This window comes from Nocardia sp. NPDC050412, from assembly GCF_044458825.1.
In the GTDB taxonomy this organism is placed as follows: domain Bacteria; phylum Actinomycetota; class Actinomycetes; order Mycobacteriales; family Mycobacteriaceae; genus Nocardia.
In genome coordinates, this window is sequence record NZ_JBITIJ010000019.1 from 1 (window position 1) to 56991 (window position 56991).

At 66.2% G+C, this 56991-nt stretch carries 53 protein-coding genes (1 of these 53 only partly in view); 22 read left to right on the forward strand and 31 right to left on the reverse strand.

Annotation, left to right across the window (positions count from 1 at the left end; genetic code table 11):
* Positions 1-585 precede the first annotated feature (585 nt).
* Genes ACIBI6_RS35540 through ACIBI6_RS35550 form a run of 3 tightly spaced genes read left to right on the forward strand, consistent with a single transcriptional unit; the run spans position 586 to position 5659 of the window.
* A complete protein-coding gene (locus tag ACIBI6_RS35540) occupies positions 586-1599 on the forward strand; it encodes a hypothetical protein (protein ID WP_396959335.1) in 1014 nt (337 codons plus the stop codon).
* A gap of 19 nt (positions 1600-1618) precedes the next feature.
* Positions 1619-4003 carry a beta-glucosidase gene (locus ACIBI6_RS35545; protein WP_396959337.1) on the forward strand — a complete coding sequence of 795 codons (2385 nt, stop codon included), beginning with the start codon at positions 1619-1621 and terminating at the stop codon, positions 4001-4003.
* Positions 4004-4054: 51 nt separating this feature from the next.
* The gene (locus tag ACIBI6_RS35550) at positions 4055-5659 is read left to right on the forward strand and encodes an MFS transporter (protein WP_396959339.1); all 1605 of its coding nucleotides are present in this window, start codon (positions 4055-4057) and stop codon (positions 5657-5659) included.
* Positions 5660-5766: 107 nt separating this feature from the next.
* Here the strand turns inward: ACIBI6_RS35550 and ACIBI6_RS35555 are convergent, their stop codons facing one another.
* The 4 genes from ACIBI6_RS35555 to ACIBI6_RS35570 all read right to left on the reverse strand — a co-directional run bounded on the left by ACIBI6_RS35555 (position 5767) and on the right by ACIBI6_RS35570 (position 12035).
* A complete protein-coding gene (locus ACIBI6_RS35555) occupies positions 5767-7047 on the reverse strand; it encodes an FAD-dependent monooxygenase (RefSeq protein WP_396959341.1) in 1281 nt (426 codons plus the stop codon).
* 173 nt (positions 7048-7220) lie between these two features.
* Positions 7221-8435 carry an FAD-dependent monooxygenase gene (locus tag ACIBI6_RS35560; protein WP_396959343.1) on the reverse strand — a complete coding sequence of 405 codons (1215 nt, stop codon included), beginning with the start codon at positions 8433-8435 and terminating at the stop codon, positions 7221-7223.
* Positions 8436-8480: 45 nt separating this feature from the next.
* Positions 8481-11573 (reverse strand): BTAD domain-containing putative transcriptional regulator, encoded by a 3093-nt coding sequence (locus tag ACIBI6_RS35565; RefSeq protein ID WP_396959345.1) that lies wholly within the window; start codon positions 11571-11573, stop codon positions 8481-8483.
* 111 nt (positions 11574-11684) lie between these two features.
* Positions 11685-12035: a helix-turn-helix domain-containing protein gene (locus ACIBI6_RS35570; protein ID WP_396959347.1), complete on the reverse strand. Its 351-nt coding sequence runs from the start codon at positions 12033-12035 to the stop codon at positions 11685-11687.
* Positions 12036-12121: 86 nt separating this feature from the next.
* On the opposite strand from ACIBI6_RS35570, the gene ACIBI6_RS35575 reads away from it, so the two are divergent.
* Positions 12122-12340 (forward strand): hypothetical protein, encoded by a 219-nt coding sequence (locus ACIBI6_RS35575; protein WP_364347237.1) that lies wholly within the window; start codon positions 12122-12124, stop codon positions 12338-12340.
* Positions 12341-12424: 84 nt separating this feature from the next.
* On the opposite strand, the gene ACIBI6_RS35580 is transcribed toward ACIBI6_RS35575, so the two are convergent.
* The 7 genes from ACIBI6_RS35580 to ACIBI6_RS35610 all read right to left on the reverse strand — a co-directional run bounded on the left by ACIBI6_RS35580 (position 12425) and on the right by ACIBI6_RS35610 (position 17056).
* Complete coding sequence (locus ACIBI6_RS35580) at positions 12425-12943, reverse strand: hypothetical protein (protein WP_364347235.1); 519 nt, start codon at positions 12941-12943, stop codon at positions 12425-12427.
* A 92-nt stretch (positions 12944-13035) separates the two neighbouring features.
* Positions 13036-13368, reverse strand: a complete 333-nt coding sequence (locus tag ACIBI6_RS35585; protein ID WP_364347233.1) for a hypothetical protein — start codon at positions 13366-13368, stop codon at positions 13036-13038.
* Positions 13369-13678: 310 nt separating this feature from the next.
* Entirely contained in the window at positions 13679-14662 is a 984-nt protein-coding gene (locus tag ACIBI6_RS35590) for an aldo/keto reductase (RefSeq protein ID WP_364347231.1), read from the reverse strand.
* 157 nt (positions 14663-14819) lie between these two features.
* Complete coding sequence (locus ACIBI6_RS35595) at positions 14820-15404, reverse strand: helix-turn-helix domain-containing protein (RefSeq protein ID WP_364347228.1); 585 nt, start codon at positions 15402-15404, stop codon at positions 14820-14822.
* Entirely contained in the window at positions 15401-16621 is a 1221-nt protein-coding gene (locus ACIBI6_RS35600; protein ID WP_364347226.1) for a cytochrome P450, read from the reverse strand. Before ACIBI6_RS35600 ends, ACIBI6_RS35595 begins: the two co-directional genes overlap by 4 nt.
* 86 nt (positions 16622-16707) lie before the next feature.
* Positions 16708-16935: a DUF6480 family protein gene (locus ACIBI6_RS35605; RefSeq protein WP_364347224.1), complete on the reverse strand. Its 228-nt coding sequence runs from the start codon at positions 16933-16935 to the stop codon at positions 16708-16710.
* Positions 16919-17056 carry a hypothetical protein gene (locus tag ACIBI6_RS35610; RefSeq protein ID WP_364347222.1) on the reverse strand — a complete coding sequence of 46 codons (138 nt, stop codon included), beginning with the start codon at positions 17054-17056 and terminating at the stop codon, positions 16919-16921. Before ACIBI6_RS35610 ends, ACIBI6_RS35605 begins: the two co-directional genes overlap by 17 nt.
* A gap of 171 nt (positions 17057-17227) precedes the next feature.
* Between ACIBI6_RS35610 and ACIBI6_RS35615 the strand changes: the two genes are divergently transcribed.
* A complete protein-coding gene (locus ACIBI6_RS35615; protein WP_364347220.1) occupies positions 17228-17716 on the forward strand; it encodes a hypothetical protein in 489 nt (162 codons plus the stop codon).
* A 54-nt stretch (positions 17717-17770) separates the two neighbouring features.
* Here the strand turns inward: ACIBI6_RS35615 and ACIBI6_RS35620 are convergent, their stop codons facing one another.
* Complete coding sequence (locus tag ACIBI6_RS35620) at positions 17771-18232, reverse strand: hypothetical protein (RefSeq protein ID WP_364347218.1); 462 nt, start codon at positions 18230-18232, stop codon at positions 17771-17773.
* A 114-nt stretch (positions 18233-18346) separates the two neighbouring features.
* Here ACIBI6_RS35620 and ACIBI6_RS35625 point away from each other — a divergent pair, with 114 nt between their 5' ends.
* The 4 genes from ACIBI6_RS35625 to ACIBI6_RS35640 all read left to right on the forward strand — a co-directional run bounded on the left by ACIBI6_RS35625 (position 18347) and on the right by ACIBI6_RS35640 (position 21232).
* Complete coding sequence (locus ACIBI6_RS35625) at positions 18347-18952, forward strand: PadR family transcriptional regulator (RefSeq protein WP_364347216.1); 606 nt, start codon at positions 18347-18349, stop codon at positions 18950-18952.
* A gap of 58 nt (positions 18953-19010) precedes the next feature.
* Positions 19011-19358, forward strand: coding sequence for a galactose oxidase early set domain-containing protein (locus tag ACIBI6_RS35630; protein WP_364347214.1), 348 nt, complete (start codon positions 19011-19013; stop codon positions 19356-19358).
* Positions 19359-19364: 6 nt separating this feature from the next.
* A complete protein-coding gene (locus ACIBI6_RS35635; protein WP_364347212.1) occupies positions 19365-20372 on the forward strand; it encodes an adenylate/guanylate cyclase domain-containing protein in 1008 nt (335 codons plus the stop codon).
* An 86-nt stretch (positions 20373-20458) separates the two neighbouring features.
* On the forward strand, positions 20459-21232 hold the full coding sequence (locus ACIBI6_RS35640; RefSeq protein ID WP_364347210.1) for an RNA pseudouridine synthase: 774 nt from the start codon (positions 20459-20461) through the stop codon (positions 21230-21232).
* 186 nt (positions 21233-21418) lie between these two features.
* Here ACIBI6_RS35640 and ACIBI6_RS35645 read toward each other — a convergent pair whose 3' ends face one another.
* Positions 21419-22063, reverse strand: coding sequence for a TIGR03086 family metal-binding protein (locus tag ACIBI6_RS35645; protein WP_364347208.1), 645 nt, complete (start codon positions 22061-22063; stop codon positions 21419-21421).
* Positions 22064-22147: 84 nt separating this feature from the next.
* Here ACIBI6_RS35645 and ACIBI6_RS35650 point away from each other — a divergent pair, with 84 nt between their 5' ends.
* Together ACIBI6_RS35650 and ACIBI6_RS35655 are read left to right on the forward strand one after the other, a co-directional pair.
* The gene (locus ACIBI6_RS35650) at positions 22148-22582 is read left to right on the forward strand and encodes a MarR family transcriptional regulator (protein WP_364347206.1); all 435 of its coding nucleotides are present in this window, start codon (positions 22148-22150) and stop codon (positions 22580-22582) included.
* 161 nt (positions 22583-22743) lie between these two features.
* The gene (locus ACIBI6_RS35655; RefSeq protein ID WP_364347204.1) at positions 22744-23523 is read left to right on the forward strand and encodes a metallophosphoesterase; all 780 of its coding nucleotides are present in this window, start codon (positions 22744-22746) and stop codon (positions 23521-23523) included.
* On the opposite strand, the gene ACIBI6_RS35660 is transcribed toward ACIBI6_RS35655, so the two are convergent.
* Entirely contained in the window at positions 23520-24578 is a 1059-nt protein-coding gene (locus ACIBI6_RS35660) for an AraC family transcriptional regulator (RefSeq protein ID WP_396959355.1), read from the reverse strand. The genes ACIBI6_RS35655 and ACIBI6_RS35660 overlap by 4 nt on opposite strands.
* Before the next feature lie 95 nt (positions 24579-24673).
* Here ACIBI6_RS35660 and ACIBI6_RS35665 point away from each other — a divergent pair, with 95 nt between their 5' ends.
* From ACIBI6_RS35665 to ACIBI6_RS35685, 5 genes are all read left to right on the forward strand, one after another.
* On the forward strand, positions 24674-26140 hold the full coding sequence (locus ACIBI6_RS35665; protein WP_396959357.1) for a flavin-containing monooxygenase: 1467 nt from the start codon (positions 24674-24676) through the stop codon (positions 26138-26140).
* 62 nt (positions 26141-26202) lie between these two features.
* Positions 26203-28317 (forward strand): ATP-binding cassette domain-containing protein, encoded by a 2115-nt coding sequence (locus tag ACIBI6_RS35670; RefSeq protein WP_364347198.1) that lies wholly within the window; start codon positions 26203-26205, stop codon positions 28315-28317.
* A 151-nt stretch (positions 28318-28468) separates the two neighbouring features.
* Positions 28469-29206, forward strand: a complete 738-nt coding sequence (locus tag ACIBI6_RS35675) for an energy-coupling factor transporter transmembrane component T family protein (RefSeq protein ID WP_396959359.1) — start codon at positions 28469-28471, stop codon at positions 29204-29206.
* Between the two features lie 18 nt (positions 29207-29224).
* Positions 29225-29911, forward strand: coding sequence for a hypothetical protein (locus ACIBI6_RS35680; RefSeq protein WP_364347194.1), 687 nt, complete (start codon positions 29225-29227; stop codon positions 29909-29911).
* A 210-nt stretch (positions 29912-30121) separates the two neighbouring features.
* Positions 30122-30766: an ammonium transporter gene (locus tag ACIBI6_RS35685; protein WP_364347192.1), complete on the forward strand. Its 645-nt coding sequence runs from the start codon at positions 30122-30124 to the stop codon at positions 30764-30766.
* Between the two features lie 63 nt (positions 30767-30829).
* On the opposite strand, the gene ACIBI6_RS35690 is transcribed toward ACIBI6_RS35685, so the two are convergent.
* Entirely contained in the window at positions 30830-32071 is a 1242-nt protein-coding gene (locus ACIBI6_RS35690; RefSeq protein WP_364347190.1) for a lipase family protein, read from the reverse strand.
* A gap of 278 nt (positions 32072-32349) precedes the next feature.
* Here ACIBI6_RS35690 and ACIBI6_RS35695 point away from each other — a divergent pair, with 278 nt between their 5' ends.
* The gene (locus ACIBI6_RS35695; RefSeq protein WP_364347188.1) at positions 32350-32997 is read left to right on the forward strand and encodes an isochorismatase family cysteine hydrolase; all 648 of its coding nucleotides are present in this window, start codon (positions 32350-32352) and stop codon (positions 32995-32997) included.
* Positions 32998-33077: 80 nt separating this feature from the next.
* On the opposite strand, the gene ACIBI6_RS35700 is transcribed toward ACIBI6_RS35695, so the two are convergent.
* From ACIBI6_RS35700 to ACIBI6_RS35720, 5 genes are all read right to left on the reverse strand, one after another.
* A complete protein-coding gene (locus ACIBI6_RS35700; RefSeq protein WP_364347186.1) occupies positions 33078-33257 on the reverse strand; it encodes an antitoxin in 180 nt (59 codons plus the stop codon).
* Positions 33258-33348: 91 nt separating this feature from the next.
* Positions 33349-35658 (reverse strand): ATP-dependent DNA ligase, encoded by a 2310-nt coding sequence (locus tag ACIBI6_RS35705; protein ID WP_364347184.1) that lies wholly within the window; start codon positions 35656-35658, stop codon positions 33349-33351.
* A gap of 55 nt (positions 35659-35713) precedes the next feature.
* A complete protein-coding gene (locus ACIBI6_RS35710) occupies positions 35714-36013 on the reverse strand; it encodes an antitoxin (RefSeq protein WP_364347182.1) in 300 nt (99 codons plus the stop codon).
* A gap of 34 nt (positions 36014-36047) precedes the next feature.
* Entirely contained in the window at positions 36048-37190 is a 1143-nt protein-coding gene (locus ACIBI6_RS35715) for an MBL fold metallo-hydrolase (RefSeq protein ID WP_364347180.1), read from the reverse strand.
* A complete protein-coding gene (locus ACIBI6_RS35720) occupies positions 37191-37916 on the reverse strand; it encodes an enoyl-CoA hydratase (RefSeq protein ID WP_364347178.1) in 726 nt (241 codons plus the stop codon).
* A gap of 90 nt (positions 37917-38006) precedes the next feature.
* On the opposite strand from ACIBI6_RS35720, the gene ACIBI6_RS35725 reads away from it, so the two are divergent.
* Positions 38007-39134 (forward strand): NAD(P)-binding domain-containing protein, encoded by a 1128-nt coding sequence (locus ACIBI6_RS35725; RefSeq protein ID WP_396959364.1) that lies wholly within the window; start codon positions 38007-38009, stop codon positions 39132-39134.
* Here ACIBI6_RS35725 and ACIBI6_RS35730 read toward each other — a convergent pair.
* From ACIBI6_RS35730 to ACIBI6_RS35755, 6 genes are all read right to left on the reverse strand, one after another.
* On the reverse strand, positions 39131-39985 hold the full coding sequence (locus tag ACIBI6_RS35730) for an aldo/keto reductase (protein WP_364347174.1): 855 nt from the start codon (positions 39983-39985) through the stop codon (positions 39131-39133). The two genes, ACIBI6_RS35725 and ACIBI6_RS35730, sit on opposite strands and share 4 nt — an antisense overlap.
* A 91-nt stretch (positions 39986-40076) precedes the next feature.
* A complete protein-coding gene (locus ACIBI6_RS35735; RefSeq protein WP_364347172.1) occupies positions 40077-41591 on the reverse strand; it encodes a carboxyl transferase domain-containing protein in 1515 nt (504 codons plus the stop codon).
* Positions 41592-41641: 50 nt separating this feature from the next.
* Positions 41642-42244, reverse strand: coding sequence for an ATP/GTP-binding protein (locus tag ACIBI6_RS35740; protein ID WP_174414979.1), 603 nt, complete (start codon positions 42242-42244; stop codon positions 41642-41644).
* Positions 42225-42599, reverse strand: a complete 375-nt coding sequence (locus ACIBI6_RS35745) for a DUF742 domain-containing protein (protein WP_040686485.1) — start codon at positions 42597-42599, stop codon at positions 42225-42227. The genes ACIBI6_RS35740 and ACIBI6_RS35745 overlap by 20 nt, the downstream gene beginning before the upstream one ends.
* Before the next feature lie 7 nt (positions 42600-42606).
* A complete protein-coding gene (locus tag ACIBI6_RS35750) occupies positions 42607-43020 on the reverse strand; it encodes a roadblock/LC7 domain-containing protein (RefSeq protein WP_011207200.1) in 414 nt (137 codons plus the stop codon).
* Positions 43017-47189: an ATP-binding protein gene (locus ACIBI6_RS35755; protein ID WP_364347169.1), complete on the reverse strand. Its 4173-nt coding sequence runs from the start codon at positions 47187-47189 to the stop codon at positions 43017-43019. Before ACIBI6_RS35755 ends, ACIBI6_RS35750 begins: the two co-directional genes overlap by 4 nt.
* A 319-nt stretch (positions 47190-47508) precedes the next feature.
* On the opposite strand from ACIBI6_RS35755, the gene ACIBI6_RS35760 reads away from it, so the two are divergent.
* The 4 genes from ACIBI6_RS35760 to ACIBI6_RS35775 all read left to right on the forward strand — a co-directional run bounded on the left by ACIBI6_RS35760 (position 47509) and on the right by ACIBI6_RS35775 (position 52271).
* Positions 47509-49596 (forward strand): AMP-binding protein, encoded by a 2088-nt coding sequence (locus ACIBI6_RS35760; protein WP_364347167.1) that lies wholly within the window; start codon positions 47509-47511, stop codon positions 49594-49596.
* 146 nt (positions 49597-49742) lie between these two features.
* On the forward strand, positions 49743-50129 hold the full coding sequence (locus ACIBI6_RS35765) for a hemophore-related protein (protein WP_364347165.1): 387 nt from the start codon (positions 49743-49745) through the stop codon (positions 50127-50129).
* 47 nt (positions 50130-50176) lie between these two features.
* On the forward strand, positions 50177-50893 hold the full coding sequence (locus ACIBI6_RS35770) for a response regulator transcription factor (protein WP_364347163.1): 717 nt from the start codon (positions 50177-50179) through the stop codon (positions 50891-50893).
* A gap of 7 nt (positions 50894-50900) precedes the next feature.
* Positions 50901-52271 carry a HAMP domain-containing sensor histidine kinase gene (locus ACIBI6_RS35775; protein ID WP_364347161.1) on the forward strand — a complete coding sequence of 457 codons (1371 nt, stop codon included), beginning with the start codon at positions 50901-50903 and terminating at the stop codon, positions 52269-52271.
* Positions 52272-52354: 83 nt separating this feature from the next.
* Here ACIBI6_RS35775 and ACIBI6_RS35780 read toward each other — a convergent pair whose 3' ends face one another.
* The 5 genes from ACIBI6_RS35780 to ACIBI6_RS35800 all read right to left on the reverse strand — a co-directional run.
* Positions 52355-52633, reverse strand: a complete 279-nt coding sequence (locus ACIBI6_RS35780) for a type II toxin-antitoxin system VapC family toxin (RefSeq protein WP_364347159.1) — start codon at positions 52631-52633, stop codon at positions 52355-52357.
* A 147-nt stretch (positions 52634-52780) separates the two neighbouring features.
* A complete protein-coding gene (locus tag ACIBI6_RS35785; RefSeq protein ID WP_364347157.1) occupies positions 52781-53059 on the reverse strand; it encodes a hypothetical protein in 279 nt (92 codons plus the stop codon).
* Positions 53060-53130: 71 nt separating this feature from the next.
* A complete protein-coding gene (locus ACIBI6_RS35790; RefSeq protein WP_396959370.1) occupies positions 53131-54303 on the reverse strand; it encodes a hypothetical protein in 1173 nt (390 codons plus the stop codon).
* A 152-nt stretch (positions 54304-54455) separates the two neighbouring features.
* Positions 54456-56291 (reverse strand): ATP-binding cassette domain-containing protein, encoded by a 1836-nt coding sequence (locus tag ACIBI6_RS35795; protein WP_396959372.1) that lies wholly within the window; start codon positions 56289-56291, stop codon positions 54456-54458.
* A gap of 81 nt (positions 56292-56372) precedes the next feature.
* Positions 56373-56991, reverse strand: partial view of a 3-oxoacyl-[acyl-carrier-protein] synthase III C-terminal domain-containing protein gene (locus tag ACIBI6_RS35800; RefSeq protein WP_364347370.1) — the 3' portion only. Its footprint extends 611 nt past the window's final position; 619 of the gene's 1230 nt are visible here — the last part of the coding sequence; its start codon lies beyond the right edge, outside the window; its stop codon occupies positions 56373-56375.

Genomic DNA, 56991 nt, shown 5'->3' on the forward strand with positions numbered 1-56991 from the left:
CGACGTCCTCTGGCACTGCCTGACCCACGGCCTGCGTTACGACGAAAACACCCACCTCAGCAACCGCCAACGCGCCCAAGCAGCCCTCACCGCCGCCTGAGGTTGACAGAAGGTGTCTCATGACTCCACCTCGCTAGCGCTCGGCTCCGCCACGAGCGAGGGCTCGGCTGTACCTACTGTTCGCTCGCTGCGCTCGCTCATGACTCCACCTCGCTAGCGCTCGGCTCCGCCACGAGCGAGGGCTCGGCTGTACCTACTGTTCGCTCACTGCGCTCGCTCATGACTCCACCTCGCTAGCGCTCGGCTCCGCCACGAGCGAGGGCTCGGCTGTACCTACTGCTCGCTCACTGCGCTCGCTCATGACTCCACCTCGCTAGCGCTCGGCTCCGCCACGAGCGAGGGCTCGGCTGTACCTACTGCTCGCTCACTGCGGTCGCTCATGCGAGGTCCGCGACAGTGCGGGCCGACTCGTTCATCGCTTCGAGAATACGTCGCCGGTATTTTGCTACGCGGGTGTCTGCAACGAGTCTGCAAGACCGCGCTGCCCGCCTTGCGCAGCCATTTGTCTCCCTATCGTCCGACATCGTGAGCAACAACTTCGTCTTGTCCGATCGGCGCCCGCGCAACGGCGCCCGTGTTGCGCTGACCTTCCTCGCGCTGCTCGTCGCCGCGGCGACCGGGGTGACACCGGGGGCGGCGACACCGTCCTTCCAGCCCTCCGGCCAGGTCGAAGCCACCTATTACGCGCCGGGCCCCTGGGCGGTGGCCGAGCGGACCGGTGTCGACTGCTGCACGTCGACCGGCGACAGCTACGACATCTGGTATCCGGCCGATCTCGGGGCGGGCGGCGTCGTCCATCCGGTCATCACCTGGGGCAACGGCACCATGGCCCACCCTCGCGAATACGCGTATCTGCTCTCGCACCTCGCGTCGTGGGGATTCGTGGTCATCGCCGCCGACCGGACCGACACCGGCACCGGCATTCAGATGCTCGACGCGGTGCTGTATCTGGCCCGCCAGAACAGCGACCCGAACAGCATCTTCAGGGGCAAGATCGACACCGGCCGGGCCGGGGCGACGGGGCATTCGCAGGGTGGTCTCGGCGCGATCAACGCGCTCGCGCGCGGTGGCGGCGCCGTCAGCACCGCGGTGACTCTCGAGATGCCGTTGTCGGCGGTCTGCGCGTCGCTGCCGTCCGTCGAGGGCCAGAGCGCCTGTATCGACCCCACCGCGGTGAGCTCGGGTTCGGTGCTGCTGGTGAACGGTTCGGCCGACGGCATCTCGCCCGTGACTCAGCCGGCCCCGCCGGAGTTGATCGGGGCACAGTCGATGCAGGCGTACTACGACGCGCTGCCCCCTGGACTACCCAAGGCCCGCGCGGCGGTGGTCGGCGCCCAGCACAACGACGTCCAGGGCCAGCCGGACTGCACCAACTTCAGCTGCACCGAGGGCGTCTACCGCTACCTCGGCTACCTGACCGCCTGGTTCATGGACCGATTGCGCGGCGATTCCGCGGCCCGCGGCGCGTTCCTCGCCAACACCGGCGAGCTCCTGCACAACCCCCACTGGTCCGATCAAGCCAGCACCATCACCCGCTGACCGAAAGGCTGCATTTTTCATGGAAGACGACATCGAGAAACTACTCGCCAAGCTGGATCTGGACGGCAAGCTGCGACTGATCTCCGGCGCGAGCCTGTTCCGGATGGCCGGTGACTCCTCGATCGGCCTCGCCGAGATGCCGGTCTCGGACGGACCCTCCGGTGTGCGTGGCGAGAATTGGGACGAGCGCGATCCGTCGGTGAGCCTGCCCTCGGGCACCGCGATCGCCGCGACCTGGAATCCGGCGCTGCTCACCGAGATCGGTGCCCTCATCGCCGCCGAGGCCCGCCGCAAAGACGTCTACGCGGTCCTCGGCCCGACGATGAACCTGCACCGTTCCCCGCTGGGCGGCAGGCATTTCGAGTGCTTCTCCGAAGACCCGCTACTCACCGCCGAGATGGCCCATGCCTACGTGCGGGCCGTGCAGGCGCACGGGGTCAGCGCGTGCCCGAAGCACTACGTGGCCAACGATTCCGAGACCGATCGCTTCACCGTCGACGTCCGCGTCGACGACCGGGCACTGCGTGAGCTGTACCTCTACCCGTTCGAGCGCACCGTCGAGGCGGGGGCGTGGATGATCATGGACGCCTACAACTCCGTCAACGGCACCACCATGACCGAGAACCCCCTGCTCGACGAACCACTCAAAGGCACATGGGGATTCGACGGCGTGGTGGTCTCGGACTGGACCGCAGTCCGCACCACCGAGAGCGCGGCGCAGGGCACCGACCTGTGCATGCCCGGGCCGCCGCACCTGTGGGGTGAACCGCTGGCCGCCGCCGTGCGCGCGGGCGAGATCGCCGAGTATGCCATCGACGACAAGGTGCGCCGCATCCTGCGCTTCGCCCAGCGCGTCGGTGCCCTGGACGGAACCCCGCAGCCCACACCGGTTTTCAGTGACGAGCAAGCACAGGATCTGGTCCGCCGGGTCGCCGCGCAAGCGATGGTTCTGGTGCGCAACGACGGCCTCCTGCCCCTGGCACCGGACACGGCGGTCGCCCTGCTGGGCCCGTCGGCGGGCGAACCCCGCTTTCTCGGCGGTGGCAGCGCGACCGTGATCCCCGGCCACACCACCACCCCGGTGCAGGGCCTGACCGGCCGGCTGCCGCTGACCCACACCGCGGGCGTCCACCTATCCGAGGACCTGATTCCGGCCCCTGTGGCGATCATGACCGATCCCGCGACCGGCGAACCGGGCCTATCCGCGCGGTACCTGAAAGACGACGCCGTGCTCGGCACCCAGCACCGCACCACCAGCCGCCTCGTGCTGCTCGGCGAACCGCTGGCCGCACGATCGAACATGGTCGAGATGCGCACCCGCCTGCGGGCCGACATGGCCGGTGACTGGCAGATCGGTTTCGGCGGCGTCGGCCACATCCGGCTCGACATCGACGGCGAGACCGTACTGGACGAGAACGTGCCGCTGGATTCCGGCGATCCGGCCGCGGCGCTGCTCAACCCGCCTCAACGTCACGTGACCCGAACCCTCGCCGTCGGCGACGAGGTCGAAGTACGGCTCGTGACCAGCATCGAGGAGGCGATGCCCGGCCTCGGCATCATTCTCGGCGCGACCCTCGGTATCCGGCGGCCTCAGCGCGCTGACGACGAGGAGTTCGCGGCCGCGATCGAACTGGCGCGCGCGGCCGAGGTGGCCGTGGTCGTGGTCGGCACGACCGAGCAGATCGAGAGCGAGGGCGTCGACCGCACCTCCGTGCGACTGCCCGGCCGTCAGGACGACCTGGTCGCCGCCGTCGCGGCGGTGAACCCGCGCACCGTCGTGGTGGTGAATTCCGGTGCGCCGGTGGAGATGCCGTGGCGCGACGAGGTCGCCGCGGTGATGCTGGCCTGGTTCCCGGGCCAGGAGTTCGGCGCGGCGCTGGCCGACGTGCTCACCGGCACGGCCGAACCCGGCGGCCGGCTGCCGACCACCTGGCCGAAGACCATGGCCGACGTCCCGGTCCTGAACACCACACCCGTCGATGGCGTCCTCGACTACACCGAAGGCATCCACATCGGTTACCGCGCGTGGCTGCGGGCAGGGACCGAACCCGCCTACCCCTTCGGCCACGGCCTCGGCTACACGACCTGGTCGACCGACGATCTGGTCGTCGAAGGGCGCACCGTCTCGATCACGGTGACCAACACCGGAGATCGCGAAGGCAAACAGGTCGTCCAGGTCTACCTCTCACGCCCGGACAGTGCCGTGGATCGACCGGTCCGCTGGCTGGCCGGCTTCACCGCCGTCACCCTGGCGTCAGGCGAATCCCGGACCGTAGCGATCCCCTTGCCCGAGCGCGCCTTCCAGCATTGGGGACCAGCCAGCTGGGAGACCGAGCCCGGCGAGTTCACCGTCCAGGTAGGCACCTCGGTCGCCGATCTCCCCCACACCGCCTATATCTACTGACCCTTCTGATCGACCATCTCGAACGCAGTTCCCGAACAACGGAGCGTGGCCATGTCCACCAGTACCTCTCAACTCGACAACGACGATGACACCGGTCGGCTCGACGGTGCCTCGCGCACAAGGATTTTCACGGTTCTGACGGTGATCGTCCTGTTCTCCGAAATCGCCCCGATGCAGTACACGATCGTTGCGGCGGCACTACAGAAGATCGCGCCGAGCTTCCCCGGCGTCGGGGCCAACATCAACTGGGCCATCATCGTGTTCGGGTTGGTCGGCGCGGCCGCGTCTCCATTGATCGGCAAGATGAGTGACGTGTGGGGCAAGAAGCGGATGTTCCTCATCTGCGGTGTGCTGTTCGTCATCGGCTGCGTGCTCGACGCGACCACCTCGAACTGGGCCGTCTTCCTGTTCGGTCGCTGCCTGCAGGCCACCGCCATCGCGACCGCGGTGATCGCCTACGGCCTCATCCGAGACCTGATGCCGCGCGACATGGTGCCCCTCGCACTCGGTTTCACGGCCACCGGTTTCGGTGTCGCCTCCATCGCGGGCCCGATCCTGGGCGGCTACCTGGTCGACAACTACAGCTGGCGTGCGATCTTCTGGGTACTCGCTTCGTTCAGCTTGGTGCTGCTGCCGATGGTGTGGCTGATCGTGCCCGAATCCGAGCTGCGGTTGTCCGAGCGGATCGACGTCGTCGGCGCCGCGCTGCTGTCCGGTGGCGCCGCGCTCACCCTGATCTACGTCGACAAGGGTCATGACTGGGGTTGGGCGAGGCCGACCACGCTGGCCTGGCTGATCGCGGGCATCGCGCTGCTCGTACTGTTCGTCGTTGTCGAAAAACGCGTCTCGACACCGGTCATGGACATGAAACTGCTGTTCCATCCGCGCGTCGCGTTGGTGCTTGCCGGTGCGCTCTTCGCGTCCCTGCAAATCGGCATCGTCTCCTACGCCATTGCCTACATGGCCCAGACCCCACCCGAGCCGACCGTCGTCACCGGCGTCCAGCAGGGCACGTTGGCCAAGATCCAGGAGATGACGGGTCGGGTGCTGCCGCCCGAGGCCGTGCAGGTCAGCCTCGATCCCGGGTACACCTACGGCAGTGGGTACACCCTGCTCGAGTTCGCCTTCCGGATCGCGCTGCTCGGCTCGGTGATCACCATGATCTTCGGCGCGGTGTCAGGTCTGCTGGCCAAGCGCGTCGGCGCCCGACTGCCGCTGGTTGCCGCCCTGTTCATCTTCGCCGGTGCAGGGCTCGCCTTCGCGGTGCTGCCGCTGACCACCACCAACTTCCTGATCGTGAACTCGATCTTCAGCATCGGATTCGGGATGTATTACGCCTGCATGCCAATCCTGCTGGTCGATGCGGTTCCACAGGAACAACAGGGCATCAGTCTCGGCATGCTCGGTGTCATGCAATCCATGGGAGTCGCGATCGGCCTGGCCATCGTTACCGCATTTCTGCACAACAACGGCATGAGCGCCCTGGTGAGCGTCGGCGGGCAAGCCCAACCGGCCACCCCGCTGCCGGACCTGTTCGGTGATCACGGTTATCAGTTGGGTTTCTGGGTCTGCGCGGCCGCTTCGGTGCTCGCCCTCTCGCTCGCGCTGGTAATGAAGCACGGCCGTACCCCGGCCACCGGCGGCATCGCCCACTGACATCGTGGTGCCGGTCGGTCACGGCCGGCTCCACCACGCAACGAGCGGCGACAAGACGTAGCGGTGGCCTACCGAAGCGTCGTCCCTCTCGACACGATATGTGACACCTACGGCTTGGCCGACGAGGTGATCGGCGGTCCAGCCAGGGCTCCGGAGTCCGGCACCCCTGCGTAGTCGGGCAGCTCGACGCCGTTGATCGCACGCCCGACCAGTTCGGTGAACCATTCGCTGTCGAAATCGATGTTCGGCTCGGCGTCCGGCCCGGGGACGTCGCGGCTGCGCGCGTTCAACCGGCCGATCTCCTGGTTGGCCTCGACGAACGAGCGCATCCGCCGCTCGTAGCCGGCGAACCCGGCTTCCGGGTTCCACCCGGCGGCGGCCAGCTCTCCGGCCAGCAGGTAGGCGCCGACCATGGCCAGCCCGGTGCCCTGCCCAGACATCGGTGACGAGCTGAACGCCGCGTCCCCGAGCAGCACCACCCGTCCGCTCGACCAGCGGTCCATCACCACCTGGGCGACCTGGTCGAGGTAGAAGTCCGGGGTGTCGTCCAGGTGCGCGAGGATGCCCGGGGTCAACCAGCCCATGCCGGCCATCCGCTCGCGCAGCAGGCGCTTCTGGGCCGCGACGTCGCGGTAGTCGACGTCGAGGTCGGCTGAGGGGAAGGAGAACATGGCCATCGCCCGGGTGGCGTCCTGGATCGGCCGCAGCCCGGCGGAGCGCCCGGACTCCTGGTAGTCGATCAGCCAGCGGTCCAGCCCGAACTCGTTGGGCACACTGTAGAAGGCCAGCACGTGCCCGAGATGGCGGACGAACCGCTCACGCGGCCCGAAGACCATCGCGCGCAGCGCCGAGTGCAGCCCGTCCGCCCCGACCACCAGATCGAAACGCCGCCGGTCACCGCCCTCGAAGGCCACATCGACCCCGTCCGCGTCCTGGGTGAGTTCGGCGATCCGGTCGCCGAAGATGTACTCGACGCCGTCGCGGGTGTCGTCGTAGAGCACCTGGGACAGGTCCCCGCGCAGGATCTCGATCTCCGAGATGAACCCGTCGCCGCCGTCGTCGTCCGCGCGATAGGTCTCCAGCACTTTCCCATCCGCGTCCACGGTGTACGCGCCGGCGGTCTCGGTGCGGGCCGCGCGCACCGCCGCGTCGAGCCCCATTCGCCGGATGACCTCCTTGGTCACCCCGCGCGCGTCCACCGCCTGCCCACCGGGACGCAGCTCGGGTGCCCGCTCCACCACGGTCACCTCGGCCCCCCGCCGATGCAGCCAGTGGGCCAGCGCGGGCCCCGCGATGCTCGCCCCCGCCACCAACACCCTGGGGCTGTTCACTGCGCCTTGCTCACCTGTCCAGACCGTTTGCTCGTGCGCAGGGTTGTCGACGCTCATCGTTGCCTCCATAAGTTTCTTCCCGCGCTGGAACGGTCCCAGCACAGGCCCACCGCTGTCGGTGTATTCAGAGATATCGACGACGGATCCACACAAAATTCATCGGTGGTACTCCTCACGCACCAGTTGGAGATACGGTCCCGCAGTCGGGAACAGCGCAGGGGACGACGGGGTCAGTAATCCGCTAGCCGGATGGCGTTGGCCGCGCGCTCCAGCGGCTTGATGATCGGCCGCAGGGCCAGGCCCTTCCACGGCATGTGCCGCAGCATGCGCAACATGGTGGTCTGGGTCCGGATCGCACGCCGGTCGGCCGCCACCATCTGGGTGGCATTGTTCCAGCCCAGCGTCAGGTTCTCGGTGACGTAATCCTGCATGGCGCGCTGGTAGCGATCGAACGCGACGAGGTGGTCTCCCGCGGCTGCTTTCAGTTCGCCCGCAAGGACATACGCGCCGACCAGCGCCATGCTCGTGCCCTGCCCGGACAGCGGTGACGGACAGTAGGCGGCGTCACCGACGACCGCGACGCGGCCGTCGGACCACCGATCGAGATCGATCTGGCTGACCGAATCGAAGTAGAAGTCCGGGGATTCCGGCATTGCGCGCACCAGACTCGGTGTCTCCCAACCGGCATCGGCGAACGCGTCGGTCACCAGCTGTTGCTGGGCGGCGCGGTCGCGTCTGTCCGGTAGTTGTGCCGGCGCCTGGAAGATGAACTGGGCCTTGGCCGTTGTCCGCTGGGTGCTGTACACCTGCACCACGCGCCCGGGTGTGGGATGCACCAGTTCCCAGTGGTCGAGGTTCAGGTGGTTGGGCACCGAGATCACACAGGCGGCCATGCCGGTATGCCGGGCGAATTGCTCGGTCGGCCCGAATGCCAGCCTGCGCACCGCCGAGTGCATGCCGTCGGCCCCCATCACCAGGTCGAATACACGTGGCGCGGAGTTGCGGAACCGCACCGTTACACCATCGGCCTGCTGCACCAGGCCGGTGATCGAGTCGCCGAACAGGTACTCGACCTCGCCCTTGGTGGCGTCGAACAGGATGTGGGCGAGATCGCCGCGCAAGATCTCGTCGTCGCCGGGTGAGCGCAGGCCGATGAGTTCGGGTCCGAGCGTTGCCAGCTTCTTGCCCGCATCGTCGACCCAGGCGCCGCCCCGCATCGCCGTAGACGCTGCGCGGACTTGCGGCATCAGCCCCATCCGGTCGACGACTTCCATTGCCACACCACGGATGTCGACCTTGTAGCCGCCCTCGCGCAGAGTCGGCGCCTGTTCGACGACGGTGACGGTGAACCCGTAGCGGGCCAGCCAGTAGGCGAGCGCCGGCCCGGCGACGCTGGCGCCGGAGATGAGGACGGTCTTGCTGGTGAACTGCTGCCTTGTTGTCATGCACACAGCGTCGGACACCGCGATCACCGTGCCCTCACCATCGGCTCACCACCACTCACCGAGCAACTCGGTGACCTCCTCGGCCGAATATCGGGCGCCACGCTCGAGGGCCGCACGGACCTCCGGTTCACCGAGTTCGGCTCGGCATCTTGCGGCGGTGTCGGCCACCGCACCGTCACACGCCCCGGGCATGCCGCGCAGCGCGTCGGCAGCACCGAGCAACAGCGCGCCCCGCATCGTCGCACCGAGTGCCACCGCGATCCCGGCCATGCCCTCCACCGCTGCCGCGGCCACCGGCCGCGATCGGTCGCGCGCCAGTTCGAACGCCTCGCGGTGCGCCGCCCGCGCACGCTCGATATTCGCCTCCGCGAGCCAGATCCAGCCCGATCCGATGAGGCTGCGGGCCCGGGCCTCGGCCGCGCCGAACGTGTCGTTGCCGGACACAGTGATGGCGGTGTCGTAGTACTCCCGGGCGACGGACAGGTCACCCGCCACCCGGGCGAGATCGCCGAGCCCGCGTAGTGCGTTCGCGTACATGTCCATTGCGCCTGTTGCGCGGGCCAGTTCCGCGGCGCGGCGGTAAGCGGCACCCGCATCATCACGACACGCGGCGGACCCGCGGGCGAGGATGTCACCGCGCCGGTTGAGCAGGTCAGCGGCGTCATCGCCGGCGCCCAGCTCGGTCTGCAGGACAACGGCCTCGTCGATGAGGTCCAGGGCGGCCTCGCGTTCGCCACGCCAGTCGGCGACCGCGGCGAGTTTGTCGAGCGTGGTCGCGATTGCCCACCGGTCGCCGGTAGCGCGGAAATCCTCTAGGGCACAGCGTAATTCGGGCTCGGCGAGCAGTGGCGCACCGGACATGAGATGTCGCAGTCCGGTACCGAGCCGCACGAAGGACTGCGACCAGCGATCAGGACCGAACAGCACATGTTGCCACTGCGACGGCAGGTCCAGCAGCCCGCCGACAGTTGCCAGCAGGAACACCAGATGTGGTCGCCGCAAGGGTCTTTCTATGGTGGAAAGGGCCGCGGCAGCCCGGGTGACCGGCACCGGCGACCCGGTTCTGGCACGCGCGGCGACCGCCACGCAGAAGGCGTATTCCTCGACGTCCGCCGCCGGGTCGAGTGCGGGCAGCAGTTTGGCGGCCAGTTCGACGGCCTCCCCCCAGTAACCGCGCAGCCACCATTGCCACGCATGGGCGGCGATGAACCGCTGTGCCAGTGCGGGATCCATGCTCACCGCCCAGCGCAGTGCCGCCTGCATGTTGTCGTGCTCGGCCGTCAGCCGCGCCAGCCAGCCGAGCTGCTCCCGGCCGCGCAGCAGCGGATCAGCCCGCTCGGCCAGCTCGGTCGAGAAACCGGCGAGGGCACGTTGCAACCGTTCGCGCTCGCCGGCCTCGGTCAACCGTGCCAAGCCGTAGGCCCGGATGGTCTCCAGCATCCGGTAACGGCCGTTGTGCACTTCCACCAGCGATTTGTCGGCCAGGCCGTCCAACAGTTCGTCGGCGTCATCGAGCTCGCAAACGGATGCGACCATGGCGGCGGTGGCCCCGCCCGCGAAGACGGCGAAGCGTCGCGCCAGCAGGCGTTCGGACGGTTCGAGCAGGTCCCAGCTCCATTCCACCACCGCCTGCAGGGTCCGGTGGCGTGGTTCGGCGGTGCGATCCCCGCGCGCCAACAGCCGGAACCGATCGGCGAGCCGCGCGTCGATCTCGCCGACGTCGAGAGTGCGCAGCCGGGCGGCAGCGAGTTCCAGTGCCAACGGCAGCCCGTCCAGCCGCTCGCATATGCGCCGCACCGCCGCGATCGTGCCCGCGTCGACGGTGAATCCCGGCCGCGCGGCAGCGGCACGATCGGCGAACAGGCGGACCGCGGTGCAGCCGAGTTGGTCGGCCAGTGCCGCCTCGGCAGCCGCGACCGGCAGCTGCCCGATCGCGAGTACGGTCTCGCCGGTGATACGCAAGGCTTCCCGGCTCGTCGCCAGCACCCGCAAGCCCGGACAGTCACGCAACAGCCGGTGCACGAGCCGGGCTGCATCGAGCACCAGATGCTCGCAGTTGTCGAGAATGATCAACTGCGACCGGTCGGCGAGCATGGCACGCACCCGAGCTTCGGCATCCTCGTGATCGCCGCTCGCGCGGCCACCGAGCGTCACCGCAATCTCCGGCGCCACCTGTGCGCCGTCCACCAACGGCGACAAATCCACGAAACAAACCTCGCCCCGAACCCGAGCGCCGGCTTCCATCGCCAACCGGGTCTTACCGGTACCGCCGGGACCAGTGAGCGTTACCAGGCGGGCCCGGGCAAGCAACGACGCGACCTGCGCCAGCTCGTCGTCTCGGCCGACGAAACTGGTGAGCTGGGCGGGTAGGCGGCGCATCGTGGTAGCGACGACGGTGTCCGCACGCAGGATCGTCAAGTGCGCCTGCGTCAGCTCGGCGCAGGGGTCGGCGCCCAGTTCGTCGGCGAGCAGTTGCCGCCCGTGCTCGAACAGCTCCAGCGCTTCCGCCTGCCGCCCGCCGGCGTAGAGCCCGCGCATCAGCAGCGCCCTGGCCCGCTCCCGAAGCGGCTGTGCGGCAACGAGTTCTGGCAGCGTAGCGACTACCGCCCGGTGATCACCCAGCGCCAGCGCGGCTTCCGCACGATCCTCCTGGGCCGCCAGCCATGCCTCGGTGAGGCGGGCGACCACCGCGGCGGCGAACGGCGCGTCGCGCACGTCGGCCAGCGCCGCGCCACGCCACACACCGGCGGCCTGGTCGAGCAACGCGACAGCGGCAAGGGAATCCCGGTCGCGCAACGCGGTTCGCCCCTCCTCGGCGAGCCGAAGGAACCGATGCATATCCACCATCTCCGGATCGACCGCGAGCCGGTAGCCCGCCGCCGAGGACTCCACGAGACCATCGGCACCCGCGGCGCGCAGCGCGCGCCGCAACCGCGACACCTGGGACTGCAGGGCATGCCCGGCATCGCCCGGCGGCTGCTGTCCATAGAGGTCGTCGATCAACCGATCCCGAGACACCACCCGCCCGGCCTCCGACACCAGAACCGCCAGCAGCGACCGCACTTGCGGCCCGCCCACCGCGACCGGAGTCCCATCGGTTCCCCGCACCTCCACCTGCCCCAGGATCCCGAACTGCACGGCCGCCAGTATGCATCGACCGACCGGCCGCTGCACCCGGCGAGTCGGCCACCGCCGCAAGCGTTCACACCTGCGCCCCCGCGCACAACGAACAGGGCAAAGGTTCCCCGCTCAGCCTTGACGGATGTCGCGGGGCCTGGCGTTGAAGCGTTGGCGGAAGGCTGTGCTGAAGGCGCTGGCCGAGTCGAAGCCGAGTCCCGGGGCGATGGCGGAAATGCTCCAGCGCCGGTATGCCGGATTCCGCAGCCGTAGATAGGCCAGGCGGAGGCGTTTTTCTTTGATGAGTTCGCGGGGCGTGGTGCCGGAGTTCTGGAGGGCGAGCTGGATTCGGCGCGGGACCAGCCGAGGGCATGGGCGATGGTGGTGCCGGTGAGGCCCGGATCCTCGACGTAGGTGCGAATGTATTGCCGGGATATAGATTTCGCGGCTCGAGCGGTCGACGTGCCATGTCAGGACCAGCATTCGTACCCACCGCTGGCGGGGACTGCTGCCCTCGACGTCCTGGCTAGGCTGCAGGATGTAATGAGCCGAAAGCGAAAGGTAGCAATATGATCCGGAAGGTTCTGCTGGCGGTTACCGCCGGTGTTCTGATCAGCACACCCGCGACGGCGTCGGCCGAGGTGACCGCCGTCGAGCAGCCGGCCACCGCACAGGAGGTGGCGATCAACACCGGATCGGGCGTTGCGGACACCGTCATCAATGGGCTGATCGCGCTTATCTTCGGTCCGAACGACCCGTCGACCTGCAAGTTCCCCTACTGCTTCTGAATTTGCCGGTGCACCAGCCGCTGGCAATTATCTGAAAATAACGGGTACCGGGCGCACTGCCCGGTACCCGTTTTATTCATCGGTTCAGCTGAAACGCGCCGCGAGGATCGGCACGTCGGCACCGCGGGCCTCGCCCGCGATACACGACCCCGCCATGGCCAGAACATTGCCGATCGGCCCCTGTTCGACCACCAGGCGCCCGCCCGCACCGGGGCCATCGGTAATGATCACGGTGTTGGACATCGAACTGCCGACACCACCCCCCACATGCCACGGCCCGCTGATCCGGCTGACCGCACCATTGGCCCAGTAGACCTTGCCGTCGATCTGACCGTCGACATCGGCGCAGCTACCGCGTCCATCGAAGGTGCCACTCACGGTTGCTCCGGACGCAGGCGTACCCGTGCAGCCGGTGAGGTTGCCGTCCCAGGTGGCCGTGGCGGGCGCGACCGTCATCCCGAGCGGGCTTGTGCTGTAACTGAATCGGCCGCCGGAGCAGCCACCCGAAATCGGATCGGCCGCGGCTTGCTGAGTTCCGACGAATGCGGCGGCGAGTGCGGCGACAGCGACCGACGCTGTCGCGATCTTCCGGGAAATTGCCATGACGAATACCTCTCCTTTTGATCGAACTTGATCTGATGGAGCAGCTGACGACAAGCAAACGCGAAGATCGTAGACGGCGCGTTCAGCGCAGTCTAATCAGACCACACCCTTTCCTCGGGAAATGCACGTCGGGCATAGGTATTCGCCGGGTTGACAGTGATCACGTCGCACGCCCGCACAAGTTCTTCCGGTCGATCGTCCAAATGCGCAAGATTCGGCATAATCACCGCTTCCGCATCCGTCCGGCGGATGACCTCGCGCAATGCCGCGAGAATTTCCGTACCCGCGTCCGCTAGCCGCACGATCTCGGCAAGGTCGTATCCGTATCGCGTTGCCAACTTACGGATCTGGGCCATGTCCCAGTCCCTGGCATCGCCCGACACGTCCTGACGAAGAAATCCGATCGCGGTCGGCGTCGGCCTCATCGACTTGCCTCGTTCCGTCGTGTATCAGATCTTCTAATACTCGATCGTGTAGCAGATCTTCTAGTGCTCGATCCATATAGGTCGGGAGCAGCTACCGTCATTGGCGCCCAGCCACCGCACACTGTCAACGCAAACAAAACGCAACCGTAGCAATTTCCCACACCGAATACAACAGGTATGTATGTCCTCGACATGGAAAGTCGTTCGGTCGAAACGCCCTCGCAGACCTTCGTGTTCGAGGCACGGCGTTTCATGCGGTGAGTCGTTTTGCGAGATGTGCGGACAGTGTGCGAGGCGTGAACCGACCGCGTCAGCGACCGGCAACCTTGGCGAGATGTTCCGGATAGCGCGCGCCGGAGAATGCGGTGGCGGGGGCGGCGGCATCGATGCGCGCGAGATCGTCTGCGGTCAGGACGATCTCGGCGGCGGCCACATTCTCTTCGAGATAGGTGCGACGCTTGGTGCCCGGAATGGGAACCACATCGTCGCCGCGGCTCTGCACCCAAGCGAGCGCCAATTGTCCTGCGGTAATGCCCTTTTCGGCGGCAAGCTCGCGCAGCGCCGCGACGATGGCGAGGTTGTTGTCCAGGTTGTCCTCGGCGAATCGCGGTAAGCGACGGCGCATATCGTCGGCGGGCAGATCGGCGGTGGAGGTGATGGCCCCGGTCAAGAAGCCGCGGCCGAGCGGCGAGAAGGGCACGATGCCGATGCCGAGCTCACGGCAGGTCGGCAGCACTTCGGCCTCGATATCCCTTGTCCACAGCGACCATTCGCTCTGCAGCGCGGTCACCGGATGGACCGCGTGCGCGCGGCGGATGGTCGGCGCCGAAGCCTCCGAAATGCCGAGGTAGCGCACCTTGCCCGCCTGCACCAGCTCGGACAGCGCGCCCCAGGTTTCCTCGACCGGGACATTCGGATCGACGCGGTGCTGATAGTAGAGGTCGATGTGGTCGACACCGAGCCGGGCCAGCGAGGCGTCGCAGCTCTGCTTGACATATGCGGCGTCGCCACGGGCTCCCATGCTTCCGTCCTCGCCCCATACGATGCCGAATTTGGTCGCGAGCACCACCCGGTCGCGGCGGTCGGCGATAGCCTTGCCGACCAGTCGCTCGTTGGTCTCCGGGCCGTAGACATTCGCGGTGTCCAGCAGCGTCACGCCCAGATCCAGCGCACGATGGATGGTGGCAATGGATTCGTCGTCGTTATCGCGCACGCCGTAGGCCTGGCTCATACCCATGCAGCCCAGACCCTGTGCACCAACGGTCAACTGACCGAGCTTCCTGGTCGGAATCATGCGGGACTCTCCTCCTTGGTCGACGATTTCGTCATCGACGCTACGACTTGGAGTGCGCTCCAAGTCAAGTGCCGGGAGGTCTGGCGAGTTCGGCGATCACCTCGGCGCGGGCCTCAATGAGCGCGAGCCGGTCTGCTCACCGCCTATCCGGCGGATGTCAGTTCGCGAATGCGCCGACGACGACCGGTGCGACGAAGTGCTCCAGCATGACCCGCTCATCCGTCTCGTCGCGACCGGGCGCGGTGAGCAGCGACATGATGACACGAGCCAACCAGCGGGCCAGTCGGAAGCGATCCGGATCGGCCGTCGGTGGCAGCAGCCCGGCGGCAATGGCCTCGATGACCTCGGAGGATTGACCGATTTCATTGGCTATGCCCGCATCACCCGCGGTGAACCACGCGATCAGCGTCGGGTCGGCGCGGACCTCGCGCAGCGATGCGAGCATGACCGCGACAATGCGCTCCCCCGGATCGGCGATCTCGCGAGCCTGCTCGGCGACCGCGGCGCCGACCCGACGAGCTTCGCGGTGCACGAAGGCGATTCGCAGCGCTTGACGGTTCGGGAAATAGCGATACAGGGTGGCGCGCGAGCAGCCCGCCGCCTTCGCGACATCGCCCATACCGGTATTGGTGACACCGCGCTCGACGAACAGCCGCGCAGCGGCATCTAGAATCTGCTCTGCCGCGATATCGGCGCGCTTGGGGCGCAACCAATCTCCCGGCCCGCCCGAGGCCGCCGTCATCGGGATACCCGGAACGGCACACGATCCGGCCAGCGCACATAACTGCCGGGCGCGTAACGCACGCGGTCGATATCGACGACGAAATCCGGGCAGCGCGAGAGCAATTCCTCCAGCGCGACGTATGCGACCATGCGCGCAGCCGCCGCGCCGAGACAGTGATGGTTGCCGTGACTGAAGGTCAGGATCTGCTTGGGCCGCCGCAGCACATCGAGTTCGCCTGCATTGGAACCGAATTCGAGTTCGTCTCGATTGGCCGAGGCATACAGCAACAGCACGCGACGTCCTGCCGGAATGGTGGTGTCGTGAATCTCGATGTCGCGCGTCATGGTTCGTGCCAAACCCTGCACCGGCGAGGTGAGCCGCAAAAACTCCTCGACCGCATCCGGGATGAGTGCCGGATTCTCGATCAGCAGCCGACGCTGATCCGGCCGCTCGGTCAGCAATTGCACGGCGCCGCCGAGATTGCCTGTGGTGGTGTCGTTTCCGCCGGTGATCATGGTGAAGGCGAAGCCGAGAATCGAGATGATGCCCGCATAGTCGCCGTCTGCGCCGAGCCCGGCAGCCACCAGATGCGAGATCGTATCGTCGGCGGGTTCGGCGCGCCGGCGTTCGATCAACTGGGTGAAGTACTGCATCAATTCGCCGATGGCATCTTGGGCATCGAGGGGACTGCCGCCCGCGGAGGCGGTCATGATGTGATCGGTCCACTCATCGAATTTCGGCCGATCCGGTTCCGGCACACCGAGATAATGTGCGACCACCATGCTCGGCAGCGGCTTGAATAGTTCGACGACGATATCGCCCTCGCCCGCCGCCCGCAGCCGCTCCAACCGCTCGACGACGAACGCGCGCACCTGCGGTTCGACCGAGCGCACCTGCCGCGGCGTGAAGCCCTTCATGACCTGTTTGCGGAAGGTGGTGTGATCCGGCGGATCAGTGAAGACGAACGGCCGCGGTTCGGGCAACCCGATCTCGCCGAGGTCGCGGTAGTCGACGGTCAGACCGCCCGCCGAGGAGAAGGTCGCGACATCCCGCGCCGCCGCATACACATCGGAATAGCGGGACAGGACGTAATAGTCGCTCGCCGGATCATCCTGGGGCACAACGTGATGCACGGGGTCGTGGGCGCGCAGTCCGGCATACATCTGCCACGGGTCGCGCCAAGTCGCTGCGGATCTCAACTCGAAACTCGGTCGATGAGACAACTCTGTCGTCATGACCCGAGCGTAAGACAAAATGACAATTCTGTCTAGAACGCGTTCTACCAACAGGAGCAGCGGTAGTCCGCGGCACGCCCACGCGTTCAGACCAGCGTTATCACCAGCAACACCGCCACCACGATGAACAGGATCGCCAGTACCGCGGCCATGGCGATGAAGCCGACTCCGGTCGGCGGGAAGTGCCAACTGGTCCGCGGTTCGGGTGCGGACAGGCCGGAGGTCTGCGCCGTCTCGGGCGGGGTCGAGCCGGGGCTGACGCCGCCACCCGCCTCGAGATCGGGAGTGCGTCGGGGATCAGGATCCATCGACATGGCGATGCCCTTCGTTGCCGGTGATCATTTCCGGGTCCGTCGGCTTCCCGGCACGTTTACGCCGCAATACCACGATGGCGACGATCACCGGTATCACGACGAGTACCAATAGAAGTTCCATATTCGGCGCATACCCGGACTCGCACCGCTTAAAGGTCATCGTTCACTCGAAGATTGCCAGACCCCCGAGCGGGTTGCCCCGAACGGCGAGGGGCCGCATCCACGCGTTTTCTGTAGCCGTTGCCGTGGCATAGGTCGGCGGTACCGTAGAAGAAGACGCGGGGAGGCGACGATGGTGCAGATGGACCGGCCGCCCAGGGTGCAGACACCGGATGCGGATGCGCCGTGGAACGAGATCGTGCCGCAACTGTGGATGGGTGGGCATCATTACGGGAATGCCGAGGGCGTGCGGGTGCCCGCGATCGTCGGGGCCGAATTCGATGTGGTGATCAGCCTGTACCAGGCCGAGGGGCACGGGCCGGGACCCGATGTCGAACACCATCACCTCGCCATTCCGGATGCGGTACTGCACGCCGAGCAGCGGGCGGCGGCGCGCGCGTTGGCCAGGATCGCCGCCGCCGCGGTTCGTGCCGACCGCAGCGTCATGGTGCGCTGCCAGTACGGATACAACCGCTCGGGTTTGGTGGTCGCGCAGACGCTGCTCGACCTGGGGCATTCGGTCGATGACGCCATCGCCCTGATCCGGCTGCGACGCTCGCGCTATGCGCTCAACAACGAGTTCTTCGTGAAATATCTGACGATCGGGCTCGGCGGAGGCTGAAATACCAAGCGCCCCAACCACAAGAGATATGGTCGGGGCACTCCGGTTCCGACATCAACGCGGCGCGTTGGCCGGATCGGCAACGGTCGGGTGCGCCCCTTCGCGATGCGCCCGGCGCACATCCTCGAAGAACTCCCGCGAGAACATTGCCGACAGCACGGCGATACCCGCACGGTGCACCCGGAATTCGCTGCGGTTGCTGGTGCCGGTGAGCCGGATGACGCGACCCGCCGCGTTCTGGGGCCGCGCGAAATCCTTCACCCGGCCGCGGCCGGTCCAGTGCAGGTCGGTCTGGTCGATGACGGCGTCGTCCGGGACGAGCAGTTTCACCATGGCGTGGTCGAGATCGGCGTGCACGACGATCTCGCCGTCGCCGGTGATCCGCGGCGAGCGCAGGTCGATCACCACGCTGCCGTAGCGGGCGGTGATGTCGAAGGTGTCGGCGTCGGTCCAGTTGCCGAGGCGCTTGGCGGTCTCGTGGTCGACGTGGACGTGGGTGGCGGTCTTGGCGGTCATTTTTCGATCCTTTCGGGCGGCTTCCGCTGGTGAAGCAATAGTGGCATACAAACTAGTATCTTTGCAACTAGTTTGTATGAACCTAGTTGCCGAAACACCATTAGAATGAGCGGTATGACGGCATCGACGCAGTTCAAGCGCTCTCCCCTGGCGATGGCGCTGCTCGGCATCCTGCATCTGGAACCGATGCACCCCTATGCGATCCAGCGACGGATCAAGGAGTGGGGCAAGGACAAGGTCGTCAATGTCACCCAACGCGCGGCGCTCTACAAGACGATCGGCAGGCTGCAGGAGGCCGGACTGGTCACGGTCCGCGAAACCGGCCGCGATCAGCAATATCCGGAGCGCACCGTCTACGAAATCACCGACGCGGGCCGCGCGGCCTGCGCGAATTGGCTGGCCGAGATGATCGGCGACCCGCGCAACGAGTATCCGGAATTCCCTGCGGCGCTGTCGTTCCTGATGCTGCTCGGACCCGAAGGCGCGCGCACCGAACTGCAGCGGCGCGCAAAGTCTGTGCGCGCCGAGCTCGCCGAGATGGACGCGGATGCGAAACAGGCCGCCGCGATGCAACTGCCCAGGGTGGTCATGCTGGAGGACGAGTACCAACGCGCGGTCACCGAGGCCGAATTGCGTTGGCTCGACGCCGTTATCGCGGATTTAGCGGCGGGCACCCTCACTTGGTCGAAGGAATCCCTACTGCCGCACCAGCAGCCGTAGTTCACATCGCGACCCGACACCGGAATACCAACCGGCGCCGCCGATGGATCATGCCAGGATGTGGCGCGACCGTTACCGCGACAACGGCCCCGCCCTGCGCGAGGTGAATCTCGTCCGCCCCGGTGCGTGCACTCACTCCGCCGATAACGAGCAACGCGCGATCGATCTCGAATTCACCAGCACCGCACCGGATTCGATAACCATCACCCTGCCGTCGAATCCGACACTCGCGCCGCTGGGCGGGTACCCGGTGTTGGTCGTGAACGATCAAGGTGTGCCGCCGACAGGGACAGTGGCCGCAGCTGAGCCGATTGTGATCGATCACAGTCCCGGACCGCCACGATGGTGGCGCCGACTGTCACCTGCCCCGTTGCCGCCATGGGCGCTAGCTCGGCCCGTAATGTAGGCGATCATGGTTCCCACCGAGATATCCGAGCTGGTCGAGTCGGTCGTGGAGTCGTATCTGCTCGACGGACCGCGCCACTACAACCGGACCGAGGTCGCCGAACAATCCGGGGCGACCACCGACCTGACCAAGCGGCTGTGGATGGCACTCGGCTTCCCGGCCGGTCTCGACGATGCCGCCGTCGACTACGCCGATGCCGATATCGCCGCGGTGCGCAATTTCCGCGCGCTCAATGTGCTCGCCTCGGCGGACTCACGGCAACAGGCCGCGACCGCGCGCACCCTCGGCCAGGGTATGGCGCGCCTGGCCGAATGGCAGGTCGACGTGGTGCTGGCCGAAATCAGCACTCGGATGGCAGAGGCCGCGCCCGGCACCGATCTGGCCGAAACCGCGCGCGCCGCGACCGAGGCGGCCATCTCCACGCTCGAACAGCTCAATACCTACGCATGGCGCCGCCACCTCGCCGCCGCCCTGGCCCGATCCCTCGACCCGGGCACCACGGCGGGCGAGGCGGTGCGCGAGTTGGCGGTCGGCTTCGCCGATATGGTCGGTTACACCCGGCTCACCAGGCATCTGCATCCGGACGAACTGTCCATGCTGCTGGAGGCATTCGAATCCACCACCACCGCCGCGATCACCGAGAACGGCGGTTGGGTGATCAAGAATGTCGGCGACGAGGTCATGTTCGCGGCCGAGGATCCGGCCGATGCGGCCCGGATCGCGCTGGCCATCCAGGAGAGCACGATGATGGTCGGCGGCACGCCGGAGCTGCGGGTCGCCGTGGCATATGGGCCGGTGCTGCAGCGCTTCGGCGATCTGTACGGTTCGGTGGTCAATATCGCCTCCCGGCTCACCGGCGTCGCCCGACCCGGCACCGTTCTCGTCGATGACGAGGCCGCCGCCGCCCTGGACGGGAATCCGGAGTTCGATATCCGCAATCTGCGCAGCGTGCGCGTCCGCGGATTCAACCGCCTGCGGCCCCACACCCTGCGCCGCAACGGCAAGTACAGATAGCCCCACGACCTGAGCTCACCACCTGCGTCCGCCATACCCTGCGCCGCAACCACAAGCACCGGCAACGCACGACCTAAGCTCGTCCGGTGGAGTTCGAGTGGGCCGAGTTGCGGGAGAGGTGCGTCATCGAGGAGGACGCGGCGGTGTTGGCGTTGAACAAGCCCGCCGGGATTTCGGTGACCGGGGAGCGGCACGACAGCGATATCGTCGAGGCGGCGGCCGCTGCCGGGGAAACTCTGTATCCGGTGCACCGCATCGACAAGGTGACCTCCGGACTCGTGCTGCTGGCCAAGGAACTCGGCGCGCACGGGCAGCTGACCAGGCAGTTCAATAAGCAGACGGCCGAGAAGGCGTATCTGGCGATCGTCGAATCGACCGGCCTGCCCGATCGCGGCGTCATCGAACTGCCGCTCAGTGTCGGCCGCAAGAACCGCGTGCGGATCGCCGCACCCCGCGAATCCATTCGCGAGCAGGCGGGACGCTGGTTCGTCGATGAGGCGGATCTATTGGCCACTAAGAACTACCCGTCGACAACCCGGTTCACAACGGTCCTGCGCACCGATACCCACACCCTCCTCGCAGTCCGCCCGGTCACCGGCCGCCGTCACCAGATCCGCGTGCACCTGGCCTGGATCGGACACCCCATCCTCGGCGACCCCCTATTCGACAAATCCGCCCGATACGACCGCACCTACCTCCACTCCTGGCAACTCGCCCTAACCGCCCCCTGGCGCACACCCCCAACCCTCACCCTCCAAGCAACCCCATCCTCCGACTTCTGGCACCCCTTCCATCCCATCCCCGACCCCGCCGCCCTCCTCCAACGCGCCGCCGAATCCTTGCTCCCCCCAATCGAATAGCCCCGCCCAACACCACACACGGAATGCCGGGCAATTCCCATGCGCGCCACCCTGAATCGCGCCCGGCGATGACCAGAGCCGATGTACCGCAGCAGCCGAACCGCGACCTCCGCGCGCAACAATCACCGGCGCGAATGCGCCCGAGGCGTCGGCTCCTCACGCGTCAGCTCGGTCGACGGGCGGCGGCTATTCCGGCCAACTCGGGGAGCGCCCAAGCATGGCGACGATCTCGTCGAGCGCGGAGTCACTCGACCAGTTGATGACCGGTCCGAAGGCCGCACCGGGTGCCAGCCGAGCCGCGCCGCCGGGGACGACTTCGGCTACCGATAGTGCGACCGCGAGCAGGTCGTCGTCGAAATGCACTGTGCGGCCGAGGGTTCGGGCGACGTCCCAGGAGTGCACGACGTAGTCGATGAAGTGGAAGCTGACTGCCTCGGCTCCGGAGAATTCGAAGGCACGGGTGAACTCCGGTAACGGGAAGGTTCGGTCGAGCACGCCGTCCTCGGCGAAAGATGCCAGTACATGTTCGGCGGCGGCACGGTAGTCCGCGACCGGGTCCGCGCCCAGCGGGCGCAGCCGCCACAGCGACAGGTCACCCTCGCCGCGGGAGGCGGCCGCGAAGCCATAGTGCTGGGTGATCATGTGCGCCAGCAATCCGTGCAGCGTCCACCCGGCGCATGGCGTCGGCTTGGCCAGATCAGCGGCGGTCAGCTGGGAAACAACTTCGATGCTGGTGCGCACGGCTTGCGCATTGAGGGCGAGCAGATCGACCTGTGTCCCCAGCGACTTGAGGGTCTGCAGTTCGGCGGCGGTGTCGGAATCGGTGGTCATCGCTGTCCTCTCGATACATCCAATAATAAGCGCATGCTTATCATAAGCTCATGATTATCATAAGCCAAGCGGTATTTTCTACCCATGCCGGAAAAGCGCCCTGACCTCGCCGCGATGATCGCGCCGCTCGGCCGCGCCCTCGCCGCGGCGGAACTGCCCGTACTCGAGCGACACGGCCTGACCATGTGGGGCTACGTGGTCCTACTCGGACTCGGCGACGAACCCGTCTACACCCAGGCCGCGCTGGCCAAGAAGATCCGCGCGGACAAGACGCGCATCATCGGCACACTCGATGAGCTCCAGCAGCGCGGCCTCATCCACCGCGATGCCGATCCAGCCGACCGGCGCGCACGCCTGATTTCGCTCACCGCCGCCGGTCGGACCACCCGCGACCAGGCACAACGCGATATCCAGGAGCAGGAGAACCAACTGCTTTCCCAGCTGCCCGCCGCCGATCGCAAGTCGTTCCTGCGGTCACTGCAGACGCTGTGGGCATCGGTCGTCGACCCGTCGAGCTGACCCGGTGTGCGCGCGAGCACTTCCGACCCCGCGGCCTTCTACCGGTGGTCAGCCTCATGGCGACGCGGAACCCGCAGGTCATCTAGCCTGTAAACGTGCCAGCACGCGATGCCGACACCCTCTGACGCAATGTAGCGATCCCCCAGAGAAAGCGAACGCCGATGATCCTGGTGGCTCAGGTCAGCGATACCCATTTCGATCTCGGCACCCGCAATGCCGAACGCGCCGAGCGGGTCATGGCCTATCTCGCCGAGCTGCGACGCAGGCCCGATGCCATCTTGGTGACCGGCGATATAACCGATTCGGGTAAAGCCGAGCAGTACGCCGAGGCGCGTGTCGCACTCGACGCCGATATCCCGGTCTACGCCCTGCCCGGCAATCACGACGACCGAGCCGCCTTCCGCGCGATCCTCCTCGGCGAACCCGCATCGACCGCACCGATCAACCACGCCCATCGAGTCGGCAATCTGACCGTGGCCCTGCTGGATTCGAGCGTCCCCGGCGAATCCGGTGGCCGACTCAGCGAAGAAACCTACGACTGGCTGCGCGGCGTACTCGTCGCCGCGCCCGCAGCCGCGCCCATACTTCTTGCGCTGCATCATCCACCCGCACATCTGTTCAGTCCGGTCATCGATGAGATCTCGCTGGCCGAGCCCGAGAAATTGGCGGAGGTGGTCGCCGCCGACGAACGCATTGTCGGCGTGGTCACCGGACATGCGCATTCCGCCGCCGTGACCACCTTCGCGGGCCGCCCGCTGCTGATCGCGCCGAGCACCGCCTCCGTACTCGGCGGGGAGTGGGAACTCGAACTCCCGCACCGCGTCATGGACTATGCGCCGGATCCCGCCGTCGCACTGCACGTCATCGACGAAAATCACCGCATCACAACGCATTTCCGCAATATCGCAATGAACGGTTGGATCAGCGTGCAGCCGAATTAGCGCCGCACCGCGCGTTCGCGGCGGTAGGCGGCCGGTGTCGCTCCGGTCCAGCGCTTGAAGGCGTAGATGAAGGTGGAGGATTCGGCATAGCCGAGCCGGATGGCCACGTCACTCACCGAAAGCGGTGTGGCGGTGAGCATTTCCTCGGCGAGCGCGCGGCGCACCTCGTCCAGCAGTGCGCGATAGCTGGTACCGGCGGCATCGAGGTGGCGACGCAAGGTGCGGGTGCTCATATTGAGATCGCGTGCGACGGAATCGATCCCGCGCGGAGCCGCGAACCCGTCCGCACCACCGGGCACCAGAAGTTCGCGCACCTCGGCCGCGATACCCGTGCGGGCGCGGCGGCGGTCCACCAAGCCCCGGCATTGCGCTAGGCACATCGCCCAGGTGTGCTCATTCGCCTGCGGCAGTGGCTGTTCCAGCATGGCCGGATCGATGGTGAAAAGATTGTGCGCCCGCCCGAAACGCGGTCGCACCTGGGTGACCTCCATGATCCGATCGACGTATGTCGGCTCCGGAAAACGGAATTCGGCCCTGGTGAGCGGCAGCTGTTTGCCGATCAGATCGCTCATGACCTGATGCATGGCAGTCACATCGCGTTCGACCAGGAACTGGCGCACATCGGCCGGAATCGATTCGTCGTGCACCCAGGCGATGAACTCGCCCTCCCCCCATTCCGCGACGGGCAGGCAGAAGGTGAAGCTCAGTTCCAGATAGCGCAGCGCGAACGAGATGGCCTCACCGAGCGTCGGACTGCTGACGCACGCGAAGCCGAAAATACCGAAGGTGGTGATTCGATACCGGCGACCGATCTCGACACCGAGCGCGGGCGTATCGGCGAGTTCGCGGACGAGATTGCGGATGACGGCGAGTTCGATTCGCGCATCGATCTGCGCGTCAGGATCGTGCAGCATGGCCTCGGTCAGCCCGGTTCCGGCGAGCATGCGCGCGACGGGCACGCCCTGCTCACCGGCATAGCCGACCATAAGTGCCACGCTGGCGATGCCGCGCGGAAAGTTCCAGTCGCGGATGCCCGGATCCTGTACCCGCTCCACAGCGGACATTATGGCCGAAAATCTCGATCCGCCGACCCGTACGACAGGCAGTCTTAGAGTGGAACTCATCTACAGTGCTGTGAGGAGTGCCACATATGACAGCTGGTGAGCGGCCCTCGGTCATCATCATCGGCGCCGGTTTCGGCGGCATCGGGATGGCAATCGAATTGCGGCGCAACGGTTTCGATGATATCACCATCCTGGAGCGCGGCACGGACATCGGCGGGGTATGGCGGGAGAACACCTACCCCGGCGCGGCTTGTGATGTGCCGTCGCCGCTGTACTCGTTCTCCTACGAGCCCAAGCCGGACTGGCCGCAGCGGTATTCCGGACAGGCCGCGATCCACGACTACCTGCGCGAGGTCGCCCAACGGCACCGCCTGCTGGAGGCGATCCATTTCGGCGCCGAGGTGACCGACGCCGAATTCGACGACAGTTCCGGCCGCTGGACCGTACGGACCAAGGACGGCACGGCCCGAACCGCCGACGTGCTCATCTCAGCGGTCGGCCAACTGTCCCGGCCCGCCCTGCCGAACATTCCCGGCATCGGCACCTTCACCGGTCAGGCCTTCCACTCCGCCGAATGGGATCACGGCGTCGGCCTGGCCGGTAAACGCGTCGCCTGCATCGGCACCGGCGCCAGCGCCATCCAGTACATTCCGGAGATCCAGCCGCAGGTCGAACACCTCACCCTGTTCCAGCGCACAGCGGCCTGGGTGCTGCCCAAATTCGATACCAACTACACCCCGGTCCAGCACAAACTTTTCGCCCGGCTGCCCGGCGCCCTGCTCGTCGAACGCTTCGGTTGGTGGGCCATCGCCGAATTCATCGCGCTCGGCCTTGTCGAATTCCCGTGGATCGTACGATTGGTCGCGAAAATCGCGTCGAAACATCTGGAAGAACAGGTCCCGGATCCGGAACTGCGCGCCAAACTCACCCCCGACTATCCGATCGGCTGTAAGCGCGGACTGTTCTCCAACAACTACTACCCAGCTCTGCTCGAGCAGAACGTGCAGGTCGAGACCACCGCCATCACCGAAATCGTGCCGAACGGCGTGCGCACCGCCGACGGCACGGTGCACGAGGTAGAGGTGATCATCTACGGCACCGGCTTCAAGGGCACCGAATTCCTCTGGCCCATGAATATTTACGGCCGCGCGGGCCGCAAACTCTCCGATGCCTGGCAGGACGGCGCGCACGCCTACTGCGGCATTACCGTGCCCGACTTCCCGAATCTGTTCCTGGTCTACGGACCGAATACCAATCTCGGCGTCGGCTCGATCATCTACATGATCGAATCGCAGGCCCGCTATATCCGCCAGGCCGTCCAACTGCTCGCCGAACGTCCCGGCCATGTGCTCGAGGTGCGTCCCGAGGCGGAGGCGCAATTCAATACCGCGGTTCAGCAGCGCCTCGCGCGCACACCGTGGAACTTCTGCTCCAGCTGGTATCGAACCGCTTCGGGCCGGATCACCAATAATTGGCCGGGCCCGCAGCTCGCCTATCGCCGTCGCGTGCGCAAGCTGAAGGCCGCCGATTACGAGCTGACCCGGGTCGCCTGACGCTCACTCTCTCCACAGAAAGACCACACGAACTGTCCACAGGATGCTGGCAGACTTGACCCGTGAGTGATCTGCCCGTCCGCCCCACCGAGCGCGGACCACTGCGCCCGATCGAATTGGCGGTGGGGGCGGTGCTCGGGGGTGCCTCCGTCGCCCTGGTCACCGTCGGCGCGTTGATTCCGATAGCCGCGGCGCTGCAGTTGGTCGCCGCGGTGCCGCTGGCCATGATCGCGCATCGCTATCGGCTGCGCGTCCTGATCACCGCGACCGGCTCGGCCGTGCTGGTCTGCTTTGTCGCGGCGGGCCTCGTGCCCGCATTCGGCATTCTCAGCTCAGCCACCATCGCGGGGATTATCGGCACGGTCAAACGGCGACGTGGCGGCCTGCCCGCGGTGCTCGGATTATCGACACTCGCCGGTCTCGGCTTCGCAGCCTTCGCCATCGGATCGCTGCTCGTGTTGTCCCGCTCCCGGAATCTGCTGTTCGACACCATCCGCAGCACCGCGGAAGGCCTGGAGCGGACGGCAGCACAGCAACCCCAGCTGGAACCGCTCGGACGCGGGGTCTCCGACGCCGCCGACGCCGCGATCCGCTGGTGGTGGGTCCTGATCGGTGGTGGCGTGCTGGCGGGCATCATCGTGACGGCGGTGTTCTCCTGGTTCGTCCTCGGCTCGGTACTCGATCGGCTGGCATGGCTGCCGAGTCACGACCGGCTCGACGCACCGCCTGACGACCGGCCGATCGCGCCGTTGCCGGTGCGACTACGCGAGGTCGGTTTCCGCTATCCGGGAGCGCCGGTGGACGCACTGTCCGGGATCGATTTCACCGTCGACATCGGCGAATTCGTGGCCATTGTCGGCCACAACGGGTCCGGCAAATCGACACTGACCCGGCTGCTCGCGGGACAACCGCCGACCACCGGTGGCGTTGACCGCCCTGGCGCGGCGGGCCTCGGTCACCTGGGTGGCACCGCACTGGTGCTGCAGCGGCCGGAGAGTCAAACGCTCGGTGTGCTCGTCGCCGACGATGTGGTGTGGGGTCTGTCCACCGAACTCGCCACCGCGGTCGATATCGCCGCCCTGCTGCGCGAGGTCGGCCTGGACGGTATGGGCGATCGCGAGACTGCGACCCTGTCCGGCGGTCAGCAGCAGCGACTCGCGGTGGCCGCGGCATTGGCCCGCCGCCCCGCGCTGCTCATTGCCGACGAGGCCACCTCGATGATCGATCCGGACGGTCGCCACGATCTCGTCGCACTCCTGGCCGAACTGCCTAAACGCCATCCGATGGCGGTGGTGCTGGTCACCCACCATGAGGCCGATGCGGCCGCCGCCGATCGGGTGGTGCACCTGGCAGGTGGCCGGACCGTCGAGCGGCTGCCCGCCTGGCCGCAGCCGGTCGGCGAGATCCGGCGTCGGCCGATGGGTGAAACCATCCTGCGACTGAGCGAGGTGCGCCACACCTACAACCACGGAACACCGTGGGCCGCACCGGCTTTGCACGGTGTCGATCTGACGGTTCGGCGCGGCGAGGCACTACTCGTAGTGGGCGGCAATGGATCCGGCAAATCGACGCTGGCCTGGATCATGGCGGGATTGATCGAACCCAGTTCCGGCCGTTGCGAATTGAGCGATAAGCCGATCGCAAAACAGATCGGCCGGGTGGAATTGGCGTTCCAGCACTCCCGGCTGCAGTTGCAGAAGCAGACGGTCGGCGACGAAATCGCGGACTGGGGCGGACGGGCCGCCGGATCCGGTGCGGTCGGACGCGCACTGGATGCGGTGGGTTTGGATCGCGCACTCGCCGCACGCTCAATCGAGGAACTCAGCGGCGGCCAAGCCAAACGCGTGGTGCTCGCAGCCATTGTGGCCAGCCATTCGCCGGTGGTCGTGCTGGACGAACCGCTGGCCGGATTGGACCCTCAGGGCCGCGCGGAGATCGTGGAACTGCTTGCCCGCCTGCGCGATTCCGGCCTCACCTTGATCGTCATCTCACATGACGTGCACGATATGGCCACGGTCTGCGATCGGACTGTACATCTCGAGGCCGGACGCATTCTGGAGACCGATCCGATCCGCGATACCGCGAATGTGCCCGCGCACCAGCCGGATACCCACTCGACGATGCCGGGAACCCGCCCGGGCGATCCAGCCTGGCGGCTCGGGGACGGAGGTCGATAATGAGCGAGCGAACAATAGACACAGCCACATACGTGGTCATGACGGAGCCGAGCGCCAGCGAGGCGCAGTCAATGAGCGAGCGTAGCGAGCGAACAATAGGCACAGCCACATACGTGGTCATGACGGAGCCGAGCGCCAGCGAGGCGCAGTCATGACCACGGTGCTGTTCCGCGAAGTGCCGGTTTCCAGTCCGGTGCACAGCCTCTGGGCCGGAACCAAGATCATCGGCGCGTTCCTGATCAGTGTGGTGCTGATGTTCCTGCCGTCCTGGCCGGTACTCGGCTTGATGGTCGTATTCCTGATCGCGATCGGGGTGGTGGCCCGACTGCCACTGAGCACACTTCCTCGCCTGCCATGGTGGTTCTGGGCAATACTCGGTATCGGCGCCCTGCTCAATGTGCCGGTGGGCAGCGAATCCTTACTGCGCTACATCAATGTCACCGTCTTCGGCCTGATCCTGCTGGCATCCTCGTTCCTGATCGCCTGGACCACCCCGATGGGGGATATCGCACCCGCGCTGGCCAAACTCGGCTCCCCGCTACGCAGATTCCACGTGCCCGTGGACGAATGGGCCGTGGTCATCGCGCTGACACTGCGCGGACTGCCACTGCTGATGGACGAGATCCGGGTGCTGCGGGCGGCGCGGCGACTTCGCCCGAAGGACGGCCTGCTCAATCGCGCCGCCGACAATCCGCTCGTCGATATCCTCACCGCCGCCATGGCGGTATCCAGCCGCCGGGCAACCGAACTGGGCGAGGCCATTACCGCACGTGGCGGCACCGGCCAGCTGACTGCCCGCCCGAGCGCCCCTGGCCGCAATGACGTGATCGCGCTGACCATTGTTATCACGGTCTGCCTCGGCGCGGTCGTCCTCGATCTGCTGACCTGATCGGCGATACTGGCCTCTGTGCCGGACCAAGACGAGGATGTGCCTGCCTGGCAACGCAGGACGGAGGGTGAGTCGCGGTTGGCCGCGACGCTCGCCGTGCTGGTGATCGTGGTGTTGCAGGTGGCGCCGAAGGAGCTCCGGCAGCAGCCCGCCTGGCTGGTCCTGCCCGTGCTCGAGGTCCTGTTGCTCGGCGTGCTGGTGGTGGCGAATCCGTTCCGGCTCAACCGGGAAGAGCGCTGGTTGCGCAGCGGCGGCCTGCTGCTGACCGGGTTGCTGAGTCTGGCCACGGCGGTGTCGGCGGGTCGACTGGTGTTCCAACTGATCGATGGGACACTCACCGATCCCATGCGACTGCTCGTCTCGGGCGGTGCGGTGTGGTTGACCAATGTGGTGGTATTCGGCCTCTGGTATTGGGAGTTCGATCGCGGCGGACCCGCGGCACGCGCGCATGCGCGAAAGCCATTGCCGGACTTCCTGTTCGTGCAGATGCAGAGCCCGGACCTGGCCGGACTCGACTGGGAGCCACAGTTCCTGGACTATCTGTATCTGGCGTTCACCAATGCGACGGCGTTCAGTCCGACCGATGTGATGCCGATGTCGCGGTGGGCGAAGGCGACGATGATGCTGCAATCGGCGATCTCGCTGGTGCTGGTGATCCTGGTGATCGCCCGCGCGATCAATGTCTTGCAGCAGCCGGGGTCCTGACCGAATAGCGAAGAGCTATAACAAGACTCATCATGTGAGTAATACCGGATACCCCGAAAAGCATTCCTCTAAACCTTTTTTACGCGGTACGGTGTCCTCGGAGTGTGTTCTCTAGATCACATCGTGACTCTGCACAGCGTCGGGGGGAGGATTTTTCGTGTGCGGAGCGTTGCTACGGCTTGCAAAACCTGATGAAGATTGGACCCCGGAATGATTCTCCGCAAGATCACTGCGGCAGCCGTGCCGATCGTCGCCGCTGTCGCGGTCGGCTCGGGCACTTCCTATGCACAGCCGGATGCCGCGCCCGTACCGGATATCGGATACGAGGCAAAACTGGTTGGCGACAAGATCGTCACCACGCTGACCAACGGATCCTTCCAGATGTCGGCGAACACCGTGGATGTCAAGGACATCGCGGGCAATACGGTGGTCACGCTGCCACTGGTGTTCCGGCAGGACGGTCTGGAGTTCGCCATGCCGCACGAGATTCGCGACGCGGGCCGGGTGCTGGAGTTGACCGCGGTCAAGGACTACACGACGGCGCGGCAGGCGGCCACGCCGGTCGCGTCGCCGCGAGAGAATCTGCGCGCGCAGGATAGCTTCCTGTCCCAGTTCAGCATTGCCGCCGCCATCGGCGGCTTCCTCGGCACGGTTATCGGCGCCCTGGTCGGGCTCACCGGCATCATCGGCGGACCGACCGTCATCGCCAGCGTCATCGCGGGCGCGGGCATCGGCGGCATTATCGGTACCCTCGTGGTCGGTGGGCCGGCACTGATCATCGCGGGCATCGATCTGCTCAGCACCCTGTCCGCCCCGCCCGGCACCACCAAATGGCAGGACGCTCCGGTCAAGTAAGACCACGCACAGCACTGCGAACGCGGCGCGCGGCGAATCCTCGTAGCGCGCCGCATCTTTCGTTTATCGCCCGTGACAGCCGGGCGCTACCGGGACACCCGCGAAGCGATCGGCGAGGAAGCCCATCGCACCGGCCGTCTCACCGATGGCGGCCACATCGTGTCCGGGCAGCACCGAATGCACCGAGGTGAGATCGGCACCCTGTGCGCAGTATCGCCCGACCAGATCGGTAAAGCCCGCGACCGGGATCACATCGTCAGTTGTGCTGTGGTACAGGTACATCGGCATGACCGGTGCACTGCCGCCGAGCTCCTGCCGGTCGGTCGCCGCCCGCAATACCGGATGGGACAACACGTCCGACACCGCCGCGAAATCGTCCACATGCGCATTGAAGTACTTGAAGAGGAGATCCGGACCACAAGCCGAGGCATCCTCGACAAGGGCGATCCGACCGCGTTCGTTGAGCAGGTCCGGCACACCGGAATTCGGCTCGTCCTTCGCGATCGCGATCAAGACGAGCATTGCCAGCCCCGCTTGCGCGGTGCCATCGACACCATGGGCCATCGCCGTCCAATCGGTGGGCACACCACCCGAGGTGATTCCGGCGAATTGGATATCGGGCGCGTACTCCGGTTGTATCTGCGCCGCCCACAGCGTCGCGAAGGCACCGCCCGAATAGCCCCACGCCCCAATGGGACTCCCCGGACCGACGCCATCCGGTGCGAGCGCCCGAGCGGCGCGGATGCCGTCGAGCACCGCACGGCCGGAGTTGACGCCGTCCAGGAATCGCGAGTCCGGCCCCTCGTAATCGCTTGCCACCACCGCCCAGCCGCGACGCAGCGCCTCGGCGATGAACGGTGTGTCGATATAGGTATTCACGCCGCCGAGATCCCAGCCGCCTCGCAGCGCGTACGACGGCGCGCACCGAGTGTCGAGGCTGTCTTCAGCGATCTGATACGACAGCAGCGGCCGCTGCCCCGGACCGAACCACGGCCAGTTCGGCACCAGCACGGTCGCCATCCCCGCGGTCGGCGAGCCGTTCGTGTCGTTGGTCCGGTATTGCACCTGCCAGGCCGAAACCGGAAGCGGTAGACCGTACAACGCGATCGAGCGAGTCCGCAGGACAGCACCGTCGGGCTGCGAAGCCAGATCGACCGGTGCCGCGTAGAACGGGTCCTGATCCGGCGGCGGCAAAGCTCGGGCAACGGGCACGAATGCGAACGCCACGACCGCTAGGACGATAAGGATCGATATCGCACCGGATTTCCGGTCAGCGCCGACGAATGACGCAGACAAAATTTTCATCGCGGCCTCCAGCGTTCCGACGCGGCGCGACGCATAATGCGCCTGGGATGCGTCGGCGCCGACTTCGCCCGGACTCGAATACCACCACCGTACTGCCTGCTCAGAGGCCCTAGCAACGGTCACGGGCGGACATCGGCGACGCCCTGCATGTCCGATTTCCGACATGGTTACAGTTGGGACGAGGCGGGCCTGAAGCACGCTTCGAAAGTGGCTATCGCGCAACGGAATCACCGTCGGTACCCCGAAGGTGACCGGTACCGAACAGGAGTGAGCTGACCATGCGGCATGGCAACGGACTGGACATTCCCGAAGATCTCGCCGATGTGTGTGCGCCGCACCGCATGGCGGTGATCGTCTACGACATGCAGGTCGGTGTGCTGTCCCAATTACCGGACGGTCCGCAGATCATCGAGCGGGTGGCGCGGGTGGTCGAAGCGGCACGGCGCGGCGGTTATCCGGTCATTTTCCTGCGGCATTTCTTCCTGCCGCGCCGCCTGAGTGGTGCCTTCGCGCTGCGCATGGCGATGAGCTGGCAGCAGGTCGACGATGTCGATGACGTGAAATTCATTCTGCAGCGTGACACCCCGGCCTTCGAACTGGTGCCGGAGCTGCGGCCGACAGCCGATGAAGTGATCTTCGACAAGACCTCCATGTCGGCATTCGAGGGCACGCCCTTGGCCGCGGTGCTGCGCGATCTCGGCATCGGCGCATACGCGATCACAGGTGTCGCACTGGAGATCGGCATCGCGCCGACTGTCACCCATTCGACCGATCTCGGCTTCGTGCCGGTGATCATCAGCGATGCCGTCGGCGGCCGCGATAAGGAGGCAATGGCGCGCGCCTACGACGATTTCGAATTCCAGGGGCACGCGATGGTCACCGATAGCGCGACCATCATTGCGCTGCTCGCCCGCGAACAGAGCTGACCGCGGAAATGGCGGATCGGTACGCCCGGTCCGCCACGCCGTAGCGACTGCTTGCAGGTCGCTCGAAAGGGTCGGGCGACTCAGCCGTCCTTGTGGATGGCCTTCTTGGCGGCATCCTGCGCGGCGTCGACCTGGCCGGCGAACTTGCCGTCGGTCTGCTTGTCGACGAGATCGCCCACCTTATCGATGGCGGTATCCACCTTGTCCGCATTCTGCTGGGCCAGGTCCAGCGCCTTATTCGCCAGGTTCTTGAAATCCACCGTGCACTCCTCGTTTTCGAGCCGACACAACCGCGAACAAACGATACCCAGCGAACTCCCCGATGACCCGGCAAACCATCAGCGACCGCCGTCACATCTCGCCGAGCCAGGCCGGATGCCAGAGGCGGCCGGTCTCGGTCCAGTTCATGAAGCGCACGGTTCCGCTCAGTTTCGGGGTGACCCACACCGCGTCCTCGCGCTCCTCGGCGGTGAGATCGTTGTCGAACGGGGTGGTCTTGCGCTCCAACTTGCCCAGCTTTTCGGCCAGATCCCGCATCACCGACTCGCTGAACCCGGTGCCGACCCGCCCCACGTAATACAACCTGCCCTCGTGCGGAATGCCGACCAGCAGCGATTTGAAGTTGCGGGCGTCACTGCGTCGCCAGCCGCCGATCAGCACCCGCTGGGTGCGCCAGTTGCGGTGCTTAACCCACGAATGCCCGCGCTTACCGGGCAGATACACCGAATCCTTGCGCTTGGCGACTACACCCTCCAGGCCCTGCTCCTGGCTGTAGCGCAGCGCTTCGGCGCCGGAGCCGTCCAGTCGCGGCGGCACCCGCAGTGACGGTGCGTTGCCCGCGATCGCTTCCAATACCCGACGCCGATCCGAATACCGTTTGCGGATAAGGGAAGTCCCGTCCAAATACAGCACATCGAAGGCGACGAAGACCGCACGGGCCGCATCGGCCTGCAACAGACCGACATTGGCGATGCCGTGATCGTCGAACACCACGGCCTCACCGTCGAGCACCACATTGTGTCCGGCCAACTCCTCGGCCAGCACGGCCATGCAGGGATAGCGTTCGGTCACCACATTGCCCGCCCGGCTGCGCAACGTCAGTGTTCCGGAATCTATTTCGGCGATCAGCCGGAAGCCGTCCCATTTGGTTTCGAAGCACCACTCGACATCATCGAGATCGGCGACCTCACCGTGCGTGGCCAGCATCGGCCGCAGGCCACGCGGAAAGGGCGCGGGCCCAGCCGGTCTCGGCACGATGAACGCGGCCTCGGGGCCGACCGGACCACTGGAGACCCGGTCGGTGCCCTCCTCGGCCGGATTCTGCTCGCGCATGAGATGCATCAGCCACTGGGTGCCATTGGTTCGGATCATCGCGTAGCGGCCGCGCAGTCGCTTGCCGTAGAAGGTGACGATGACCTCGTCCGCGCGCCACTTCTCGGTGTCATAGGTACCGGAATCCCAGATGGTCATCTCCCCCGCGCCGTACTGTCCCTTCGGGATGGCACCGTGGAAGTTCAAGTACTCCAACGGATGGTCCTCGGTGTGCACGGCGAGCCGGTTCTGATCCGATGAGGTCGGCGGCCCCTTCGGCACGGCCCACGACACCAATACACCGTCGCGTTCGAGCCGCACGTCCCAATGCAGCCGCCGCGCATGATGTTCCTGGACGACGAACCGATTATTCGTTCCCGGCGCCGGTTTTTCGGAGGGCACGGGTTCGGGGGTCGCCGAAGCATCACGCATCGAGCGGTATTTCGTCAGCGCATCGCTGTCCGAGCTGGGCGGATCCAACTCGGCGAGCAGATCGCCATCATCGCGCCAGCGGGCCAGCACTTCGTCGAAGCGCAAGTGTCGCAGCTTCTTCCGGTTCTCCAACTCGGCCCAGGTGCGCGGTGCGGCCGCATTCGGTTCGGTGCGGCCGCGCAGCGAATACGGTGCGATGGTGGTCTTGGCCGGATTGTTCTGACTCCAGTCCAGGAAGACCTTCCCGCCGCGCGCCGATTTCGCCATCGTCGCGGTCACCAGATCCGGGTGCAGCTTTTCCAGATTCGTCGCCACCTGTTTGGCCACGGTGGACGCACCACCCGGACTCAACTCCCGTTCCAGCGGCACATAGATGTGAATTCCCTTGCTACCACTGGTAACCGGAAAGGCGTGCAGCCCGATGCCCTCGACCATCTCGCGCACCGCGAGCGCGACCCGCGCGCATTCCGCGAGTCCCGCGCCCGGCCCGGGATCCAAATCGAATACCAACCGGGTGGCGTAGCCGACCTTGTCACCGTCGAAACGCCATTGCGGCACATGGACTTCCAGCGCCGCCTGCTGTCCGATCCAGGCCAGTCCGGCCTCGGAATCGATGACCGGGTAGGCAACCTTGCGATCGGAATGTTCGATGGCATGGCGCTCGAGCCACGACGGCGCGTGTTCGGGGAGATTCTTTTCGAAAAAGGATGATTCGTCGACCCCGTTGGGCCAACGCTTCCGGGTGACCGGCCGCCCGGCGATGTGTGGCAGCATCGCGGGCGCGATGGCCGAGTAGTAGGCGATGACCTCGCCCTTGGTGGTTCCTGTTGCCGGATACAGCACCTTGTCGAGGTTGCTCAGCTCAACCTCGATGCCCGGCCGGCCCGGGCTGCCACCGAATTCCCGGCGGGTCACCATAAATGAAGTTTAGGGGCGGGGACCGACAGATACCGGTCCCCGCCACATATCAGGCCTACGGCTGCCCCGGCTCTCCCGGCTCGGGGGCGGGCTTGGGAGCGGGCGGCACAGGCGGCTCCTCTGGCACGGGCGGCTTCGGTGCGGGCGCGGGCGGTTCCGATGCGGAGTGGTCCGTCGGGACCGCCTTCTTGGCGGCCTCCTGCACCTTGCCGATCTTGTCGGAGTATTTGTGGCCGGTTTTCTCGTCGATGAACCCGCCGGCCTTGTCGACCGCTTCGTTGATTTTGTCGGCGTTCTTGGCCGCCGTTTCCTTACCCTTGCCGACCAGGCCTTTCAGGGTGTCCACGACACTCATACCTGCATTCCTTCCTGTCGACGAACCTAGGTATTCACCCAATATCCTCCCACCAGGAATCCCGGCTCGGCAGGTCATTGGGATCGATGCGCTGGCCGGGCATCGGCACCGCCACCGCGGTACCGGCCGACCGCGCCGCCTCGACCATCCGGCGCACCGGCTCCGACCACCCGTGGAAGGCCAGATTGAAGGTCGCCCAGTGAATGGGCACCAGCAGTCCGTGTCCCGGATCGCCGACGCCGAGGTCGGCATGTGCCCGCACCGCCTCCTCCGGGTTCATATGCACATCCGGCCAGGCCTCGTCATAGGCCCCGATCGGCAGCAGCGTCAGATCGAACGGTCCGAGCGCGGCACCGGCTTCGGCGAAAGCCTTGGTGTATCCGGTATCACCGCCGAAGTAGACCCGCCGCGTCGGGCCGATGATGGACCAGGACGCCCACAGTGTGGTGTTGCGCACCAGGCCGCGGCCGGAGAAGTGGCGCGCCTCGGTACAGGTGAGCACCAGATCGGTGCCATCGCGCTCGCGCCCCAGCGAGGCAAGGGAAACCGAACCGCCCCAATCCAATTCGACGATCCGATGTTCGGGCACACCCCAGTGCCGCAGATGTGCGCCGATGCCGATCGGCACCAGGAAGGGCGCGGCCTGTCCGACCACCAGCTGACGCACCGTCGCCTTGTCCAGATGGTCGTAGTGATCGTGCGAGATCAGCACCGCGTCCACCTGCGGCAGCTCCGATAGCGGCGTCGGCACCGGATGCAGCCGCGCCGGCCCGACCAGCGCCGACGGCGAAACCCGTTCGCTCCAAACCGGATCGGTGAGAATCCGATACCCGTCCACCTCGATGAGCGCCGATGCGTGCCCGTACCAGGTGACCGCGAGATCGGCGGCATCGGTCGGTACGTCGGGCGTCGCCAGCGGAACCGCGGTGCGTGGACGACCGGCATTACGCCGAGTCAGCACCGAAAACAACAGGGACGGAGCGGCGCCCGAGACGAACTGGGTGCTCGGCTCGGTGTTGTGGAACTGACGATTGCGATAGCTCACCGCGCCGGTGGCGTATGGCGCAATGGCGTTGATGGAGGCGCCGATCGCCGAGGGGATGTCCCAGACCGCGCGTGCCACCCAGGCGAGGCCGAGAGCACCGGCGGCAATACCGACTATCTTCTTCGGATTCATTTATCGTCCCACGAATTTCGCCGCGCGCTTCTCTGCCCTGGCCAGCCGCCCCTCCTGGGCGTCCTGACTGGTCCACGCCGCCTCCAGCGCCGCACGCTGCTGCGTGTTCTCCGGATCCCGGGTGCCGTCATCGTTGAACTCCAACTTCATATGCCGCAGCGAGAGCGGTGCCAGTTGGGCGATCGATTTGGCCCACGCCTGCGCATCGGCCAGGGTGCCGAGCCGGTTGGCGAAGCCGAAGGAGTAGGCGTCGGCGGCCGATACCGGTTCCGCGCCCAGCAGCACGGTCCGTGCCGGGCCGCCGCCGATCAGCGATACCAACCGCCGCACGGTCCAGCGGTCGACGGTGATACCGAGCTTGGCGGCCGGAATGGCGATATAGGAATCGGGTTCCATGACCCGCAGATCCGAGGCCAGCGCGATCTGCACGCCCGCGCCGAGTGCACCGCCATTGATCGCCGCGATCACCGGGACCGGTACGGATTCGATGGTGTGCAGCATGTCGGGCAGGGCCGCCAGGAATTCCTCCACGTAGACCCCGGACAGATCCGCGCCCGCGCTGAAGAGGGTGCCCCGACCGGTGAGCACAATCACCCTGGCGTCCTCGGCCGCGGTCAACACCGCTTCGCGCAGCCGCGTGACAAGTTCGATGTTCAGCGCGTTACGCCGCTGCTCGCGCTGTAGTTCGATGGTGACGACATCGCCATCGCGGCTAACGTCGAGCATGCATCCTCCCCAACTGACCGGTTCGACTGGTTACATCAACTCTGCCACAGGTGGTCGAACATACCGACCAAGCCGATACGATCTCGGTTTGTGCCGACAGACTTCTCCATCCTGGTGATCGGTGCTGGTCAGGCCGGGCTGTCGGCCGGTTACCACCTGCAGCGCCTCGGCCTGCGCCCGGAACGGGATTTCCTGATCGTCGATCACGCACCGGGACCCGGTGGGGCCTGGCAGTTCCGGTGGACATCGCTCACCCTCACCACCGTCAACCGGGTACACGACCTCCCGGGCATGCCGTTCGCCGAGACACTGCCACCCGATTCCGACGCCGTGCCAGCGGCCACCGCGGTGCCGCGCTATTACGAGTTGTACGAGAAGCGATTCGATCTGCGGGTGCGCAGACCGGTCTCGGTGACCGTTGTCTGCGACCGCGATTCCGACGGAACCCCCTGTGCCACAGGGGCGGACCTCACGGCGGGGCGAGGCACGATACTGAATGTCGAGACCGATACCGCGGGCACGATCCGGGTGCGCGGCCTGATCAATGGCACCGGCACCTGGGAGCGTCCCTTCATTCCGCACTATCCGGGCGCGGAGACCTTCGCCGGACGCCAATTGCACACACACGACTACCGCATAGCCGATGAGTTCGTGGACAAACATGTCGTGGTGGTCGGCGGCGGAGTGTCGGCGGTTCAGTTGCTCGATGAGATCTCCCAGGTCACCACCACGACCTGGGTGACTCGACGCGAACCGGTATTCCGAGACACATCATTCGCCGACGAGGACGGCCGGGCCGCCGTCGCCATCGTGGAGGACCGTGTGCGCCGCGGCCTACCGCCGGGTTCTGTGGTTTCGGTCACCGGTTTGCGGCTCGACGATCGATTGCGCGCCGCTCAGGCTCGCGGCGCGCTGCAGCGGCATCCGATGTTCGCGAGCATCGAACCGGATGGGGTGCGCTGGGCCGACGGCTGGTTCCAGCACGCCGACGTGATCCTCTGGGCAACCGGATTCCGCAGTGCCCTGGACCATTTGGCCCCGCTACGCCTGCGCGGCCCAGGCGGCGGCATCACCATGACCGGTCGGCTCGCCACCCAGGTCGCCGTCGATCCGCGCATCCACCTGATCGGCTACGGACCATCCGCCAGCACCATCGGCGCGAACCGAGCCGGGCGCGCCGCCGCCCAGGAACTGACGGCCTATCTCGGCCTTCGTTAGGCGAGCCCTGCGGTGAAAGTGGTCGGATCGGGGCCTATGCGGGCGCCCTTGTCGAGTGCGTTGATGGCGTTCATCTGGTCGCCGGTGAGTTCGAAACCGAAGACGTCGAAGTTGCCGGCAATGCGCGACGGAGTGACCGACTTCGGTATGACGACAATGCCCTGCTGAAGATGCCAGCGGATAATCACCTGGGCCGGAGTGCGGTCGACCTCATCGGCGATGGCGACGATGGTGTGATCGTCGAGCAGCGTGCCCTGCCCCAGCGGACTCCACGCCTCGGTGGCAATGGCATTCGCATCATGGAATGCGCGTAGCTCGCGCTGCGCCAGCCGTGGATGCAGTTCGACCTGGTTGACGGCCGGGATCTCGCCGGTCTCACCGATGATCCGCTCCAGATCGGCGACGGTGAAATTCGACACACCGATCGAACGCACCCGGCCCTGCGCCTTCAGTGTCTGGAAGGCCTTGAAGGTCTCGACGAAACGATCGGCCTGCGCCACCGGCCAGTGGATGAGAAAGAGATCGAGATAGTCCAGGCCGAGCCGAGCCATACTGGCGTCGAAGGCGCGCAGCGTGGCGTCGTACCCCTGATCGGAATTCCACAGCTTGGTGGTGACGTAGACCTCGTCACGCGGCAGGCCGGATTCGCGGATGGCACGGCCGGTGCCCTCCTCATTGCCGTAGATAGCGGCGGTATCGATGCTGCGATAGCCCGCCTCCAGCGCGGCGGTGACGACCGGCTGGACGTCCTGCGGCGGTACTTGGAACACCCCGAAGCCGAGCTGCGGGATCACGTGCCCGTCGTTCAGCACGATCGAGGGAATGGCGCTGGTCTCGCTTCTGAAGGTCACATTCCGACCGTAGAAGTGCCGCGCCGCGTCGTCAACGAGGACCCCTGGTGTGTTGACCACCGGTTTTCCGAACGGGACTCGTTCGCGCTGGTTACCGGAGGTTGTCAGGCTGGCCGAGGCGGCGATAGCGGGTGCGGCGGGAGGCACGAATTTCCTCGTGCGGGCGGGCGCGCAGCGCGGTGAGCTCTTCGGCGATGGCGGCGACCATGCGGCGGGCGAAGTCGACCGGTTCGTCGGCGGCGTCGGGAAATTCCGGGACGATGCGGTCGACGACACCGTCGGCGAGCAGGTCGGTGGCGCGGATGCCCTGTGCGGCGGCCAGCTGGGGGGCATGGTCGGTATCGCGGTAGACGATGGCGCTCGCCCCTTCGGGCGGCAGCGGCGCGAGCCAGCCGTGGGTGGCGGCCAGGACCCGGTCGGCGGGCAGCAGTGCCAATGCGCCGCCGCCGGTGCCCTGACCGAGCAGGACCGAGACGGTCGGGGTATCCAGGGTCACCAGATCGGCTATGCAGCGGGCGATTTCAGGGGCGAGCCCACGCTCCTCGGCTTCCTTCGACAGAGCCGCGCCAACCGTGTCGATCACCAGCACCAGCGGCAGCCGCAATTCCTGGGCCAGCGCCATACTGCGCCGGGCCTCGCGCAATGCGGCGGGGCCCATGGTCTGTTCGCCATCCTGACCCGAGCGGTCGTGGCCGAATACAATGCACGGCTGTCCACGAAAGCGGGCCAGTGCGTGCACTATTGTGCGATCGGATTCACCCTGACCGGTGCCGCTGAGCGGAACCCGTTGCTTCACATGGCGTAACAGGTCACGAATGCCGGGTCGACCTGGGCGGCGCGAGATCTGGACCGATTCCCAAGCCGGAACATCCGGGCTCGCTTTCCCGGTACCACGCACGGGCACGGCCCAAGCAGGTTCCGCCGCAACAGAATCCGGCACGCCACTGAGCACACTCAACGCACGATGCGCGATGCGGCGGAACACCGAAACCGGCAGCACACCGTCGATTACACCGTTGCGGTACAGATTCTCCGCGACCTGCACGCCCTCCGGAAAATCCCTGCCGTACAACGCTTTATAGACGCGCGGGCCGAGAAAGCCGATGAGTGCACCGGGTTCGGCGAAGGTGATGTGCCCCAGCGAACCCCAGGACGCGAAGACGCCGCCCATCGTGGGATTGCGCAGATAGACCAGATACGGATGCCCGGCCGCCTTGTGCGCCGCGACCGCACCCGCGATCTTCACCATCTGCACGAAAGCGACTGTGCCCTCCTGCATTCTGGTACCGCCGGAGGTCGGCGACGCGACCAGGGGCAGGCCGAGTTCGGTGGCGCGCTCGACCGCCGAGACGATGCGCTCGGCCGCCGCCACCCCGATCGAACCCGCCAGAAATCCGAACTCGCAGGCGATTACGGCCACGCGTCGACCACGCAGCAGACCTTCGCCGGTCAGCACCGCCTCATCTGTACCGGCCGCCAGCTCGGCCTTGTGCAGATCCGCACGGTATCGCGGGGACGCGGCCACCGTCACCGGTGGCCGGTCCCAGCTGATGTACGAGTCCGAGTCGAGCAGTTGCCCGAGCAACTCCCGCGCCGAAATCCTCACCGAGCGAGCTTAGCCACTCGATTCGGTGCCGACGCGTCAAGCGCGAACGCTCAGTAGCCCTGCATGACTTTGCGTAGGGCGTACTCGGTGAGCGAGACCAACGCCTGCTTGGCCGGCTCGCGACGGCGGGCATCGATGGACAGGATCGGCACATCCGCAGGCACCGCGAGGGCCTGCCGAATGTCCTCGATCGGATACCGCGGCGCGTCGTCGAATTCGTTGAGCGCAACCAGGAACGGTAGATTGCGCGCTTCGAAGTAGTCGACGGCCGCGAAGCTGTCCTCGAGCCTGCGGGTGTCGACCAGCACCACGGCGCCGATGGCGCCGCGGATCAGGTCGTCCCACATGAACCAGAAGCGGTACTGGCCCGGCGTCCCGAACAGGTAAAGCACCAGATCGTCGGCGAGGCTGATCCGGCCGAAGTCCATCGCCACCGTGGTGGTCGACTTCATCGGAATACCGGTCAGATTGTCGATTCCGGTACTGGCATTGGTCACCAATGCCTCGGTGCGCAGCGGAACAATCTCCGAGACGGCACCCACCAACGTGGTCTTACCGACACCGAAGCCGCCAGCGACCACGATCTTCGCCGAAGTCGGTTTACTGGTGCGGGTATCGACCTGTGCCGTCGAATCAAATACGCCGGAGTCCACTGAGAACCCTTTCGATCAGCTCGCGACGTTCATCGTCGCTGGAATCGTCTTTCAAAGTCGCCGAAACTCGCACATGCCCGGCCTCGATGAGGTCGGCCACGAGCACGCGGGCCACCCCGATGGGGATACCCAAACGCGCCGCTACTTCAGCAACGGACGGCGATTCTCTGCACAACTCCACGATGGACGTCTCGATGTTGGTCAGTTCGAACTGCCGCTCCAGGGCGACCGGATGCGATGCGACAAGTGCCTCCAACGCCAACTCGACCGCGGGCCTGGTACGGCCCGCAGTCAAGGAGTATGGGCGAACGAGACTCGGCTCGGCGCTCCCCATGCGGTGATCGTCTATGTCCATCCCACCATCAGGAACCCATCGTGACGCGTGGCGTGGCCTGCACCGTCTGGCCAACACGCTCGACCAACAGAGCCATTTCGTAGCCCACCTGGCCGATATCGCAGGAAGTATTGGTCAGCACCGCGAGATACGAGCCGTCGCCGACTGCCATGAGTAGCAGGTAGCCGTGCTCCATCTCGACTACCGACTGCAGCACGGTGCCGCCTTCGAATAGATTCGAGACGCCTACCGAGAGGCTGGCCAGTCCGGCGGTGACAGCCGAGAGCTGTTCGGCACGGTCCACCGGCAGCTGCGCGCTCGCCGCCATGAGTAGGCCGTCAGCCGAGACCAGGACGGCATGAGCTACGCCAGGAACCTCGTTGGCGAAGTTCGAAACCAGCCAATCCAGCTGACGATTCGTACCACCTAGATCGGGGTTCATCGGTCTCCTTTATCTCCGGTTAGGTTCATTGCCTTCATTGCGCGGCCATCCCGGACGCCCTGCTGGTGACGACTCAAGCTGGACCTGATCGTTTCTGGATCGCGACGTGGCGTGCGATCGGCGTTGCCGGTGACACCGCCGGGGACCAGCCTCCCGCCCGGATTGCGTTGGGGCAACCCGGCGGCCGTCTTTGTTTCGGCCTGGGCCTCGCTGGCGCGGCGAGCCGCCTGCCAGCCTTCGTCGCCCGGTGATTCGAAGGAGGCCGCCACCTGGGACCGGTCCGAGTTCGGATCCGAGAGCCACGCCGACATCATTTCGGCGAAGATCGGTGTCCCGCCCATGACCGAATCGGAGTCGACCGCGGGCTGCAACCTGGTCTGGAAGAACGATGCCGCCTTCTCCGGATCGGGCTTGAAGCTGTGCCGTCCCGGATCGCGCGGTGTGGTCGTCGCCCCGCCCTCGGAAACCGCGGGGGTCTCGCCGCTGGCCGCGGGCTGGGCCGCACCGCGATCGCGTCGCGGCAGACCGACACCCGGCGGAACTTCCTTGCGCGGCAGTACCGTCGCTCCCGGATCGCGCTGGGGCAGACCGGTCGGACCCGTCTCCCGCTGCGGGAGACTATCGCGGGACGGCAGCAGACCATCACGCTGGGGTAGCCCGCTCGCCGTATGCGCACCCGACTGACGCTGCGGCAGGCCGTTCGGGGTCTCACGCTGCGGCAAACCGTTCCCGGGCGACTGACGCTGCGGCAGGCCGTTGGCACCGGACTCACGCTGCGGTAGACCACCCAGAGCATCACGCTGCGGCAAACCACCGGTGCTCTCCCGCTGCGGCAGACCACCCGTGCTCTCACGCTGCGGCAAACCACCCAGAGCATCACGCTGCGGCAGACCACCGGAAGCGGAATCCCGCTGCGGCAAACCCGAACCGGTGTCCCGCGGCGGGATACCGGTCAGACCGGACTCCCGCTGCGGCAGGCCATTCGATGCCGACTCGCGTTGCGGCCGACCGCCGGCGCTCTCCCGCTGCGGCAAGCCACCAGTGCTTTCGCGTTGCGGCAAACCGCCAGAGCTCTCACGCTGCGGCAAACTGCTCAACGGATCACGCAACGGATCGCGCTTCGGCAGACCACCAGTGCCCTCACGCTGCGGCAACCCACCAGAGCTTTCGCGTTGCGGCAGACCACCAGAGCTCTCATGCTGCGGCAGACCACCCGTGGTATCCCGCTGCGGCAAACTGCTCAACGGATCACGCAACGGATCGCGCTTCGGCAGACCACCAGTGCCCTCACGCTGCGGCAGACCACCCGTGGTATCCCGCTGCGGCAAACCGCCTGTGCTCTCACGCTGCGGCAGACCCCCGGGGGCTTCCCGCTGCGGCAGGCCACCCAGAGCATCACGCTGTGGCAGACCACTGGCGCTCTCACGCTGCGGCAAACCATTCGACGTTTCCCGCTGCGGCAAGCCACTCGCGGGCGACTGGCGCTGCGGCAGACCGGTCGCACCCGGCTCTCGCTGCGGCAATCCGCCGGCGGCCGAATCCCGCTGCGGGAGTCCGCCGGCAGCCGAATCCCGCTGCGGCAGACCGCTCGAACCAGCCTCACGCTGCGGCAACCCACCCGAGGCAGCACGCTGCGGCAGGCTCGAACCGGTATCGCGCTGCGGCACACCACCGGCACCCGGTTCGCGCTGCGGCAGACCATTCAGCCCCGAAGCACGCTGCGGCGCCCCACTAGTACCCGGCTGACGCTGCGGCAGTCCGCCACTGGGCTGACCGCCCTCGGGCTGCGGCACACCATTCGTGCCCGGCTGACGCTGCGGCAGCCCACCGGAGTTCAGATTCCGCGGTGGCAGACCACCACCGGAAACCGTCGGCTCGGCGCCCGGCCGGTTCGGCGGCGGACCGCCCGGCGTGACACTGCGCCTTGGCAGATTCGCCGCGGCGAGCTTGCCACGCTGCGGAGCGCTCGGCGCCTGTCCGCCCGATGGGCGCAGGGCCGGATTCGATGGTGCCTGGTCCTGACGCAGCCCCGAGGCTCCCGAGGACATGGTGGAGCCGGGCGAACGCTGCGGCAGCCCGCCCGCCGTCGGAATCGGACCACTGCTCGCGGCCGGTGCCGGACTGCTGATCGGAATCGGCCCGCTCACACCGGGATCGACGGTGACAACGACATTGCCACCCGGCGTCCTGGTGATCGCGCGCGTCTGCATCGACGCCGCGGCGGACGGTCGCTGCGGACTGGCCGCGGCGACCTGCGGTGTCGCCTGCGGCATCGCGGTGGTCTGGCCTTGGCCGAGCACGATCAGACTCATCGGAACGTGCACGGTGACCGTGACGCCGGGATCCCGCGCGGTGTCGAAGGTCGGGCGCAGACGCACGGTGAGTCCGTGTCGCTCGGCCAATCGGCCGACCACGAAAAGACCCATGTGCCGCGCGGTATCCGGCCCCGGCTCGGCGGTCTGCTCGAGCCGCCGGTTGATATCGGCCATTTCACTGGGCGGCATACCGATGCCGCGGTCCGCGACCTCGATGAGCATGCCCTGGTCGTGTCCCTGCGCGAAGGTGAACTTCACGTCGGTCTCCGGCGGCGACGCGCGTAGCGCGTTGTCCAATAGCTCGGCGAACAGGTGCGCCATATCCGAGGCGGCGGGCTCGACCAGCGAACCACGCGGTGTCGCACCGAGCTTCACGCGCTCGTAGTCCTCGACCTCGGAGATCGCCGCACGCAGCACGTCCGCGATCTCGACCGGCGCGGACTTGCTGCGCCGCTGCCGGGTACCGGCGAGGATCAGCAAGTTGTCACCGTTACGGCGCATACGAGCCGCGAGATGGTCCAGCCGGAACAGGTTTTCCAGCAGGCGCGGATCCTTCTCGTCGTACTCCATCGCCTCGATCAAACTGAGCTGATGGTCGACGAGCGACTTGGAGCGCCGGGCCAGGGTTTCGAACATGTCGTTGACCTGAGCACGCATCTGCGCCTGGTCACTGGCCAAACGCAGCGCCTGGCCGTGGATATCGTCGACGGCGCGGGCCAGCTGACCGATTTCCTCGTGGCTGCGGATCGGCATCGGCTCCAGCGGCACATCCTCAGGGGACGCGCCGTTACGCAGCTGGGCGACCTCGTGCGGCAGATCGCTCTCGGCCACGCGCAGCGCGGCCAGACGCAGCCGGTGCAGCGGCACGATCATCGAGCGCGCGACGAATACCGCGAGCAACAGCGCGGCGAGAATGGTCGCGATGACGACCGCGGTGTAGGTCCACGCCCCGGTATTGGCGTTGGACACCAGCGAGCTCATCGCCGAGTCGATGTCCTTGGTGGACTTGTTGACCACGCGCTCGTAGACGTCCAGGCTGCCGGTGAGCGAGTTCTTCAGATCACCGACCGGGATCTTGCCGGACTGCGCCTCCGGGCTGGTCAGCAGCGAGATCCGGTTATCGATACCGGCCCGCAGATCGGCGATCGAGGTGTCGCCGTCGGAAAAGCGGTGGGCGAGCACGTTGAGCATCGCCCGCTCGGTATTGGCCGCGGTGATCGCGTTCTGCACGCCCGCCGCCGAACCGCGCAGCACCTCGGGGAATGCGGCAACCTCACCGACCAGTGCGGCACGGGTGTTCAGCGAGTCGACCAGCCGCAGCTTCGACTGTTCGATGGCCTGGTCGCTGACCTGGCCGACCGTCGTCTCGACGATGTGCACACTGTCGTTGCGGACCTGGTCGATCAGCCCGATGACTTCGGCCGGTGTCTGCGTCGTGACGTTCTTGCCCTGGGCACGAACGGCCTTGGCCTGGGTGATCATGCTGTCCAGCGACGCGCGCGCACCGGCGACACCGTCGAGCTTGCCGCCCGACTGTTCGGCATCGGCGATGACCTTGTCGAGGTCGGCCAGGTTCTTGTCCGACACGATCGACACGTTCGGCATGATCGAAATCATCTGCGAAGCGGCGGTCGTCGCCGTCTGCGCGCTCAGCGCGGTGACGGCAGGGATCGTCTCGATGTTCTTCGCGGCAGCGTCCAGTCGGTTCGCGTCGGCGAACTCGGTGGTAATCCTGGACACGCCGAGGCCAACCGCGACTGCCAGCGGAACGGCCAGGACCGCCGTAACCTTCCAGCGCAGGTCCCAGTTGCCGAGCGCCCAGCGTTTGCTGCCGGACCTTGCGGCGTCACGCATCTCCCACTCACTTTCCAAACTGGCCCCAACCACGTGCCATCAGCGAACCTAGACAATCGCATGCTGGCTCGACAGGCAGAGCTGGCCGAGGAACTGCGGCTGGCCGAGAAATTGCGTCTACGACGGCCCAAATAAGTGACATCAGATTCTAACGGATCAATAACAGCTTGGGTGACGTTGAGTGTAGCTACGGGCTTTGACCTGCCGGTAATCGGCAAAACCAAAGGTCGCGGCACCCACCCGGGCGTCGCGTGAAGTCTGCCACAATCGTGCTGATCTATCGAGGCGGGCATCGAAGCGAGGCTAGGGAGTCACAAGTTTGGGTACAGCATCGCGCAGTGATTCCGCGGGGGGCGGTGGTCGGGCGACGGGCGGGCGTGAGAACCGCGCCTACCGGCCGGTCTATCAGACCAGCTTGGTCGATCCCGCTGAGTTCTGGGCCGAGGCGGCCGAGACGATCGATTGGGTGACCCCGCCGACCCACATCGTCGACACCACGACTCGCTCGATGGCCAGGTGGTTTCCGGACGCTCGCCTCAATACCTCCTTCAACGCCCTCGACCGGCATGTGCACGGCGACACTTCGGAGGAGGCGGGCCGAGCCGATCAGCCCGCCCTAATATACGACTCCGCTATGACCGGCGCCAGAGGTGTTTTCACCTACGCCGAACTACTCGCGAAGGTTGCCGAGTTCGCCGGTGCGATGGTGCGTTTGGGGGTCGACACGGGTGACCGAGTGGTCATCTACCTGCCGATGATCCCGGAGGCGGTGATCGCGATGCTGGCCTGCGCCCGCATCGGCGCGGTGCATTCGGTGGTCTTCGGCGGCTTCGCCGCACCCGAACTCGCCGCCCGCATCGACGATGCCGAACCTGTGTTGATAATCACTGCCTCGGGCGGCTTGGAGCCGGGCCGGACGATCGACTACCCGCCGATCGTGTTGCAGGCCCTGGACCTCGCCGAGACGAGCGCGCCGCGTCACGTGATCGTCAAGCAGCGGCCGGAATTTCCGACTATCCACTTCTCCACGCCGCAGCCCGCCACCGAATCACTACCGAGTTCCACACAAACCGTCGCAGTGCAATGGCTGGATTGGGAAGACGCCGTCCGCGATGCCCAACCCGCCGATCCGGTTCCGGTCGCCGCGACTGATCCGCTCTACATCCTCTACACCTCCGGCACCACTGGAAAGCCCAAGGGCGTGGTTCGCGACAACGGCGGACATGCGGTCGCTCTGGCCTGGTCCATGCGCAATATCTACAACGTCGGGCCGGGCCAGGTGATGTGGGCCGCCTCGGATGTCGGCTGGGTCGTCGGGCATTCGTACATCGTCTACGCGCCGCTGCTCGTCGGCGCGACAACCCTGCTCTACGAAGGCAAACCGGTCGGGACGCCGGATGCGGGCGCGTTCTGGCGCGTGGTCGCCGAACACAACGTGCGTGTGCTGTTCACCGCGCCGACCGCGCTGCGCGCCATCCGCAAGGCTGATCCGGATGCCGCACTCGCCCACCGCTACGACCTGTCCTCGCTGCGCGCACTGTTCTGCGCCGGTGAGCGCCTGGATCCGGCCACCTACGAATGGGCCAGCGAAACGCTGCTGGCCGATCGGCCCGACTGCCCGGTGGTCGACCACTGGTGGCAGACCGAGACCGGCTGGCCGATCTGCGCGAATCTGCTCGGCCTGCAAGAACTTCCGATCAAGGCGGGTTCGGCGTCGGTGCCGGTGCCCGGCTACCGGCTGCGGGTCCTCGATGCCGAGGGCAATCCGGTCGCACCGGGCACCGAGGGCAATATCGTCATCGGCCTGCCACTACCGCCGGGCACGCTAACCGGGCTATGGCGCGACGAAGATCGTTTCCAACGCTCCTACATGTCGGCGTTTCCCGGCCACTACCTCACGGGTGACTCCGGATATTTCGATGACGACGGGTACCTCTACGTGCTCGGCCGCAGCGACGATGTGATCAATATGGCCGGGCACCGGTTGTCGGCGGGCAGCATCGAGGCCGCGATCGCCGGACACGAAGCCGTGGCCGAATGCGCGGTGATCGGCCTTCCCGACGAACTCAAGGGCCAACGGCCGATCGCTTATGTAGTGCTCAAGTCCGGCGTCGAGATCGATCCGGAACGCCTGCGCGACGAACTGATCGCCCGGGTGCGCGAGCAGATCGGCGCGATCGCCACACTGCACGACGCCGTCGTCGTCACCGCACTGCCCAAAACCAGATCGGGCAAGATCCTGCGCAAGACGATCCGGCAGATCACCGCGGGCGATACCTACGACGTACCGTCCACCATCGAAGATCCCTCGGTGCTCGCCGCGCTGGAGGTACAGATCCGGGCCAGCCGACCGCAGGGGCCCGGTCCGGAAGTCGTTGCGCCCAACGGCGATCCGATCGTGCCCTGATACTTTGCGATCGCATTTCGTTTCACCCCTTAGGGAATCCTCAGGGATAGTTCACACATGTGCCAGTGCGGGGCAATAGCGTCTAGGGCGCTGTATCCACAGCACCCCTCGAAGCAACACCCCTCGAAATTCTGGAGGCACGCACCATGAAGCTCTACCGCAGTCGCCCGGCCGTCGCCGCTCTCGCCGCGGGTGGCATGGCCAGTGTGGCCGTGTTGCTCTCCCCGGCCATCGCGGCCGCGGATCCGATGACACTGGCCGGGCCGCTGCTGAACTCCGACTGCTCCTTCGCCCAGGTCGACGCGGCGCTGCACGCCAAGGCCCCGCAGCTGGCGGCCATGCTCGACGCGAACCCGACCCAGAAGGCCGAACTGCAGCGCAAGTTCGACCAGCCGGTCGAACAGCGTCGCGCGGAACTCCAGGCCACCATCAACGAGAACCCGGGCGCAGCGCAGGACGCCGAAAACGACCCACGTTCCGCCAGCCTGGCCGAGACCATCCGCACCGTGGCCGAAACCTGCCACAGCTACTGACGGCACACCCGGCTTGCTGACCGACTCGAGCGATACGTGCCTGCACAATGAGTGATGTGACCGAGCGGAGCGCGAAGCCGACCGTCCTTGTCGTCGACGATGACGAGGACGTGCTCGCATCGGTCGAGCGCGGGCTGCGCCTGTCCGGCTTCCAGGTGCGGGTCGCTCGCGACGGCGCCGAGGCACTGCGCAGCGTGACCGAGCAGGCGCCCGACGCAGTGGTACTCGATATGAATATGCCGGTGCTCGACGGCGCGGGCGTGGTGACGGCACTTCGGGCCTTGGGCAATGAAGTCCCGATCTGTGTGCTCAGCGCCCGCGCCTCCGTCGACGACCGAATCTCCGGGTTGGAGTCCGGCGCCGACGACTATCTGACCAAGCCGTTCGTGCTCGCCGAGTTGGTGGCGCGGATCAAGGCGCTGCTGCGCCGCCGCTCGGACGTTCCGGCCCCCGCCACACCGGGCGCGATCGCGGTCGGTCCGCTCGAGGTCGACGTCGCCGGATACCGCGCATTGCTCAACGGCCGCGAAATCGAGCTCACCAAGCGCGAATTCGAGCTGCTGTCCACCCTGGCCCACAATGCGGGCGTGGTGCTGAGCCGGGAGCGGTTACTGGAATTGGTGTGGGGCTATGACTTCGCCGCCGACACCAATGTGGTCGATGTCTTCGTCGGATACCTGCGGCGCAAGCTGGAGGTCGAAGGCACGCCACGGCTGCTGCACACGGTCCGCGGCGTCGGATTCGTGCTGCGAGCGCCCAAGTGAGTTGGCAATGACGTCGCAGCTCCCCGGGAAACGACGGCGGCGCACGTTCTCCCTGCGCACCCGGGTGGCAGGTGCGGCCGCGGTCGGCGCAATCATCATCGTCACGATCATCGGCGTGATCTCATCCCGGGCCATCGAGCGCAATAACCTGGCCCAGACCGACCAGCAATTGACCATCGCGTCGCGATTGGTGCTCATCGACTCGGTCTTGGCCGTCGGCGTGCTCGGACTGGTCGGTCCGAACTACGACATGGCGGTGACGGTCCGCGACAACAACACGATCGTGGCCAGCACACCCATTCGCCTGCCCGAACAGCCGATCGGATCGCATACCGTAACCGTGAACGGCACCCCGTTCCGTGTACTCACCACCACCGCGAACCAACCTGCGGGACGCGTTGTTTCCCTTGGTATTCCGTCCACAGCGGCGGCACGCACAACCGCCGAGCAACAGCGCTGGGTGCTCGCGGGAGCCGGACTGGCGATCGCCACCGCCGCCGGACTCGGCTGGCTGCTCGCAGGCCGCGCAGTGCGCCCGATCGTCGATCTCACCCGACAGGTCGGCACACGCAGCGGCTACCGCGATCCGGACAATCCACAGCCACCGGTCGACGGTTCCGGAGTCCGAGAGGCGGAAAAACTCGCCGAAGCAGTGAACACCCTGCTGCAACGGGTTGATCAAGCACAGACCGAAACCGCCGCCGCACTGGAGACCGCACGCGATTTCGCGGCCGTCTCAGCCCACGAACTGCGCACCCCGCTCACCGCCATGCGCACCGACCTCGAGGTGCTGCGCACCCTGGACCTGGACGAGCCCCAACGCGCCGAAATCCTCGCTGACCTGCAACGCAGCCAGGGCCGCGTCGAAACCACCTTGGCCGCACTGGAACGTCTCGCCTCGGGCGACCTCACGCACGAGCGCGATCACGTCGACACCGACGTCGGCGACCTCTGCGATCAGGCCGCCCACGACGCCATGCGCCACTTTCCGGGCGTCACCGTCCGCATCGATACCGACGCCGAATTGATCACCCGCGGCCTGCCCGCCGGGCTGCGCCTAGCGGTCGACAACGCTTTGACCAACTCCGTCAAACACGGCCGCGCCACCGAAGCCGTCGTCTCGGCCCGTCGAATCCCCAACGGTCACATACTGATAACCGTCGACGACAACGGCCGAGGAATCCCCGTCGAAGAACGCACCGACGTCTTCGAACGCTTCTTCCGCGGCAGCCAAGCCAGCAAAGGCGGCTCCGGACTAGGCCTCGCCCTGGTCGCCCAACAGGCCCAATTACACGGCGGCCGAGCCTATTTCGACGACAGTCCGCTCGGCGGTGTGCGCTTGGTACTGGACCTTCCGGAACGCCGAACCACCACCTGACCCGAAAGAGCGCTTGCGGCTTGCGGTTCCACGCTCTTCGGCCAGGGGCAGCAGTTGCCTCTCAACGGCCGCGGAGCCGTCGGTCAGCCGGTCGCACCGTCGGGACGGGTAACCGCAATGATCGTTACAAGTTCCTCCAGACCGGTGAAGTCCTTCGGATTCGTCGTATACAGCGGCAAACTGTTGCGTGCGGCTGTGGCGGCGATCATCAGGTCGGCCGTGCGCCGTCGCGGTTGCCGGCCTATCGCGTAGACCGCGGCGCAGATCAAGCCGAAAGTTCGGGCGGTTTCGCTGTCGTAGGGCAACGCCTCGCCGAATGTCGCTTCCACGTGTCGCAGTACCGCGATCCGACGCGCACGCATGACCGGATCATCGGTTGCATACGGCCCTCGCGACAACTCTCCCAGCGTGACTGCCGTGATTGCGGACTCGATCGGCAAATCGGCCGGATCGAAAAAGGGAGAGAGTCGCGATTATGCCAGCGTCGAGTACGCCCCTCGCATTGCGGCTCACAGACCCTTTTTTTCGAGCGGATCGTCGGACAGTTCGTCGCCGACCACAGCATCCAAGTCGCGTCGGAGTTCGTCGTAGTCGAGTATCGGAGCCTTCGCGAACATCTCCTGGGCCTGACTGGTGGGCACGAAGCGTCGGCGCCTGATGGGCGTTACTTCGGCCAACGGCTCGCCGTTGATGGTGAGCATATATCGACTTCCCTCCCGCAGACCACGGGTAACACTGCCGGACTCATTGACGAACTGGCGCACACTGACCTCGGTCCGAGGCGGCATCTCGGGAGCAGGCGTACCCACACCGTACCGCGCTGTGCCCCACCCAGGTGGCCGGATGTGCGCGGGCTCTATCAGTTGCGAACCACCTCGACCGGGTCGGTCAACGCAAGCGCCAGTGCGGACTGCTGGGTGCTGCTGCGCTGAGGCAGCGCTGCGATGGCCTTATCGGTTTGGGTGCTGAGGTTGGTCACGATCTGTTGTAGTTGGGTGACGCCACCGGTCAGTTGGCTTATGGCGCTGACCAATTGAGCACCGCCCTGGTCGGCCAGTTGCGGTAGCCCCTCGGCGAGTTTCGCACCTTCGGCTAATTGCGCACTGGCACCGGTCAATCGGTCCACAACCGTGCGCAGGAGCGTGCCGAGATCGGTGTTCGGATCGACCGCAGCACCAACCAGACCGCCGAGATCGGTCAGCTGCGAACCGGCCTGGCTCGAAACATTATGCAATCCTTCGAGTTTCGCGATGATATCGGCGACCTGGGGATCGCCTGCGAAGGGAAGCGCGCGCATCAGCGGCAGGATCTGGTCCAGACCGCCGTTTACCGTATTCGCAGTCTGCTGCACCTGTCCGATCGTGACGCCGGTCGAATCCAATGCCGAGGCAAGTTGATTCGCCTGTGCGGCGGCACCCGAGACGGTCGAGTTCAGCAATGCGATCGCCGAAGTCAGTTGTGCCGAACCTTCTTTGGCGTAGGCCAGGAAGCCGAGTAGCTGATCCGCACCCGAGCTGAACTGGTCGGCGCCCGCGGCCGCGGCACTCACCCCGGCGTTCAGCAGTTGAGTGGTGAGCTGCACCGAGGTCATCTGGGTGCGCGCCTGCGCGACCGCGGCCAAAGCGGCGTCGACACCGGCCGCGCCGACTCGGTGCGTCACCGTATTCACCGCGCCGTTCACCACATCCGCGTCCGCGCCCTTATGCGTATCCACCGTGACCTTGGCCCGCTTCGGCTGCGCACTCGCCAGCGTGCCCATGGATTGGGTCAGATCGGCGGGCAGGGTGATCACCGCAGCGTAGTCATCCGCGTCGAGCTCACCCGGCTTGCCTACGGTCCACTCGTAACCGCCGCCGTCCTGCTGCAGCCCTTGCGCGATGCGCGCACCAGTAGGCCCGGTATCGGCGTTCACCAGCGCGAGACCGCTGGGTGAGCCGGATGATCTCGAGCAAGCGGTAACGGCGCTCCCGAGCGCCCCGGCAATGACAACGACAACGGCGAGCAGTGCGCACCGGGTGCGTATTCCAGTCACAACTCCGCCGCGCTAGCGCTCGGCTCCGCCGTGACCGGCAGCGCTGTGTCTTTGGTTCCTTCGCTACGCTTAGTCACACCTGCCGACCCTAGAGCTCAGAATTGGCATCGTCGCTTACCGAAGTCTGAGAGTTCGGTAAGGACCGCAGATGATCAGGCGAGCTCGGCGCCGGTGGGTTCCTCGGTCCGCTTCGCCTCGACCACCCTGCCGAAATCGAGTTTGACCAACTGGTCTGCGTGGTGGAAGTAGCGATCGTCGTGGGTGATCACGATGACGGTCTTCCCGCGCTGTTTGAGTTCGGTGAGGATTTCTTGATAGAAGACATCACGGAACTTGGGCTCCTGGTCGGCGGCCCACTCGTCGAAGACATAGATCTGCCGGTCCTCGAGCAGGGCGGTCAACAGCGCGAGCCGTTTGCGTTGGCCCTGCGACAGATCGATGGTGGACAATCGCCCGTCCTGCACCGTCACCTTGTGCGCGATCTGCAACTCCTCGAGATAACGGCGCACCTCACCATCGAGTCCGGGCCGATCGAACCCCAGGTATTCCTCGAACAGGTGGAAGTCGGTGAAGATCGCCGAGGAGTTCTGCCGGAACCACTCGATATTCTCGTGGTCGATCGGCTCACCATTGAGCGACAGCGTGCCCGTCTGTGGCACGTACAGTCCCGTGATCAGCTTGGCCAGCGTGGATTTGCCGCTGCCGTTACCGCCGACGATGAAGGTGATCTGGCCGGGTTCGAAGACCAGATCGAGCGGACCGAGCCGGAACCCGGCCTCGCCATTGCTCGCCTCCGGTGGCGGGCCGAGCGGCATCGGCCGATTGTCGTGTCCGCTGTGGTCGACGAACCGATGCCCGTTGACATCCGGCAGCGGCCCGCCGGGACGTGGACCCCGGCCGGGCGGATGCGCGCCACCTCTCGGCCCACGAGGCCCAGGCCCGCCCGGCCCCGGCGGGAACGGCGGTGGTGGCTCCATCCGGTAGCCGTAGGTGACATTCGTCAGCTCCAGCCGCGCCGCATCGACGGTGGGACGGTCCGTGAACGGCAACCGCTGCTCATCGTGCATGGTCTCCATCGACAGATTCATCGCGCGTATCTTCGCCAGCGCCACATCACCGCGCAGCAGATCCGGGATGCGGTGCATGAAGTTCTGCATCGGCATCGCCAGGAATGTCGTCACCAGGACATACCCGACCATCACATCACGCGACAGATCCAAGGGGGCGACCAGCACGAACAGGATCAGCGCCATGGTGCCGAGCTGCAGCGCCTGCCCGAAGCCCTGTGCCACTGAGAATTTGGAGCCGGCATCGACATTCTGTGCACGCAGCGTCGCGGCCGAACCGAGCAGATGCCGCTGCATGAAATCGCGGCGGCGCCCCCGATGCAGCTTCAACTCTTTGATGCCCAGCGTCACGGCCTGGTACGACCGCAACAGCGCGTCCTCGTTCTCCCGCGCCTCGCGGTAGATATTGCGCACCCGCCTGAGAATCAGCTCGACACAAGCGATTCCGAGCAGCGTGCCCGCGACGGTCACCGCGAACAGCGGACCCGACACCGCCAGCAGGAAGACGAAGCAGCCCACGATGGTGGCCACGTCGATGCAGATGCTCGGAATGGCGGTCACCGCCTGCGAGAGCGAACGCACATCCTCGGTCAGCGTCGCCATCAGGCGGTGCATGCCGAGCCGTTCCAGATGCTCTAGCGGAGCCGAGACAATCCCGGAACTCAGATCCGCGCGCAGCCGGTAGATCGCCTCTTGGGCAAGGCGAATCAGCAGCACCTGCGACACCACGCCACTGACCAGAATGACCAGGCCCGTGAGGGCGAAGCTCTGGATATTGATGTGCGGATGCGGTTCCGGCGACACCACACCCCTGATGAGGGTCACCAAATAGGTGTTGGCTGCACCGCAGATGAGACCCGCGGCGATGACGGCCGCGATCCGCATCCAGGAGATCGAGATGAGGAATCGGATGAGTTGCATGGTTGCTGCGCTCCTCAACGGGCAATTTGGCTCAACAGGCGATTTGGCTCAACGGGCGATTTTGGCTGAGAACGGTGCTTACTATCGGCGAATGATGTCGAAGATCATGCCTTCGAGGGTGACCCCCGGGGCGAAGGAGAACGCCACACCGGTCGAGATCGGCTTCGCCGTCTCCTGCTGAACCAGCCCGCCCGTCGCCCGACCACTCCCCAAACAGTCGCCGAGCGACACTGCTTTTTCGAGCACGAAAATCAACGACACGCTCAGCATATTGCCGAACCTGGCCAGCACGTCCCAGCTCAGCGCCGCCCGCTCCGGCGCGATACCGAGCGAATGCACGGACTCCTCGATGATCTTCGGACCCCCCGGGTGGATGGCCCACAGATCGACATCGGATTTCTGCAATCCATTGCGGCCCAAGACCTCGGTGACCACGGGATCGACCCCGGCGTAGATGTACTGGGGCAGATTCTCCGACAGCTCGCAGGTGATGCCGTTGTGATTGACACCGAGCACGATGCCGTCCTCGGCACCGTCGAAGAGCTGGCTGAAGCTGTCCCGGATCACCACTTTGCCCGGCGCCAGCGGCTGCTGGACCTGACTGGCGCCGATGACCACCGCACCGCAGCCGTCACCGAACAGGCTGTGGATGATCACATCGTTGACGTTGTCGTCGAAGACGGCGTTAACCGAGCTCAGC

What these genes read in the sequence shown, in the direction of transcription:
- ACIBI6_RS35635 (WP_364347212.1), top strand. Translation starts at nt 19,365, where the DNA reads ATGGTTCCCACCGAGATATCCGAGCTGGTCGAGTCGGTCGTGGAGTCG.
- ACIBI6_RS35685 (WP_364347192.1), top strand. Translation starts at nt 30,122, where the DNA reads ATGATTCTCCGCAAGATCACTGCGGCAGCCGTGCCGATCGTCGCCGCT.
- ACIBI6_RS35750 (WP_011207200.1), bottom strand. Translation starts at nt 43,020, where the DNA reads ATGAACCCCGATCTAGGTGGTACGAATCGTCAGCTGGATTGGCTGGTT.
- ACIBI6_RS35775 (WP_364347161.1), top strand. Translation starts at nt 50,901, where the DNA reads ATGACGTCGCAGCTCCCCGGGAAACGACGGCGGCGCACGTTCTCCCTG.
- ACIBI6_RS35765 (WP_364347165.1), top strand. Translation starts at nt 49,743, where the DNA reads ATGAAGCTCTACCGCAGTCGCCCGGCCGTCGCCGCTCTCGCCGCGGGT.
- ACIBI6_RS35645 (WP_364347208.1), bottom strand. Translation starts at nt 22,063, where the DNA reads ATGACCACCGATTCCGACACCGCCGCCGAACTGCAGACCCTCAAGTCG.
- ACIBI6_RS35690 (WP_364347190.1), bottom strand. Translation starts at nt 32,071, where the DNA reads ATGAAAATTTTGTCTGCGTCATTCGTCGGCGCTGACCGGAAATCCGGT.
- ACIBI6_RS35605 (WP_364347224.1), bottom strand. Translation starts at nt 16,935, where the DNA reads ATGTCGATGGATCCTGATCCCCGACGCACTCCCGATCTCGAGGCGGGT.
- ACIBI6_RS35560 (WP_396959343.1), bottom strand. Translation starts at nt 8,435, where the DNA reads ATGACAACAAGGCAGCAGTTCACCAGCAAGACCGTCCTCATCTCCGGC.
- ACIBI6_RS35705 (WP_364347184.1), bottom strand. Translation starts at nt 35,658, where the DNA reads ATGGTGACCCGCCGGGAATTCGGTGGCAGCCCGGGCCGGCCGGGCATC.
- ACIBI6_RS35630 (WP_364347214.1), top strand. Translation starts at nt 19,011, where the DNA reads ATGTGGCGCGACCGTTACCGCGACAACGGCCCCGCCCTGCGCGAGGTG.
- ACIBI6_RS35590 (WP_364347231.1), bottom strand. Translation starts at nt 14,662, where the DNA reads ATGATTCCGACCAGGAAGCTCGGTCAGTTGACCGTTGGTGCACAGGGT.
- ACIBI6_RS35785 (WP_364347157.1), bottom strand. Translation starts at nt 53,059, where the DNA reads ATGCCGCCTCGGACCGAGGTCAGTGTGCGCCAGTTCGTCAATGAGTCC.
- ACIBI6_RS35780 (WP_364347159.1), bottom strand. Translation starts at nt 52,633, where the DNA reads ATGCGTGCGCGTCGGATCGCGGTACTGCGACACGTGGAAGCGACATTC.
- ACIBI6_RS35715 (WP_364347180.1), bottom strand. Translation starts at nt 37,190, where the DNA reads ATGAATCCGAAGAAGATAGTCGGTATTGCCGCCGGTGCTCTCGGCCTC.
- ACIBI6_RS35595 (WP_364347228.1), bottom strand. Translation starts at nt 15,404, where the DNA reads ATGACGGCGGCCTCGGGCGGGCCGGGAGATTGGTTGCGCCCCAAGCGC.
- ACIBI6_RS35665 (WP_396959357.1), top strand. Translation starts at nt 24,674, where the DNA reads ATGACAGCTGGTGAGCGGCCCTCGGTCATCATCATCGGCGCCGGTTTC.
- ACIBI6_RS35745 (WP_040686485.1), bottom strand. Translation starts at nt 42,599, where the DNA reads ATGGACATAGACGATCACCGCATGGGGAGCGCCGAGCCGAGTCTCGTT.
- ACIBI6_RS35575 (WP_364347237.1), top strand. Translation starts at nt 12,122, where the DNA reads ATGATCCGGAAGGTTCTGCTGGCGGTTACCGCCGGTGTTCTGATCAGC.
- ACIBI6_RS35555 (WP_396959341.1), bottom strand. Translation starts at nt 7,047, where the DNA reads ATGAGCGTCGACAACCCTGCGCACGAGCAAACGGTCTGGACAGGTGAG.
- ACIBI6_RS35770 (WP_364347163.1), top strand. Translation starts at nt 50,177, where the DNA reads ATGAGTGATGTGACCGAGCGGAGCGCGAAGCCGACCGTCCTTGTCGTC.
- ACIBI6_RS35675 (WP_396959359.1), top strand. Translation starts at nt 28,469, where the DNA reads ATGACCACGGTGCTGTTCCGCGAAGTGCCGGTTTCCAGTCCGGTGCAC.
- ACIBI6_RS35585 (WP_364347233.1), bottom strand. Translation starts at nt 13,368, where the DNA reads ATGAGGCCGACGCCGACCGCGATCGGATTTCTTCGTCAGGACGTGTCG.
- ACIBI6_RS35695 (WP_364347188.1), top strand. Translation starts at nt 32,350, where the DNA reads ATGCGGCATGGCAACGGACTGGACATTCCCGAAGATCTCGCCGATGTG.
- ACIBI6_RS35655 (WP_364347204.1), top strand. Translation starts at nt 22,744, where the DNA reads ATGATCCTGGTGGCTCAGGTCAGCGATACCCATTTCGATCTCGGCACC.
- ACIBI6_RS35545 (WP_396959337.1), top strand. Translation starts at nt 1,619, where the DNA reads ATGGAAGACGACATCGAGAAACTACTCGCCAAGCTGGATCTGGACGGC.
- ACIBI6_RS35650 (WP_364347206.1), top strand. Translation starts at nt 22,148, where the DNA reads ATGCCGGAAAAGCGCCCTGACCTCGCCGCGATGATCGCGCCGCTCGGC.
- ACIBI6_RS35580 (WP_364347235.1), bottom strand. Translation starts at nt 12,943, where the DNA reads ATGGCAATTTCCCGGAAGATCGCGACAGCGTCGGTCGCTGTCGCCGCA.
- ACIBI6_RS35710 (WP_364347182.1), bottom strand. Translation starts at nt 36,013, where the DNA reads ATGAGTGTCGTGGACACCCTGAAAGGCCTGGTCGGCAAGGGTAAGGAA.
- ACIBI6_RS35625 (WP_364347216.1), top strand. Translation starts at nt 18,347, where the DNA reads ATGACGGCATCGACGCAGTTCAAGCGCTCTCCCCTGGCGATGGCGCTG.
- ACIBI6_RS35600 (WP_364347226.1), bottom strand. Translation starts at nt 16,621, where the DNA reads ATGACGACAGAGTTGTCTCATCGACCGAGTTTCGAGTTGAGATCCGCA.
- ACIBI6_RS35610 (WP_364347222.1), bottom strand. Translation starts at nt 17,056, where the DNA reads ATGGAACTTCTATTGGTACTCGTCGTGATACCGGTGATCGTCGCCATC.
- ACIBI6_RS35620 (WP_364347218.1), bottom strand. Translation starts at nt 18,232, where the DNA reads ATGACCGCCAAGACCGCCACCCACGTCCACGTCGACCACGAGACCGCC.
- ACIBI6_RS35720 (WP_364347178.1), bottom strand. Translation starts at nt 37,916, where the DNA reads ATGCTCGACGTTAGCCGCGATGGCGATGTCGTCACCATCGAACTACAG.
- ACIBI6_RS35550 (WP_396959339.1), top strand. Translation starts at nt 4,055, where the DNA reads ATGTCCACCAGTACCTCTCAACTCGACAACGACGATGACACCGGTCGG.
- ACIBI6_RS35615 (WP_364347220.1), top strand. Translation starts at nt 17,228, where the DNA reads ATGGTGCAGATGGACCGGCCGCCCAGGGTGCAGACACCGGATGCGGAT.
- ACIBI6_RS35795 (WP_396959372.1), bottom strand. Translation starts at nt 56,291, where the DNA reads ATGCAACTCATCCGATTCCTCATCTCGATCTCCTGGATGCGGATCGCG.
- ACIBI6_RS35755 (WP_364347169.1), bottom strand. Translation starts at nt 47,189, where the DNA reads ATGCGTGACGCCGCAAGGTCCGGCAGCAAACGCTGGGCGCTCGGCAAC.
- ACIBI6_RS35570 (WP_396959347.1), bottom strand. Translation starts at nt 12,035, where the DNA reads ATGCTGGTCCTGACATGGCACGTCGACCGCTCGAGCCGCGAAATCTAT.